General features: G+C 67.2%; 54 protein-coding genes (1 of these 54 cut by a window edge). 36 read left to right on the forward strand and 18 right to left on the reverse strand.

The genetic code is table 11. The annotated features are described in order from the left end of the window. Nucleotides 1-538: exodeoxyribonuclease VII large subunit (xseA, locus tag LL06_RS06595; protein ID WP_035523971.1), on the reverse strand; the 538-nt coding region annotated here is incomplete at its 3' end. A 197-nt stretch (nucleotides 539-735) separates the two neighbouring features. Here xseA and LL06_RS06600 point away from each other — a divergent pair. The 5 genes from LL06_RS06600 (at nucleotide 736) to LL06_RS06620 (ending at nucleotide 7268) form a co-directional block, all read left to right on the forward strand. Then, on the forward strand, nucleotides 736-1104 hold the full coding sequence (locus LL06_RS06600) for a PilZ domain-containing protein (protein ID WP_035523974.1): 369 nt from the start codon (nucleotides 736-738) through the stop codon (nucleotides 1102-1104). A gap of 86 nt (nucleotides 1105-1190) precedes the next feature. After that, nucleotides 1191-2798 (forward strand): NAD(P)/FAD-dependent oxidoreductase, encoded by a 1608-nt coding sequence (locus LL06_RS06605; RefSeq protein WP_035523976.1) that lies wholly within the window; start codon nucleotides 1191-1193, stop codon nucleotides 2796-2798. 69 nt (nucleotides 2799-2867) lie between these two features. Continuing rightward, nucleotides 2868-3929 (forward strand): succinylglutamate desuccinylase/aspartoacylase family protein, encoded by a 1062-nt coding sequence (locus LL06_RS06610; protein WP_035523978.1) that lies wholly within the window; start codon nucleotides 2868-2870, stop codon nucleotides 3927-3929. Nucleotides 3930-4091: 162 nt separating this feature from the next. After that, nucleotides 4092-5114, forward strand: a complete 1023-nt coding sequence (locus LL06_RS06615; RefSeq protein ID WP_035523981.1) for a TAXI family TRAP transporter solute-binding subunit — start codon at nucleotides 4092-4094, stop codon at nucleotides 5112-5114. A gap of 111 nt (nucleotides 5115-5225) precedes the next feature. Further along, complete coding sequence (locus tag LL06_RS06620; protein ID WP_052161270.1) at nucleotides 5226-7268, forward strand: TRAP transporter permease; 2043 nt, start codon at nucleotides 5226-5228, stop codon at nucleotides 7266-7268. A 16-nt stretch (nucleotides 7269-7284) separates the two neighbouring features. On the opposite strand, the gene LL06_RS06625 is transcribed toward LL06_RS06620, so the two are convergent. The 5 genes from LL06_RS06625 to LL06_RS06645 all read right to left on the reverse strand — a co-directional run bounded on the left by LL06_RS06625 (nucleotide 7285) and on the right by LL06_RS06645 (nucleotide 13431). Further along, entirely contained in the window at nucleotides 7285-8196 is a 912-nt protein-coding gene (locus tag LL06_RS06625) for a DmsC/YnfH family molybdoenzyme membrane anchor subunit (RefSeq protein ID WP_035523984.1), read from the reverse strand. A 4-nt stretch (nucleotides 8197-8200) separates the two neighbouring features. Continuing rightward, complete coding sequence (locus LL06_RS06630; protein WP_035523987.1) at nucleotides 8201-8959, reverse strand: 4Fe-4S dicluster domain-containing protein; 759 nt, start codon at nucleotides 8957-8959, stop codon at nucleotides 8201-8203. After that, nucleotides 8956-11790, reverse strand: coding sequence for a molybdopterin oxidoreductase family protein (locus LL06_RS06635; protein ID WP_035523989.1), 2835 nt, complete (start codon nucleotides 11788-11790; stop codon nucleotides 8956-8958). The genes LL06_RS06630 and LL06_RS06635 overlap by 4 nt, the downstream gene beginning before the upstream one ends. A gap of 231 nt (nucleotides 11791-12021) precedes the next feature. Beyond that, entirely contained in the window at nucleotides 12022-12369 is a 348-nt protein-coding gene (locus tag LL06_RS06640; RefSeq protein WP_244447061.1) for a metalloregulator ArsR/SmtB family transcription factor, read from the reverse strand. Nucleotides 12370-12405: 36 nt separating this feature from the next. Further along, nucleotides 12406-13431, reverse strand: coding sequence for a LacI family DNA-binding transcriptional regulator (locus LL06_RS06645; protein WP_035523992.1), 1026 nt, complete (start codon nucleotides 13429-13431; stop codon nucleotides 12406-12408). A 222-nt stretch (nucleotides 13432-13653) separates the two neighbouring features. On the opposite strand from LL06_RS06645, the gene LL06_RS06650 reads away from it, so the two are divergent. The 9 genes from LL06_RS06650 to LL06_RS06690 all read left to right on the forward strand — a co-directional run bounded on the left by LL06_RS06650 (nucleotide 13654) and on the right by LL06_RS06690 (nucleotide 23391). Next, nucleotides 13654-14886, forward strand: a complete 1233-nt coding sequence (locus LL06_RS06650) for an ABC transporter substrate-binding protein (protein ID WP_035523995.1) — start codon at nucleotides 13654-13656, stop codon at nucleotides 14884-14886. Between the two features lie 68 nt (nucleotides 14887-14954). Beyond that, a complete protein-coding gene (locus LL06_RS06655; protein ID WP_035523998.1) occupies nucleotides 14955-15860 on the forward strand; it encodes a sugar ABC transporter permease in 906 nt (301 codons plus the stop codon). Then, nucleotides 15853-16794, forward strand: coding sequence for a carbohydrate ABC transporter permease (locus LL06_RS06660; protein ID WP_035524001.1), 942 nt, complete (start codon nucleotides 15853-15855; stop codon nucleotides 16792-16794). The genes LL06_RS06655 and LL06_RS06660 overlap by 8 nt, the downstream gene beginning before the upstream one ends. A 4-nt stretch (nucleotides 16795-16798) precedes the next feature. Beyond that, nucleotides 16799-17881, forward strand: a complete 1083-nt coding sequence (locus tag LL06_RS06665; RefSeq protein WP_035524004.1) for an ABC transporter ATP-binding protein — start codon at nucleotides 16799-16801, stop codon at nucleotides 17879-17881. Between the two features lie 119 nt (nucleotides 17882-18000). Beyond that, nucleotides 18001-18753, forward strand: a complete 753-nt coding sequence (locus LL06_RS06670; protein WP_035524006.1) for a sugar phosphate isomerase/epimerase — start codon at nucleotides 18001-18003, stop codon at nucleotides 18751-18753. A 5-nt stretch (nucleotides 18754-18758) separates the two neighbouring features. Further along, on the forward strand, nucleotides 18759-19901 hold the full coding sequence (locus tag LL06_RS06675; protein ID WP_035524008.1) for a Gfo/Idh/MocA family oxidoreductase: 1143 nt from the start codon (nucleotides 18759-18761) through the stop codon (nucleotides 19899-19901). A gap of 3 nt (nucleotides 19902-19904) precedes the next feature. Further along, nucleotides 19905-20951: an L-glyceraldehyde 3-phosphate reductase gene (gene mgrA / locus LL06_RS06680; protein WP_035524011.1), complete on the forward strand. Its 1047-nt coding sequence runs from the start codon at nucleotides 19905-19907 to the stop codon at nucleotides 20949-20951. Next, a complete protein-coding gene (locus tag LL06_RS06685; RefSeq protein WP_035524013.1) occupies nucleotides 20948-22558 on the forward strand; it encodes a glycoside hydrolase family 43 protein in 1611 nt (536 codons plus the stop codon). The genes mgrA and LL06_RS06685 overlap by 4 nt, the downstream gene beginning before the upstream one ends. Next, on the forward strand, nucleotides 22558-23391 hold the full coding sequence (locus tag LL06_RS06690; protein WP_035524016.1) for a TolB family protein: 834 nt from the start codon (nucleotides 22558-22560) through the stop codon (nucleotides 23389-23391). Before LL06_RS06685 ends, LL06_RS06690 begins: the two co-directional genes overlap by 1 nt. Nucleotides 23392-23440: 49 nt before the next feature. Here the strand turns inward: LL06_RS06690 and LL06_RS06695 are convergent, their stop codons facing one another. Both LL06_RS06695 and LL06_RS06700 read right to left on the reverse strand, forming a co-directional pair. Continuing rightward, nucleotides 23441-23653 carry a SlyX family protein gene (locus LL06_RS06695; protein ID WP_035524019.1) on the reverse strand — a complete coding sequence of 71 codons (213 nt, stop codon included), beginning with the start codon at nucleotides 23651-23653 and terminating at the stop codon, nucleotides 23441-23443. Continuing rightward, nucleotides 23650-24084 carry a thioesterase family protein gene (locus tag LL06_RS06700; protein WP_035524020.1) on the reverse strand — a complete coding sequence of 145 codons (435 nt, stop codon included), beginning with the start codon at nucleotides 24082-24084 and terminating at the stop codon, nucleotides 23650-23652. Before LL06_RS06700 ends, LL06_RS06695 begins: the two co-directional genes overlap by 4 nt. A 216-nt stretch (nucleotides 24085-24300) precedes the next feature. On the opposite strand from LL06_RS06700, the gene LL06_RS06705 reads away from it, so the two are divergent. The 8 genes from LL06_RS06705 (at nucleotide 24301) to deoA (ending at nucleotide 33906) form a co-directional block, all read left to right on the forward strand. Continuing rightward, a complete protein-coding gene (locus tag LL06_RS06705) occupies nucleotides 24301-25833 on the forward strand; it encodes an ABC transporter ATP-binding protein (protein WP_035524023.1) in 1533 nt (510 codons plus the stop codon). Further along, nucleotides 25830-26963 (forward strand): ABC transporter permease, encoded by a 1134-nt coding sequence (locus tag LL06_RS06710; RefSeq protein WP_035524025.1) that lies wholly within the window; start codon nucleotides 25830-25832, stop codon nucleotides 26961-26963. Before LL06_RS06705 ends, LL06_RS06710 begins: the two co-directional genes overlap by 4 nt. Nucleotides 26964-26967: 4 nt before the next feature. Continuing rightward, nucleotides 26968-27939 carry an ABC transporter permease gene (locus LL06_RS06715; protein ID WP_035524027.1) on the forward strand — a complete coding sequence of 324 codons (972 nt, stop codon included), beginning with the start codon at nucleotides 26968-26970 and terminating at the stop codon, nucleotides 27937-27939. Between the two features lies 1 nt (nucleotide 27940). Further along, nucleotides 27941-28369: a cytidine deaminase gene (locus LL06_RS06720; RefSeq protein WP_052161271.1), complete on the forward strand. Its 429-nt coding sequence runs from the start codon at nucleotides 27941-27943 to the stop codon at nucleotides 28367-28369. Next, the gene (locus LL06_RS06725; protein WP_035524029.1) at nucleotides 28366-29163 is read left to right on the forward strand and encodes a purine-nucleoside phosphorylase; all 798 of its coding nucleotides are present in this window, start codon (nucleotides 28366-28368) and stop codon (nucleotides 29161-29163) included. The genes LL06_RS06720 and LL06_RS06725 overlap by 4 nt, the downstream gene beginning before the upstream one ends. Before the next feature lie 119 nt (nucleotides 29164-29282). Then, nucleotides 29283-30182 (forward strand): deoxyribose-phosphate aldolase, encoded by a 900-nt coding sequence (gene deoC / locus LL06_RS06730; RefSeq protein WP_052161272.1) that lies wholly within the window; start codon nucleotides 29283-29285, stop codon nucleotides 30180-30182. A gap of 10 nt (nucleotides 30183-30192) precedes the next feature. After that, nucleotides 30193-32586: an aldehyde dehydrogenase family protein gene (locus tag LL06_RS06735; protein WP_035524032.1), complete on the forward strand. Its 2394-nt coding sequence runs from the start codon at nucleotides 30193-30195 to the stop codon at nucleotides 32584-32586. 9 nt (nucleotides 32587-32595) lie between these two features. Further along, a complete protein-coding gene (gene deoA, locus LL06_RS06740; RefSeq protein WP_035524035.1) occupies nucleotides 32596-33906 on the forward strand; it encodes a thymidine phosphorylase in 1311 nt (436 codons plus the stop codon). An 88-nt stretch (nucleotides 33907-33994) separates the two neighbouring features. Here the strand turns inward: deoA and LL06_RS06745 are convergent, their stop codons facing one another. From LL06_RS06745 to LL06_RS06760, 4 genes are all read right to left on the reverse strand, one after another. Next, complete coding sequence (locus LL06_RS06745; protein ID WP_035524038.1) at nucleotides 33995-34549, reverse strand: TIGR02281 family clan AA aspartic protease; 555 nt, start codon at nucleotides 34547-34549, stop codon at nucleotides 33995-33997. Between the two features lie 168 nt (nucleotides 34550-34717). Continuing rightward, nucleotides 34718-35347 carry a uracil phosphoribosyltransferase gene (gene upp / locus LL06_RS06750; RefSeq protein WP_035524040.1) on the reverse strand — a complete coding sequence of 210 codons (630 nt, stop codon included), beginning with the start codon at nucleotides 35345-35347 and terminating at the stop codon, nucleotides 34718-34720. A 176-nt stretch (nucleotides 35348-35523) separates the two neighbouring features. After that, a complete protein-coding gene (locus tag LL06_RS06755; RefSeq protein WP_035524042.1) occupies nucleotides 35524-36492 on the reverse strand; it encodes an adenosine deaminase in 969 nt (322 codons plus the stop codon). Then, nucleotides 36489-37709, reverse strand: a complete 1221-nt coding sequence (locus tag LL06_RS06760) for a phosphopentomutase (RefSeq protein WP_035524044.1) — start codon at nucleotides 37707-37709, stop codon at nucleotides 36489-36491. Before LL06_RS06760 ends, LL06_RS06755 begins: the two co-directional genes overlap by 4 nt. A gap of 131 nt (nucleotides 37710-37840) precedes the next feature. On the opposite strand from LL06_RS06760, the gene LL06_RS06765 reads away from it, so the two are divergent. Then, a complete protein-coding gene (locus tag LL06_RS06765; RefSeq protein WP_035524046.1) occupies nucleotides 37841-38785 on the forward strand; it encodes a PhnD/SsuA/transferrin family substrate-binding protein in 945 nt (314 codons plus the stop codon). Nucleotides 38786-38797: 12 nt separating this feature from the next. On the opposite strand, the gene LL06_RS06770 is transcribed toward LL06_RS06765, so the two are convergent. The 3 genes from LL06_RS06770 to LL06_RS06780 form a co-directional block, all read right to left on the reverse strand. Continuing rightward, on the reverse strand, nucleotides 38798-39370 hold the full coding sequence (locus tag LL06_RS06770) for a TadE/TadG family type IV pilus assembly protein (protein WP_161784942.1): 573 nt from the start codon (nucleotides 39368-39370) through the stop codon (nucleotides 38798-38800). Nucleotides 39371-39414: 44 nt separating this feature from the next. Then, on the reverse strand, nucleotides 39415-39996 hold the full coding sequence (locus LL06_RS06775) for a TadE/TadG family type IV pilus assembly protein (RefSeq protein WP_244447063.1): 582 nt from the start codon (nucleotides 39994-39996) through the stop codon (nucleotides 39415-39417). A gap of 189 nt (nucleotides 39997-40185) precedes the next feature. Further along, nucleotides 40186-40602 carry a pilus assembly protein N-terminal domain-containing protein gene (locus LL06_RS06780; protein ID WP_035524053.1) on the reverse strand — a complete coding sequence of 139 codons (417 nt, stop codon included), beginning with the start codon at nucleotides 40600-40602 and terminating at the stop codon, nucleotides 40186-40188. A 347-nt stretch (nucleotides 40603-40949) separates the two neighbouring features. Between LL06_RS06780 and LL06_RS06785 the strand changes: the two genes are divergently transcribed. From LL06_RS06785 to LL06_RS06830, 10 genes are all read left to right on the forward strand, one after another. Then, nucleotides 40950-41135, forward strand: coding sequence for a Flp family type IVb pilin (locus LL06_RS06785; RefSeq protein WP_035524117.1), 186 nt, complete (start codon nucleotides 40950-40952; stop codon nucleotides 41133-41135). Nucleotides 41136-41384: 249 nt separating this feature from the next. Next, the gene (locus tag LL06_RS06790; RefSeq protein ID WP_035524057.1) at nucleotides 41385-41570 is read left to right on the forward strand and encodes a Flp family type IVb pilin; all 186 of its coding nucleotides are present in this window, start codon (nucleotides 41385-41387) and stop codon (nucleotides 41568-41570) included. Nucleotides 41571-41689: 119 nt separating this feature from the next. Further along, entirely contained in the window at nucleotides 41690-42205 is a 516-nt protein-coding gene (locus LL06_RS06795; RefSeq protein ID WP_035524060.1) for a prepilin peptidase, read from the forward strand. A 277-nt stretch (nucleotides 42206-42482) separates the two neighbouring features. Further along, the gene (cpaB, locus tag LL06_RS06800; RefSeq protein ID WP_035524063.1) at nucleotides 42483-43286 is read left to right on the forward strand and encodes a Flp pilus assembly protein CpaB; all 804 of its coding nucleotides are present in this window, start codon (nucleotides 42483-42485) and stop codon (nucleotides 43284-43286) included. A gap of 8 nt (nucleotides 43287-43294) precedes the next feature. Beyond that, entirely contained in the window at nucleotides 43295-44779 is a 1485-nt protein-coding gene (locus LL06_RS06805) for a type II and III secretion system protein family protein (protein ID WP_035524066.1), read from the forward strand. Between the two features lie 14 nt (nucleotides 44780-44793). Further along, nucleotides 44794-45495 (forward strand): CpaD family pilus assembly lipoprotein, encoded by a 702-nt coding sequence (locus LL06_RS06810; RefSeq protein ID WP_035524069.1) that lies wholly within the window; start codon nucleotides 44794-44796, stop codon nucleotides 45493-45495. Between the two features lie 40 nt (nucleotides 45496-45535). Then, nucleotides 45536-46819, forward strand: coding sequence for a CpaE family protein (locus LL06_RS06815; protein WP_035524072.1), 1284 nt, complete (start codon nucleotides 45536-45538; stop codon nucleotides 46817-46819). 27 nt (nucleotides 46820-46846) lie between these two features. Then, nucleotides 46847-48352 carry a CpaF family protein gene (locus LL06_RS06820; protein WP_035524075.1) on the forward strand — a complete coding sequence of 502 codons (1506 nt, stop codon included), beginning with the start codon at nucleotides 46847-46849 and terminating at the stop codon, nucleotides 48350-48352. 13 nt (nucleotides 48353-48365) lie between these two features. Then, complete coding sequence (locus tag LL06_RS06825; protein ID WP_035524078.1) at nucleotides 48366-49376, forward strand: type II secretion system F family protein; 1011 nt, start codon at nucleotides 48366-48368, stop codon at nucleotides 49374-49376. 13 nt (nucleotides 49377-49389) lie between these two features. Next, nucleotides 49390-50403 carry a type II secretion system F family protein gene (locus LL06_RS06830; protein WP_035524081.1) on the forward strand — a complete coding sequence of 338 codons (1014 nt, stop codon included), beginning with the start codon at nucleotides 49390-49392 and terminating at the stop codon, nucleotides 50401-50403. A 237-nt stretch (nucleotides 50404-50640) separates the two neighbouring features. Here the strand turns inward: LL06_RS06830 and LL06_RS06835 are convergent, their stop codons facing one another. Further along, nucleotides 50641-51456 (reverse strand): tetratricopeptide repeat protein, encoded by an 816-nt coding sequence (locus LL06_RS06835; RefSeq protein ID WP_035524084.1) that lies wholly within the window; start codon nucleotides 51454-51456, stop codon nucleotides 50641-50643. A 141-nt stretch (nucleotides 51457-51597) separates the two neighbouring features. On the opposite strand from LL06_RS06835, the gene LL06_RS06840 reads away from it, so the two are divergent. The 3 genes from LL06_RS06840 to LL06_RS06850 all read left to right on the forward strand — a co-directional run bounded on the left by LL06_RS06840 (nucleotide 51598) and on the right by LL06_RS06850 (nucleotide 54292). Further along, nucleotides 51598-52992 (forward strand): leucyl aminopeptidase family protein, encoded by a 1395-nt coding sequence (locus LL06_RS06840; protein ID WP_035524087.1) that lies wholly within the window; start codon nucleotides 51598-51600, stop codon nucleotides 52990-52992. 74 nt (nucleotides 52993-53066) lie between these two features. Then, complete coding sequence (locus LL06_RS06845; RefSeq protein ID WP_035524090.1) at nucleotides 53067-53435, forward strand: MarR family winged helix-turn-helix transcriptional regulator; 369 nt, start codon at nucleotides 53067-53069, stop codon at nucleotides 53433-53435. After that, the gene (locus LL06_RS06850) at nucleotides 53432-54292 is read left to right on the forward strand and encodes an NlpC/P60 family protein (RefSeq protein ID WP_035524093.1); all 861 of its coding nucleotides are present in this window, start codon (nucleotides 53432-53434) and stop codon (nucleotides 54290-54292) included. The genes LL06_RS06845 and LL06_RS06850 overlap by 4 nt, the downstream gene beginning before the upstream one ends. A 39-nt stretch (nucleotides 54293-54331) precedes the next feature. Here LL06_RS06850 and LL06_RS06855 read toward each other — a convergent pair whose 3' ends face one another. Continuing rightward, the gene (locus LL06_RS06855) at nucleotides 54332-55297 is read right to left on the reverse strand and encodes a glyoxylate/hydroxypyruvate reductase A (protein WP_035524095.1); all 966 of its coding nucleotides are present in this window, start codon (nucleotides 55295-55297) and stop codon (nucleotides 54332-54334) included. A 7-nt stretch (nucleotides 55298-55304) separates the two neighbouring features. Continuing rightward, on the reverse strand, nucleotides 55305-56140 hold the 3' portion of the coding sequence (locus LL06_RS06860) for an ABC transporter ATP-binding protein (protein WP_035524099.1). Its footprint extends 814 nt past the window's final position; 836 of the gene's 1650 nt are visible here — the last part of the coding sequence; the start codon falls outside the window, past its right edge; its stop codon occupies nucleotides 55305-55307.

Below are 56140 nucleotides of genomic sequence, written 5' to 3' on the forward strand. Positions count from 1 at the left end.
GCACCGGCCAGACCACGACATGGACCGGGAAGCGGTCGTCGAGCCGGTGCAGGATGTCGCGGATGACGGCGCCGGTGGGCGAGGTCACCACGCCGATGACCCCCGGCATGAACGGCAGCAACTGCTTGCGCGCCTCGTCGAACAGGCCTTCGGCGGCGAGCCTTCGCCGCCGCTCCTCGATCAGCGCCATCAGCGCTCCGGCGCCCGCGGGCTCGATCGACTCGATGACGATCTGGTATTTCGACGAGCCCGGATAGGTGGTGATCTTGCCGGTGGCGATCACCTCGAGCCCCTCCTCGGGGCGGTGCGCGAGGCGCTGGAACACGCCCTTCCAGATCACCGCCTCGATGCGCGCCTTGTCGTCCTTCAGGGCGAAATAGGCGTGGCCCGAGGAATGCGGGCCGCGATAGCCGGAAATCTCGCCGCGCACCCGCACATAGCCGAAGGCATCCTCCACCGTGCGGCGGATCGAGCCGGACAGCTCGCTGACGGTGAACTCGGTGGCGTTGGAGGGCGAATCATCAATCCTGTCGGGCATGCCCGATTGCGCACCATGGCGGTGCCCGCGTCAAGGGCGGGGAGCGGCGCGGCCGGGCCGGGCGCGCGGCCTGCCGCATGCTTAACGATGTCTTTGCGGGACCCGTGGTTTTTCACGGGTGACTTTCCACCCATACACCCGTTTTTAACCCCTCAAAACTTATATTGATTAGCAGTCAATCATGTTCGGGGACCGGAATGAGCGCACCGAAGAACTATCTGACGCGTCTGGCGGGAGAGGAGCAGCGCACCCACAAGCGCCGGCTCACCAATGCCGCCGGAACGATCTACTATCTGCGCCGCGGCGTCCGCGGCTTCACCTCGCAGCCCTGCAGGATGGTCAACATTTCCGAAAGCGGCTGCCTGGTTGCGGTTCCGCTGCCGGGCCAGGCGGCCGACCATCTCTATCTCGTGCTCGACGGCATGCCGATCAAGATCTCCTGCGCCGCGGTCGCCCGCTCGGACACCGCCCTGCACCTGCGCTTCACCACCGACATGCCCACCGAACTGGTCAACAAGATCGCCCGCAGGAAATTCGCCCCCCGCCGCCACGCCAACGATCCGTGAGCGCGTGCGGCGGCTTGCCGCGCGTGCTTGCGCCGGCGCCGGGTCCCGGTGCAGGATGGCCCCCGCACTCAGCGGGGACGGACGACATGAAGCATGCGGTGGTGATCGGCGGCGGCCATAACGGGCTGGTCTGCGCCTGGTACCTGGCAAATGCCGGGCACAGGGTCACGGTTCTGGAAAAGCGTGACGTGGTCGGCGGCGCCGCGGTGACCGAGGAGTTCCATCCCGGATTCCGCAATTCGGTCGCCTCCTACACGGTGTCGCTGCTCAATCCCAAGGTGATCGCCGATCTCGGTCTCGCCCGCCACGGCCTTGAGATCGTCGAGCGGCGGATGGGAAATTTCCTGCCGCTGCCCGACGGGCGGGCGCTGGAAGCAGGGCCCGGTCGCACGCGCGCGTCGGTGGCGCAGTTCTCCGAACGAGACGCCGAGGCGCTCGAGGGCTATGGCGTGATGCTCGAGAACGCGGCCTCCGTGCTGCGCGACCTGCTGCTCAGGACCCCGCCCAACGTCACCGAAGGCAACTGGCTCTCGGCCGTGCCGGAGCTGCTCAAGACCGCCTCGCTCGGCCGGCGCATGGCGGAGCTGCCGCTCGACGCGCGCCGCGACGTGCTCGATCTCTTCACCTGTTCGGCCTCCGAGATCCTCGACCGCTGGTTCGAGACCGACCCCGTGAAGGCGCTGTTCGGCTTCGACGGCATCGTCGGCGCCTGGGTCAGTCCCCATACCCCGGGGACCGGCTACGTTCTGCTGCACCACTGTTTCGGCGAGGTCAACGGCAAGCAGGGCGTCTGGGGCCACGCCATCGGCGGCATGGGCGCGATCACCCAGGCCATGCGCCGCGCCTGCGCGGAGAAGGGCGTGACGATCCGCACCGGCGCCGCGGTGGCGGCGATCGAGACGGAAGGCAGTCGGGTCCGCGCCGTGGTCACCGAGCAGGGCGAACGCCTCGCCGCCGATCTCGTTGCCTCCAACATCCACCCGCAGCTTCTCGTCGGCAATCTGCTCAAGGACGCGCCGCTGCCCGAGGACTTCCGCCGACGCATCGGCTATTGGCAGAGCGGCTCGGGCACGTTCCGGATGAACGTGGCGCTCGACCGGCTGCCCGTCTTCACCGCGCGTCCCGAACCGGGCGATCACCTGACCGCCGGCATCATCATCGCCCCCTCGCTCGACTACATGGACCGGGCCTATCTCGATTCGCGCGCCCGCGGCTGGTCGCGCCAGCCGGTGGTCGAGATGCTGATCCCGTCGACGCTCGATCCGACGCTGGCGCCCGAGGGCAGGCATGTGGCGAGCCTGTTCTGCCAGCACGTGGCCCCGACCCTGCCCGCGGACTTCCCCGGCGGCTCGTCCTGGGACGATCACCGCGAGGCGGTGGCCGATCTGATGGCCGGCACGGTCGACCGCCATGCGCCGGGCTTCAAGGACAGCGTCATTGGCCGCCAGGTGCTCTCGCCGCTCGACCTCGAGCGCACGCTGTCGCTGGTGGGCGGCGACATCTTCCACGGCAAGCTGAGCCTCAACCAGTTGTTCTCGGCGCGGCCCGTGCTCGGCTACGGCGCCTATCGCGGACCGTTGAAGGGCCTCTACATGTGCGGCTCGTCGACCCATCCCGGCGGCGGCGTCACCGGCGTTCCCGGACACAATGCGGCGCGCGAAATTCTGAGCGACATCCGCGCCCGGCTTGTGTAATCGTCCGCTGGAGCGCGGGCGCCGTGCCGCCGCGCCCTCTTCCCCATCCGCATTATCAAGGTGAACGCAATGAAGACCGAGACCGAGACCCTTGCCGGCGAAACCCCCGGCATTGCCTATGAGCTGATCGTGCACCGGCTTGAGGGCAGCGACGCTACGGCGCCAAGGGTCTATATCCAGGCGGCGCTGCATGCCGACGAGCGGCCGGGACCGGCGGCGCTGCATTACCTGATCCCCGAGCTGGTCCGGGCCGAGGCCGAGGGCCGGCTCAAGGGCTCGCTGACGCTGGTGCCGCAAGCCAATCCGATCGGCGCCGCGCAGCACATGTACAGCCAGCACATGGGCCGGTTCTCGAGCGGCAACCGGGTCAATTTCAACCGCGGCTTCCCGGTTCCCGACGCGCAGGGCGTGCGCCGGCTGGATGCGGCCTTCTCCGCCGTCTTCGCCGACCGGAGGCTCAAGAGCCGGCTGCTGGAGCTCGCCGACAACCACCCGATCGTTCTCGATCTCCATTGCGACGACGAGGGTGTGCAGTATCTCTATGTTCCCGACCGGCTGTGGCCGGGGATGGCGGATCTCGCCGCCTGCCTCGACGCCGAGGCTGCGGTGCTGTGGCACGCGGGCTCTGATGCCGCCTTCGAGGAGGCGGCGTTCGCGCAGATGCGCGCCAGGGCGGGCGAGGGCGGCGATCTCTCCGGGCTCTGCTGCACCACGGTGGAGCTGCGCGGCCAGCTCGATGTCGACCCGATGCTCGCCCGAAAGGACGCAGAAGGCCTCTACCGCTTCCTGGTGATGCGCGGCGTGATCGCAGACGACGGCGTGACGGCGGCAGAGCTCAAGGCGGATTTCGTCGCCGAGCCGATCGCCCATGTCGAAATGGTGCGGGCGCCGGTGGGCGGCACCATCCTCTACCACGTCGCCCCCGGCGACCGCGTCGAGGCGGGCCACCTGCTGGCCGAGGTCGTCGCCCGCCCGGGCGAGCCCGGCGGCGCGGTGGCCGTGCATGCGCCGCAGGCGGGCTTCGTGCTGACCCGGCGGGCGCGCCGCTTCATCCGCATGGGCGACGATCTGGTCAAGCTCGTGGCCGGCGCGCCGTCGCCCTCGGCCCGTGCCGGCGCGCTCGAGGACTGAGGCCGCCGGGGCGCCCGATGCGCCGGGCGGGAGGCCTAAGGCTTTGACAAAGCCGTCATAAACCGCAACATTAGCGTCACGTTGACGCGGCCGGCGGGACCGGCCAAGCCAATTCAGCACGCGGTCCGGGTCGATCCGGGCCGCCGGAACAGGGAGATACTTATGCGACTTCTCACAGCAACACTGGCGCGCGCGGCGCAGGCGGCAGCGGTCGGCGCGGCGCTGATCGTCGGCGCATCCGGGCTGCAGGCCCAGGAAATGAACTTCTTCTCGATCGGCACCGGCGGCACCGGCGGCACCTATTTCCCGCTCGGCGGGGCGATCGCCAACGCCATTTCCAACCCGCCCGGCTCGCGCGCCTGCGACGAGGGCGGATCCTGCGGCGTGCCCGGCCTGGTCGCCATCGCCCAGTCCTCGCGCGGCTCGGTCGCCAATGTCAACGGCATCAAGTCGGGCATCCTGAGCTCGGGCTTCTCGCAGTCCGACGTCGCCTACTGGGCCTATTCCGGCACCGGCACCTTCGAGGGCCAGGAGCCGATGCAGGAGCTGCGCGCCATCGCAGCGCTCTATCCGGAACACATCCACCTGGTCGCCTCCAAGGAATCGGGCATCACCTCGGTGGCCGATCTCAAGGGCAAGCGCGTCTCGCTCGACGAGCCCGGCTCGGGCACCTATGTCGATGCGCAGCTCATCCTCAAGGCCTTCGGCCTCACCGAAGAGGACATCACCGTCGAGAACCTCAAGCCCGGCCCGGCTTCCGACGCGATCCGCAACGGCCAGCTCGATGCGCTGTTCTTCGTCGGCGGCTATCCGACCGGCACGCTGGTTGAACTGGCCTCGAGCGCCGAAGTGGTGCTGGTGCCGATCTCCGGCCCCGAGGTCGACGCGATGATCGAGGAATACTCGTTCTTCTCCAAGGATCCGATCCCGGACGGCGTCTACCAGGGCGTCGCCGGCGCCGAGACCGTCGCCGTGGGCGCGCAGTGGCTCACCAGCGCCAACCAGAAGGACGACCTGATCTACGAGATCACCAAGGCGCTGTGGAACGACAGCACCCGCGCGCTGCTCGACGCCGGCCATGCCAAGGGCAAGACCGTGACCAAGGAAACCGCGCTCGACGGCATCGGCATCCCGCTGCATCCGGGCGCCGAGAAGTTCTACCGCGAAGCCGGCCTGATCAAGTAGGGTCCGGAAGAGGCAATGATCCAGGCCGTCCGGGAAACCGGGCGGCCGCATTTTTTCTGCCGCCGGGCCGGGTGACCTTGCGGCAAGTTCCTGCAGCCGGAGGGTGGCACCATGAGCGGATCCGACAATCGGACGAATGACGATCCCGTCATCGATCTCGCCGAGCTCGAGCGCAAATACGATCCGGAAATGGCCTTCCGGCCGACCGGCAGGGCGGTGGCGCTGCTGGTCACCGCGGCGCTGGTGGCGATGTCGGTCTACCATTACTACGCCGCCGGCTTCGGCCTGGTGCGCGAGCTCGTCCATCGCGGCATCCACATCTCCTTCGTGCTCGGCCTGATCTTCCTGGTGTTCGGCGCCACGAAGCGCGAGAACGACACGCTCTACCCGTCGAGCCTGCTGCGCCCCGGCGGCATCGGCCTGTGGGACTGGGCCTTCGGCCTGCTCGCGGTGGCCGCGGCGCTCTATCTGCCGCTGCTGCCGGCGAGCGCCATCTCGGTGCGGGTCGGCAATCCCTCGGCGCTCGACGTGTTCATGGGCACGGCGCTGATCCTGCTCACGCTCGAGGCGGCGCGGCGCTCGATCGGCTGGACGCTGGCGGCGATCGCGGTCGCCTTCATGGCCTATGGCCTGTTCGGCCAGTACATGCCAGGCGTCTTTCGCCATCCCGGCGCCTCCTGGAGCTCGCTGGTCAACCATCTCTACATGACCGACCAGGGCATCTACGGCATCGCCGTGGGCGCGGTCGCCAAATACGTGTTCCTGTTCGTGCTGTTCGGCGTGCTCGCCACCCGCATCGGGCTCGGCAAGCTGTTCATCGACGTCGCCTCGTCGATCGCCGGCCGCTATGCCGGGGGACCCGCCAAGGTGGCGATCTTCTCCTCGGCGCTGCTCGGCACCATTTCCGGCTCCTCCATCGCCAACACCGTAACCACCGGATCGCTGACGATTCCGGCGATGAAGAAGGTCGGTTACCGGCCGCATTTCGCCGCCGCCGTCGAGGCCACTGCTTCCACCGGCGGGCAGATCACGCCGCCGATCATGGGCGCCGCGGCCTTCATCATGGTCGAGTTCCTCGAGATCCCCTATCGCGACATCGTCTATGCGGCGATGTTCCCGGCGCTGCTGCACTATGTTGGCATCTTCGCCATGGTGCATTTCGAGGCCAAGCGGCTCGGCCTGCGCGGCCTGCGCCCCGACGAGATGCCGCAGATCCTCAAGGTCTTCACCGAGAATTGGCTGGCGGTGATCCCGCTGCTGATCCTGATGGCGCTGATCCTGTCGGGCCGGACGCCGGACTATGCCGCGGTCTGGGGCATCACCGCCTGCATCGTGGTGGGCTTCATCACGCCGCACAACCGGCTTACATTCAAGGACCTGGTCGATTCGCTCTCGCTCGGCGCCAAATACGCGCTCGCCGTGGGCGCGGCGGCGGCCGTGGTCGGCATCGTCGTCGGCGTCGTCACGCTGACCGGCACCGCCTTCCGGCTGTCCTTCATCATCACCCAGACGGCGGCGAGCCTCGGCGCGACGCTGACCGCGCTGCTGCCAGACGGGCTGGTGAGCATCAACGCGCTAGCGCTGTTCTTCACGCTGATCTTCACCGCCTTCGCCTGCATCCTGATGGGGGCCGGCATTCCCACCACGGCGACCTACATCATCCTGGTCTCGGTGGCGGCCCCCGCCCTGTCGCTGCTGGGCGTCGAGCCGCTGGTGTCGCATTTCTTCGTGTTCTATTACGGCGTCCTGGCCGACATCACCCCGCCGGTGGCGCTCGCGGCCTATGCGGCAGCCGGCATTGCCGGCTCGAACCCGTTCCAGACCGGCAACACCGCCTTCCGGCTGGGCATCGCCAAGGCGCTCGTCCCCTTCGTCTTCGTCTATTCGCCGGCTTTGCTGATCGTCACCCAGGGCTTCACCTGGGAGGCCTTTGTCGTCACGCTGACGGGCGCCACGCTCGGCATCGTGCTGCTCGCCGGCGCCTTCACCGGCTTCATGGTGGCGCCGCTCGCGAGGCTCGAACGGATCTGGCTCGGCCTGGTGGCGCTGCTGGTGGTGGCGCCGGGCCTGACGACGATGCTGATCGGCGTGGGCCTCGCCTCGCCGGTGCTGCTGCGGCAGGTCATCGCCTGGCGCAAGAGCACCGCGGGCTGAGCGGAGCCGGACTGTCTCAGCGGTTGCCGTAATAGAGCGAGACGGCGTGCTCGGCTTCGGCGAAGAACAGCCAGCGCTCGGCCAGCAGGCCTAAGAGCATCGACAGGGCGGCCAGCAGATTGACCGGCGCCGGCGCGCCGGTGAGCGCCACGACGATCAGGATCGCGACCGGAACGGCCGCGCCCAGCAGCAGCGCCAGCCGGCGCAGGCTGCGCGCGTGCTTGCGGCCGATCACATGCACCATCTCGCGGGTGAGATAGTTCTCGCCGGAATGCGGGCGTTCAAGCAGCCGCACCCGGCCGATGAAGCCGAGGCCGGTGGCGGTCTCGGGCGAGGAGCCCACGTCGGACAGGCGCGTGCGGCCGGCGCGGACCCACCAGGCCGCTTTCAGGGCCCAGGCAAGGAGGACGAGCGCGATGCCCCCCGTTTCCGCGCCGGCGCGATCGCCCAGCGCGGAGGCCAGCAGCCAGCCGGAGGCGAGCGCGAAGCTCAGATAGACCGCCGGCGTGAGCGGGGTCTTCCACTGCGGCACGGTCTTGAGCTGGGCGTAGATCATCGCCGTGGTGAAGACGGTGACGAGGGCGCCCAACGACGCCAAGGCCCCAAGGAGGGCCGGCCGCGCGCCGGTCCACATCCAGACGAGCGCGTAGATCCCGAACAGGCAAAGGGTGAGGATCGCGGCGATGCCTTCGCGCGACAGCCAGCTCGAGCGCCACTGGCTCAAGGCCCGCCAGGCCCTTTCAGGATGGCCGAGATGGAAGGTGGAGGCGAGCAGCCCCGCCACCGCCAGGCCGCCGCCCGCCAGCGAGACCAGGAAGGCGCGGCCCGCGCCGCCGCCCACCGGAAAGCCGAGGCCCAGCAGGAAGATCAGCCCGAAGCCCGCGCCCGAGGAGACCGTGAAGAAGATGACGGAGACGGCAGGATGCATGGGATTATCCGAGCCTGTCGAGCGCGGCGTCGAGCCAGCCGAGGAAGCCTTCGGCCTTTGGGGTGGCGGCGCAAGCGGATGCGGCGGGCCGCGCGGGGTCGGGGCGGGGCGCGGCCTTCGTCTTGGGCCGCGGCGGCAGATAGCGGTTGACCGGCTTCGTTCCCATTTCCGGCATCAGCTCGATTCCGCCGCGCGCGGCGACGAGAACCGAGACATTGGATTCGGGATCGTTGAAATCGCCGAAATGCCGCGCGCTCGACGGGCAGGTGCGCACGCAGGCGGGGATGCGGTCTTCTTGCGCCAGCGTCTCGCTGTAGATCCGGTCGACGCAGAGCGTGCATTTCTTCATCACGTTCTCGACCGGGTCCATCTCGCGCGCGCCATAGGGGCAGGCCCAGGCGCAGAGCCCGCAGCCGATGCACATGTCCTCGTTGACCAGCACGATGCCGTCTTCGCTGCGCTTGTGGCTGGCCCCGGTGGGGCAGACGGTGACGCAGGGCGCGTCGTCGCAATGGAGGCACGACTTGGGAAAGTGCACGATCTGCGCCGGGGCGTCGGCGGGCGTCACCTCGAAGGTGTGGATGCGGTTGAGCCAGGCGCCGGAGGGATCGGCGCCATAGGCGTCGACATCCGACAGCGGCGAGGCCTGCGCGCCGGAGTTCCACTCCTTGCAGTTGACCGCGCAGGCGTGGCAGCCGACGCAAGTATCGAGATCGATGACGAGGCCCAGGCGTTTCTCTGTCGTGGCCGGAAGACTGGTCATTGTGCGCGCTCCCGTCCATGGCTGACGGTGGAGGGCGCCGCGCCGACCGGGTTCTTCTGCGGCTTCGCGCGCGGCAGGCTCTCGCCGCCCGACTGGTCGGGGTCCTTGCGGATCGACACGCGCAGGTCGAACCAGGCGGCCTGGCCGGTGATCGGATCTGAATTGGCCCAGCGGCGGCCGTCGCCCTTGGGGGGCAGCAGCTCGTCGATCAGGTGGTTGAGCAGGAAGCCGCGGGTCGCCTCCGGCGCGTCCGTGTCGAGCGCCCAGGCGCCCGACCGCTTGCCGATGGCGTTCCAGGTCCAGACCGTGGAACCGTTGACGGCGTCCATGCGGCGGACCGGCGCGCGGATCTCGCCGGAAGGCGAGGTGAGCAACGCCCAGTCGCCATCCTCAAGCCCGGCCCGGTCGCAGACTGCGCCCGGCACATAGAGCGCGTTCTCGCCGTGGATCTGCCTCAGCCAGGCATTCTGCGAGCCCCAGGAATGGTACATCGCCGCCGGCCGCTGGGTGATGGCGTGCAGCGGGAAGGCGTCCTCGTCGAGCCCGTCCTCGAGGAAGGGCGGGTACCAGCAGGGCAGCGGGTCGAAACAGGCGGCGATGCGGGACTGGTGGTGCTCGGGCGCCGCCGGCTTGATCTTGCCCCGGGCCGCCAATTGGAACTTGCGCAGGGGTTCGAGATAGAGCTGGAAGATGTTCTCGACCGGCCCGTCCTGCAGACCCTGGGCGATCGCCCAGTCGCTCCAGGCCCGGTTGGCGTGCTTGAAATAGAGCGCTTCGGCCGGCACATGCGCCTCCGAGAACCCGCCATTGTCGACATAGCGCTGGAGCTGGTCCGGATTGGGCTCGCCGCGCCCGGTCTTGGAGCCATCGGTGCCGCGCCAGCCCGACAGCGGGCCGATGCCCGGCTTGCGCTGGTGGTTGACCATGTAGTCGGCGTAATCGGCGTAGACCGGCTTGCCCTCGGCATCGGTCATGCCGGGGAGCTTCAGGCGCGCGCCGAGATCGAGCAGCACGCTCTGGAAGCCGCGCACGTCGCGGTCGGGCTCGACCACCGGCCAGCGGATCGAATCGCACATCGCCCCGGGCTCGCTGATGGGGCGGTCCAGAAGCGAGATGCAGTCGTGCCGCTCGAGATAGGTGGTGTCGGGCAGGATCAGGTCGGCGAAGGCCACCATTTCCGAGGAATAGGCGTCGGAATAGATGATCTTCGGGATCACGTAGTTCCCGCTCTCGTCCTTGTCGGTCAGCATCTGCATCACCGAGGTCGAGTTCATCGACGAGTTCCAGGCCATGTTGGCCATGTAGAGGAACAGCACGTCGATGCCGTAGGGGTCGCGCGCGTGGGCGTTGGAGATGACCATGTGCATGAGCCCGTGCGCCGACAGCGGCGCGTCCCAGGAAAATGCCTTGTCGATCCGCTGCGCGGTCTCGCCGTCGGCCTCGAGAAGCAGGTCCTCCGGCCCGCGCGGATAGCCCAGATGCGGCCCGGCGAGCGCGGTGTCGGCGCAGGCGCCGCCATGCGGCCGCGGCTGGCCGGCGACGGGACGCGGATAGGGCGGCTTGAAACGGAACCCTCCGGGGCAGTCGATCGAGCCCACCAGGATCTGCAAAAGGTGCAGCGCGCGGGCTGTCTGGAAGCCGTTGGAATGGGCCGAGATGCCGCGCATGGCGTGAAACGCCACCGGCCGGCCGATCATCCGCGCGTGGCGCTCGCCCTTCATGTCGGTCCAGGGCTGCTCGACGATCACCTCGCGCTCGAAGGCGGCCTCGGCGATCTCCGTGGCGATGCGGATGATGGTGTCCGCCGCAATCCCGGTGCGCTCGGCCACGGCGGCCGGGGCGTAGGCGGGATCGAGATATTTGCCGGCTAACAATTCGAACACCGGCGTCGCCTGGCGGCCGTCTGGTAGGCCGAAAGTGCCTTTGAGCGCCGGCTTGATGCCGGGCGTGGCCGAGGAGGCGATCTCGCCGGTGGCCCGGTGCGCCACCAGCGGGGTGCCGTCCTCGCCGCGGGCGAACAGGCCGTGGTCGGCGCCATCCGGATTGTCGATCACCAGCCAGGGCGCGTTGGTGTAGCGGATCAGATAGTCGACATCGATACGGCCGGTGCGCAGCAATTCATGCGCCAGCGCCAGAATCAGCAGCCCGTCGGTGCCCGGCGTGATGCCGAGCCATTCGTCGGCGATGGCGTTGTAGCCGGTGCGCACCGGATTGACGCCGATCACCTTGACGCCGCGGGCTTTGAGCTTGCCGAGGCCGATCTTGATCGGGTTGGAATCATGGTCCTCGGCGACGCCGAAGATCATGAACAGCTCTGTCCTGTCCCAGTCGGGCGCGCCGAACTCCCAGAAGGCGCCGCCCATGGTGTAGATCCCGGCGGCGGCCATGTTGACCGAGCAGAAGCCGCCATGGGCGGCGTAGTTGGGGGTGCCATATTGCTGCGCCCACCAGCCGGTCATCGACTGGCTCTGGTCGCGGCCGGTGAAGAAGGCGAGCTTGCGCGGATCGGTGCGGCGCACCTCTCCGAGCCACGTCGTGGCAAGGCCGAGCGCCTCGTCCCATTCGATTTCCTTGAATTCGCCCGAGCCGCGCTCGCCGGTCCTGAGCAGCGGCTTCCGGAGCCGCGCCGGCGAATAATGCTGCATGATGCCGGCCGATCCCTTGGCGCAGAGCACGCCCTTGTTGATCGGATGGTCGCGGTTGCCTTCGATGTAATGGACCTTGCCGTCCTTCAAATGGACATCGATGCCGCAGCGGCAGGCGCACATGTAGCAGGTGGTCTTGCGGATGCCGCCGTCAGCCGTGCCCTGAGCCCCGCTGGTCTGGTTCATTCATCCTCCCGAAGACGCGCAGCCCGTTTGTCGGGGTGCAACACGCCGCTTGAGCCGTGTGGGTCCGCAGCGAGCCTCCCCCGCAGCATGCCAAACGGACCCCCCGGCCGGCCAAATGTCAAGGCCGGCCTCTAGGTCCAGTTTGAGTACCTCTAGGTCCAGATCGCGGTGCGGGGCGCCGGAAGGCGGGGGAGGGAGGCGGTTCGGCCGGGGTCCGCGGCGGCAGTCAGGTCAGCAGACGGTCTCACCCCTGGGGCTGCAGTAGAGCCCGTGCAGCACTTCCAGCACGGCCGCCACTTCCTTGCCCTTGAGCGAGTAATAGATGGTCTGGGCGTCGCGCCGGGTGGCGACCAGGTCGGCGTCGCGCAGCTTGCGCAGATGGTGCGACATCGCCGGTTGCGACAGGCCCGCCATGTCGGCGAGCTTGAGCACGCTGTATTCGCCGTCGAGCAGGATGCACAGGATCCTGAGCCGCACCGGCTGCGACAGCATTTCCATGAGCTTTGCCGCATCGCTCATGCGCGGCTCCATTTCGAGCATGTCCTGGGCGTCAAGCATGGTGGTCCGTTCCGTGAACATTTAACAGCTCTTATATAAGGAACTTCGATCCGGGATTCAACCGTCGACCGCCCGGGTGCTGTCGCGGGCGATCAGCTCGACCTCGAGGATCGTGGTTTCGATCGCCGGGCTGGAACCGGTCTGGATGTGGTTGATCAGCATGTGCGCGGCGGAGCGCCCGATCCGCTCGCGCGGCTGGCGCAGGGTGGTCAGCGCCGGGATGAAGCGGCGGGCGATGGCGATGTCGTCGAAGCCCACCACCGAGACATCGCCGGGGACCGAGACGCCGTGCCGCGCCAGCTCGGAAATGAAGCCGAAGGCCATCTGGTCGGACTGGCTGAACACTGCGCTCGGCCGCTGCGCGAGCCCGAGCCAGGCCTGGGCCGCGCCGGCGCCGGCGTTGAGGCTGAAATCGCCGGGGAAGACGTGGTCCGGGTCGAGCGCCAGGCCCCGCGCCGCGAGCTCCCGGAGCGCGCCACGGCTGCGCGCATGGGTGAGCACATTGTCCTGAGGCCCCGTGATCATGCCGATGCTGCGGTGGCCGAGCCCGGCCAGATGCGCGACCGCCAGCTCGCCGCCGCGGGCATTGTTGGCGCGCACCGACGGAAACTCGCCATGCGGCGTCCATTCGCAGGCGAAGACGATCGGCGGCGCGCCGTTGCCCGAACTTGCCACCGACAGGATCGCGTCGGGCAGCGAGCCGTCGAGCGCGATGATGCCGTCGGCGCGCGAGGCGTTGAGATATTCGAGGATGAGCTGCGGCTTCACATGCGCCTGGCGCGTGTCGACCACCAGCATGTTGATATCGGCTTCCGACAGCGCCGCCTCGATGCCCGCCAGGATCTCCGAGAAAAACGGATTGCCGAGATTGGGCACCAGGATCATGATCGCCCCGGTGCGCTGGCGCCTGAGGTTCCGGGCCGAGAGATTGACCCTGTATCCGGTCTGCTCGGCCGCCGCGAGTACAAGGTTGCGCGTTGATTCCGCAACGGTTTCCGGCCGGCTCAGCGCCCGGCTCACGGTCGCGGTGGAAACGCCGGCAAGCTTTGCCACATCGGTGATCTTCGGCGTTCTTGGTTCCATGGTAAGCTGAATTCCCGCTTTTGCGAGACGGGTTTGAGGTACGTGTCGCAAATATCACTTGACTCCAATTCTCATCGCGGTCAACCTTTATGTAATCGATTGCAGTGCAGCAATTCGGAGGGCGATGTAATCGATTGAAAATGGTGTGAGGACACCAGTGGCCCGGGACGCTGCGGGAGTGCGGCGGGACCGGGAGGAGGAACTTTCCTGGGAGGGAAATCGATGAACGCATTCAAGCATCTTCTGGCTGGCGCATCGCTGCTGGCACTTTCGACGTCCGCCAATGCGGCGGAGCTCGAAGTCACTCACTGGTGGACGTCCGGCGGCGAAGCCGCGGCTGTCGCCGAGTTCGCCAAGGCCTTCGAGGCCACCGGCAATAAATGGATCGACGGCGCCATCGCCGGCGGCGGCTCGACCGCCCGCCCGGTCATGATCAGCCGCATCACCGGCGGCTCGCCGATGGCCGCCACCCAGTTCAACACCGGCCGCCAGGCCGAGGAGTTGGTTGAAGCCGGCCTCCTGCGCGACTTCACGGAACTCGCCGAGAAGGAAAAATGGAAGGACGTGATTCGTCCGGTCAGCCTGCTCGAAGGCTGCACGGTCGACGGCAAGGTCTACTGCGTGCCGGTCAACATCCACTCCTGGCAGTGGCTGTGGCTCTCCAACAAGGCCTTCGAGGACGCCGGCGTGCCGGTGCCCACCAACTGGGACGAGTTCGTGGCCGCCGGGCCTGCCCTCGAAAAGGCCGGCAAGATCCCGCTCGCCATCGGCGGCCAGGCCTGGCAGACGACCGGCGCGTTCAACGTGCTGATCCCGGCCATCGCCGGCAAGGACGTCTTCCTCAAGGTCTACCAGGACCATGACGCGGAAGCCGCCGCCGGTCCGGAAATCGCCAAGGTGTTCAAGGCCGCCGACGACGCGCGCCGGATGTCGGCGAAATCCAATGTGCAGGACTGGAACCAGGCGACCAATCTCGTCATCACCGGCCAGGCCGGCGGCCAGATCATGGGCGACTGGGCGCAGGGCGAGTTCCAGGTGGCCGGCCAGGTCGCCGGCGAGGATTACACCTGCCTGCCCGGCCTCGGCGTCAACGAGCTGATCTCGACGGGCGGCGATTCCTTCTACTTCCCCAAGCTCGACGATCCGGAAAAGACCGCGGCCCAGGAAGTCCTCGCCTCGACCATGCTCAACCCGGCCACCCAGGTCGCCTTCAACCTGAAGAAGGGATCCGTGCCGGTGCGCGGCGACGTCGACGTCTCCGCCGCCAACGACTGCATGAAGAAGGGTCTGGAGATCCTCGCCAAGGGCGACATCATCCCCGACACCAACCAGCTCAACACCGAGGACACGAACAACCAGCTCAACGATCTGTTCGTGGAGTTCTTCAAGACTCCCTCGCTGACGCCGGAAGAAGCGCAGAAGCGCTACGCTGCGATCATCGCATCCGCCGACTGATCGTAACGTAAGGCGCGGACGGGCCGGCCTATCCGGCCGGGCCCGTCCGCTCCCATCCGGAGTCCATCATGAGCACCAGCGGCAATGCCCAGCGCCGGCCCAGCCAGCTATTCAGGAACCTGAACGCGAAGGTTGCATCGATTCCGATGATCCTGACCGCGCTGCTCGTCTTCCTGGGCGGCACGGTGTGGACGATCGTCTATTCGTTCACCAATTCCAAGCTGCTGCCGCGGCTGAAATTCGTGGGCCTCGACCAGTATGAACGCCTGTGGTCGGCGCCCAGGTGGCTGACCTCGATCGAGAACCTCCTCGTCTACGGCGTTCTCTCGCTGATCTTCTCGCTGGTGATCGGCTTCGTGCTCGCAGCGCTGCTCGACCAGAAGATCCGCTTCGAAGGCGTCTTCCGCACCATCTTCCTCTATCCCTTCGCCCTCTCCTTCGTCGTCACCGGGCTGACCTGGCAGTGGATCCTCAATCCCGATTTCGGCGTGCAGAACATCGTGCGCGCCATGGGATGGGAGAGCTTCACCTTCAATCCGCTCTACGACCAGGACATCGTCATCTACGGCATCCTGATCGCCGGCCTCTGGCAGGGCACCGGGCTGATCATGTGCCTGATGCTCGCGGGCCTGCGCGGCATCGACGAGGACATCTGGAAGGCGGCGCGCGTCGACGGCATTCCGATGTGGAAGACCTACCTGTTCATCGTCATCCCGATGATGCGCCCGGTCTTCATCACCACGCTGGTCATCATCGCCTCGGGCATCGTCCGGCTCTACGACCTGGTCGTGGCGCAGACCAGCGGCGGGCCGGGCGGCGCCTCCGAGGTGCCGGCGAAATATGTCTATGACTACATGTTCCTGGCCCAGAATCTCGGGCAGGGATTTGCCGCGTCGACCATGATGCTGCTGTCGGTCGCCATCATCGTCGTGCCCTGGGCCTATCTCGAATTCGGAGGGCACAAGCGTGGCTGACATCCAGACGCTGAACACGGTCGCGGCCGGCATCGATCCCGTCGCCGACCGGATGTCGGGCCCCCAGGGCGCAAGGCCGCGCCGGGCGCTGTCGCGCCGCAACATCTTTCTCTACGGCACGCTCATCCTCGTCGCCGCCTATTATCTGGTGCCGCTCTACGTGATGATCGTCACCTCGCTCAAGGGCATGCCGGAAATCCGTCTCGGCAACATCTTCTCGCCGCCGGTCGAGATCACCTTCGAACCCTGGGTCAAGGCCTGGGCCACGGCGTGCACCGGACTGAACTGCGACGGGCTGAGCCGGGGCTTCTGGAATTCGGTGCAGATCACCGTGCCGTCGGTGATCTTCTCGATCGCCGTCGCCTCGGTCAACGGCTATGCGCTCGCCAACTGGCGCTTCAAGGGCGCCGACACCTTCTTCACGATCCTGATCGTCGGCGCCTTCATCCCCTACCAGGTGATGATCTATCCGATCGTCATCCTGCTGCGCGAGATCGGTCTTTACGGCTCGCTGTGGGGCCTCGTCATCGTCCACTCGATCTTCGGCATGCCGATCCTGACGCTGCTGTTCCGCAACTATTTCAGCTCGGTCCCCGAGGAGCTGTTCAAGGCGGCGCGCGTCGACGGAGCCGGCTTCTGGCGGATCTACTTCGTCATCATGCTGCCGATGGCGCTGCCGATTTTCGTGGTCGCCATTATCCTCCAGATCACCGGCATCTGGAACGACTTCCTCTTCGGCGTGATCTACACCAAGCCCGACACCTACCCGATGACCGTCCAGCTCAACAACATCGTCAATTCGGTCCAGGGCGTGAAGGAATACAACGTCAACATGGCGGCGACGATCCTGACCGGGCTGGTGCCGCTGGCGGTCTATTTCGTCTCCGGAAAACTGTTTGTGCGCGGCATCGCGGCCGGTGCGGTGAAGGGATAACAACATGACAAGTGTTTCGATCCGCGACCTCAGCCTGAAATTCGGCGCGCTCGAGGTTCTCAAGTCGCTCAGCATCGATATCGAGGATGGCGAGTTCCTGGTGCTGCTCGGGCCCTCGGGCTGCGGAAAGTCGACGCTGCTCAACTGCATCGCCGGACTGCTCGACATTTCCGGCGGCCAGATCTTCATCAAGGGAAGGAATGTCACCTGGGAGGAACCCAAGGACCGCGGCATCGGCATGGTGTTCCAGTCCTACGCGCTCTATCCGCAGATGACGGTGAAGGGCAACCTGTCGTTCGGCCTCAAGACCGCCAAGGTGCCGAAGGACGAGATCGCCCGGCGCATCGCCCGCGCCGCCGAAGTGCTGCAGATCGAGCCCTTGCTCGAGCGCAAGCCGGCGCAGCTTTCGGGCGGCCAGCGCCAGCGCGTGGCCATCGGCCGGGCTCTGGTGCGCGATGTCGATGTGTTCCTGTTCGACGAGCCCCTGTCCAATCTCGACGCCAAGCTGCGCGCCGAACTCAGGGTCGAGATCAAGCGGCTGCATCACCGGCTCAAGAACACCATGATCTACGTGACCCACGACCAGATCGAGGCGCTGACGCTCGCCGACCGCATCGCCATCATGCGCAACGGCATCATCCAGCAGCTTGCGAGCCCCTACGAGATCTACAACCGCCCGGTCAATCTCTATGTCGCCGGCTTCATGGGCTCGCCGGGGATGAATTTCCTCGAAGGCGAGTTCGCGCCGCACGGCGCGGCGGAACTGAGCTTCGGCGCCACCAAGGTGCCGCTCGACCGCTATCCCTTCGTCAGCGACGAGCGGCCATCCCGGGTCATCTTTGGGATCAGGCCCGAGCATGTCACCTGCGGGCCGGCGAGCGCGAGCGAACCTTTCAGCACGGAGGTCGAGATCGAGGTGGTCGAGCCGATGGGCGCCGACACGCTGGTCTGGGCGATCCTCGACGGCAAGGAATTCCGCTTTCGCGTCGACGGCCAGAGCGAAATGCGCGAGGGCGACCGCGTCCGCATCGGCTTCGATCCGGCCCGCGCCTCGATTTTCGACGCGGCGACGGAGCTCCGGCTCTGAGCCGCGGTCTCCTCTCGCCGCCGCGCCGGAGACGGCGCGTCCCATAAAACGCCCCGAGGCCGTGTCCGGCCGGGGGGCCAGACAGAACCAGAACCACCTGAACCAGAAAGTCCAATCCGATGAATTTCTCCTTCCAGCTCTACAGCGCCCGCAAGTTCCAACCCTGGCCGGATGTGCTCGCAATGCTCGCCGGCGCCGGATACAAGAATGTCGAGGGCTTCGGCGGCGTCTATGAGGACCCGGCGGGCTTCCGTGCTGTGATGGACCAGAACGGGCTGTCCATGCCGTCGGGACACTTTTCCATCGACGCGCTCGAGGGCGACATCGAGACGGTGTTCAACACCGCCACGACGCTCGGTATCAGGCAGATCTACTGCCCGCATGTGACGGTGGACAAGCGGCCCACGGATGCGGACGGCTGGCGCGCCTTCGGCCTGCGGCTCGCCGCGGTGGGCGAGAAGGTCCGCGCCGCAGGCTTCGGCTTCGGCTGGCACAATCACGATTTCGAATTCGTCGCGCTCGCCGATGGCGGCCTGCCGATGCAGATCCTGCTCGACGCGGCGCCGGAACTCGAATGGGAGGCCGACATCGCCTGGATCGTCCGCGGCGGCGGCGATCCCTTCGACTGGATCGCGCGCCATGGCAAGCGGATCACCGCGGTGCATGTCAAGGACATCGCGCCCGCGGGCGAATGCGCCGACGAGGACGGCTGGGCCGATGTCGGCCACGGCACGCTCGACTGGACCCGATTGTTCAAGGACATCGCCGGCCAGACTCCGGCGAAGCTGATGATCATGGAGCATGACAATCCCTCGGACGCGAAGCGCTTCGCCTCGCGCTCCCTCGACTGGGCGCGCGGCGCGACGGAGTGACCGGAATGACAAAGATCCTTGGCGTTGGCATCATCGGCTGCGGCAACATTTCCGCCGCCTATCTCAAATTCGCGGCCCTGTTCCGGGGCATCGAGATCCGCGCCTGCGCGGACATCAATCCCGAGGCGGCGAAGGCCCGGGCCGAGGAATTCGGCGTCCGCGCCGAAAGCGTCGACGCGCTGCTTTCGGCCGCCGACATCGACATCATCGTCAACCTGACGGTGCCGGCGGTGCATTACCAGGTCTCGGCCCAGGCGCTCGACGCCGGCAAGCATGTCTATTCGGAAAAGCCCTTCGTGCTCTCGGTCGAGGAAGGCCGCGATCTGGCCCAACGGGCCGCGAAGAAGGGCCTGCGCGTCGGCTCCGCCCCCGACACGTTTCTGGGCGGCGCGCATCAGCTCGCCCGGCGGATCATCGATTCGGGGGCTGCCGGCCGCATCACCGGCGGCACCTGCCATGTGCTGAGCCCCGGCATGGAGCACTGGCACCCCAATCCGGACTTCTTCTTCAAGCCCGGCGGCGGCCCGATCCTCGACCTCGGCCCCTATTACATCTCCAATTTGGTGCAACTGATCGGTCCCGTCACCCGCGTCGCCGCCATGACCTCGATCCCCACGCCCGAGCGCAGGATCACCTCGGAGCCGCGACACGGCGAGATGATCACCGTGGAAACGCCGACCACGGTGCACGCCATCCTCGAATTCGCCAATGGCGCGATCGTCACGCTCGGCGCGAGCTGGGACGTCAAGACCCACGGCCACCGGCCGATGGAGCTCTACGGCACCGAGGCGAGCCTGATCGTTCCGGATCCGAACTTCTTCGGCGGCAAGGTCGAACTGGTGGGACCCGGCGGCGTGGCGATGGAGCTGCCGGAGTGGGAACATCCGCTCGGCATCCCCAACCAGGAGCACAAGCAGGGCATGATGGCCAATTACCGCACCGCGGGGCTGGCCGACATGGCGCTCGGCATTCTCGAGGGCCGGCCGCACCGCTGTTCGCTGGAATTTGCGCTGCATGTGGTGGACGTCATGACCGCGATCCTTCATTCTGGAGAGAAAGGCGCCTTCATCACGCTCGCCACCCAGGGCGAGCAACCGGCCGCGCTCGACATCGAAGACGCCGCGGCCCTTCTCAGACCGAAAGACTAGCTCATCATGTGGACACCCGCACCCGACCGATACGAGTCGATGGAGTACCGCCGTGTCGGTCGCTCCGGCCTCAAGCTGCCGGCGATCTCGCTCGGCCTGTGGCACAATTTCGGCGGCGACACGCCGCACGAACTCAAGCGCGACCTGTGCCGCACCGCCTTCGATCTCGGCATCACCCATTTCGACCTGGCCAACAATTACGGCCCGCCCCCCGGCTCGGCGGAAACCGCCTTCGGCGAGATCCTGCGCACCGATTTCCACGGCCTGCGCGACGAGATGATCATCTCGTCCAAGGCCGGCTACGGCATGTGGCCCGGGCCCTACGGCGAATGGGGCAGCCGCAAATATCTGGTGGCGAGCTGCGACCAGAGCCTCAAGCGCATGGGCCTCGACTATGTCGACATCTTCTACTCGCATCGTTTCGATCCCGAAACGCCGCTCGAGGAGACGATGATGGCGCTCGACCACATCGTCCGCTCTGGCCGGGCGCTCTATGCCGGGATCTCGAGCTACAATTCCAGGCGCACGAGAGAGGCCACGGCCATCCTCAAGCAGCTGGGCACGCCCTGCCTGATCCACCAGCCGAGCTATTCGATGATCAACCGCTGGGTCGAGGAGGACGGGCTGCTCGACACGCTCGACGAGCTGGGCCTCGGGTCGATCGTGTTCTCGCCCTTAGCCCAGGGCATGCTCACCGGCAAATATCTCAAGGGCATTCCCGAGGACAGCCGCGCCGCCCAGGCCAAGTCGCTCAACGCCAATTTCCTCAACGAGCGCAATCTCGGCAATATCCGCGCCCTGAACGCGATCGCCGAACGCCGCGGCCAGACGCTGGCGCAGATGGCGCTCGCCTGGGTGCTGCGCGGCGGACGGGTGACCTCGGCGCTGATCGGCGCGAGCCGCCCGCAGCAGATCGTCGACTGCGTCGGTGCGCTCGGCAACCAGGAGTTCAGCGAGGCCGAACTCACCGAGATCGACGGCCATGCCAGCGACGCCGACATCAATCTCTGGGCGGCCTCGGCCGAGCGCAAGGGACCGCCGCGGAAATGATCCTCAATCCGATCCTGCCCGGCTTCAATCCAGACCCGTCGATCTGCCGGGTGGGGCCGGACTATTTCATCGCCACCTCCACCTTCGAATGGTATCCGGGCGTGCAGATCCATCACTCGACGGATCTGGTCAATTGGCGGCTCGTCAGCCGGCCGCTCACGCGCGCGAGCCAGCTCGACATGCGCGGCAATCCCGATTCCTGCGGCATCTGGGCGCCCTGCCTGTCCCATGCCGACGGGCTGTTCTGGCTGGTCTACACCGACGTCAAGCGGCTCGACGGCAATTTCAAGGACGCCCACAACTACATCGTCACCGCGCCGGACATAGAAGGGCCCTGGTCCGATCCGGTCCATGTCAATTCCTCGGGCTTCGACCCGTCGCTGTTTCACGATCGGGACGGGCGCAAATGGTTCCTCAACATGGTCTGGAACCACCGCACCGATTCCATCGGCGGGCAGCCCAAGCATCCGGCCTTCGCCGGCATCCTGGCGCAGGAATATGACGCGCAAGCGGGTCGCCTGATCGGCGAGCCGGTCAACATCTTTGCCGGCAGCCCGCACGGGCTGGTCGAGGGCGCGCATCTGTTTTACCGCGACGGCTGGTACTATCTCACCGTCGCCGAAGGCGGCACCGGCTACGACCACGCCGTCACCATGGCCCGTTCGCGGGAGCTGAACGGCCCCTATGAGCTGCATCCCGACACTTTCCTGATGACCTCCAAGGACGCGCCCGATGCGCCCCTGCAGCGCGCCGGCCACGGCCAGGTCGTGGAGACGCCCGACGGCGCGGTCTACCACACCCATCTGTGCTCGCGGCCGCTGCCGGGAACCCGCCGCTCGCCGCTCGGCCGCGAGACCGGGCTGCAGAAATGCGTCTGGGGCGAGGACGGCTGGCTGCGGCTGGCCCAGGGCGGCCTGGTGCCGGCGGTGGAGGTCGAGGCGCCCGACTCCGGGAGCCGGAGGCTGCCGGCGGAGCCGGTGCATCGCGACTTCACCGGCGACAGCCTGCCCGAGGAGTTCCAGTGGCTGCGGACTCCCTTCCCCGAGCGGATCTTCTCGCTCACCGGGTCTGGGCTGCGGCTCATCGCGCGTGAATCGATCGGCAGTTGGTTCGAGCAGGCGCTGGTGGCGCGACGCCAGGAGCAGTGGGCCTTCCGCGCCGAGACCCGGGTCACGTTTTCGCCGCGGACCTTCCAGCAGACCGCCGGGCTCACGCATTACTACAACCGCTCCAAATTCCATTATCTGGCGGTGACCTCGCATGAACAGGCGGGACGGTCACTGACGATCCTGAGCTGTCCCGGCGACTGGCCGCACGGCAAGCTCGTCTTTCCGCTCGACACCCCGGTGGCGCTGCCGGACGACGGCCCGGTTGAGCTTGCCGCCGATGTCGACGGCGCCAGGCTGCAATTCTTCTACCGGCTGCCGGGCGGCGACTGGCAGACCGTCGGGCCGGTGCTCGACGCCAGCGTCATTTCCGACGAGGGCGGGCGCGGCGAGCACGCCTCCTTCACCGGCGCCTTCATCGGCATGGCGGCCTTCGACACGTCGGGCAGCGCGATCACCGCGGATTTCGACCGCTTCTCCTATGTTCCCTTGGACGGGTGATGCTGAGCCGGCTGTGCATCCATGATCTCGCCACTGGCGCGACGAATGAGCTGCTCGCGACCGACCGCCTGATCGAGGCGCCGAACTGGACGCCGGACGGCACTTCGCTGATCGTCAATGGCGACGGCCTTCTGTTCCGGGTGCCGCTCGCGGCGCCGGAGCTCAGGCCGATCGACACCGGCCCTGCGGTCCAATGCAACAACGACCATGGGATCTCGCCGGACGGACGTTGGCTGGTGATCAGCGATTCCACCGACACCGGCCAGTCCTGCATCTTCACGCTGTCGGCCGAAGGCGGCACACCGCGCCGGATCACCGCCGAGGTTCCCTCCTGGTGGCACGGCTGGTCGCCGGACGGGGCGACGCTCGCCTATGTCGGCCGCCGCGAGGGCGGCTTCGGCCTCTACACGATCGCCGCCGAGGGCGATGGCGCGGAGACGCATCTGATCAGCGGCGGCGGCCATTATGACGGACCGGATTTCTCGCCCGACGGACGCTGGATCTGGTTCAATTCTGACCGCGGCGGCAGCATGGACCTGTGGCGGATCCCGGCGAAGGGCGGCGCGCCGGAGCAGATGACCCGGGACGAACGCGTCAACTGGTTCCCCCATCCCTCGCCCGATGGCCGCACGGTACTCTATCTGAGCTATGAACCGGAAACCCAAGGCCATCCGCGCGGCCGCGATGTCGAACTGCGGCTGCTGGATCCGGCGGATGGGAGGGTAGCCACGCTCATCGCGCTGTTCGGCGGCCAGGGCACGATCAACGTGCCGTGCTGGGCGCCCGGGGGCGGCCGCTTCGCCTTCGTCCGCTATGGGCGGGAGGCCGCGTAGGGCGGCCGCGAGACGACGCGTGATCCCCGCGCGCGCTCCAGGCGCGGGCCTACCAGTGCGGCGGCGGCTGGTTGGCGGGCGGGCCGCCGGTCGCGTCCTCGATGTCCTGGAACCGGTCGTTGAGGCGCGCCAGCTCGCGGCGCAGTTTGTCCGTCTCGCGCCAGCTCTCGGTGAGCTGCCGCGAGAGGTCCTCGATGGCGGCCTGCTGATGCGCCAGCAGTTCCTCGAGCCGCACCAGCCGCGCTTCGTCCTGTTCGTTCATTGCCGGATCTCCTCGAGCCTGGCGCGCCAATCCTGCGGAAGCGGCACGGGCCGCCGCGTGCCGCGGTCGACATAGACATGCACGAACCTTCCGTCGGCAAAAGCCGTGTCCTCGTCGTTGCGGAACAGCCCGATCGCGTAGCTGACCGACGAACTGCCGAGCCGCGTCACGCAAAGCCCGGCGACGATCCTGTCCGGGAACATCGCCTCGGCGTGGTAGCGGCAGGAGGTCTCGACCACCAGGCCGATGATGACGCCGTTCAGCGGATCGAGCAGGCCGCCCTCGATCAGCCATTCGTTGATGGCGGTGTCGAACAGTTGGTAATGCACCACATTGTTCATGTGGCCATAGACGTCGTTGTCGGCCCAGCGGGTCTGCAGGGGCCGGAACGCCCTGAAGCCGGCGCGAAGGGGTGGTGGCGTGCGTGTCATCCGGGCGGTTTCACCACGCCGCATCGCGGTTGGCAAGTCCCCGGCGGGCGCCCCTGCGGCGGCCCCGGACCGGCTTCGCCGCCGCGGCACCGACAAAGGGCTGCATATCCGGCCTCCCAAATCAGTCTGGACTTTGCAGAAAGAACTGTCGAGACTAAGCCAAGGATCGCGCCCGCGGCAGGCGGTGACGGCGAACCGCGAAAAAGACGAGGGGACATGAACGACTTAGCCATTGAACTCAAGGGGATCGACAAGAAGTTCGGCCTCGTCCACGCCAACAAGGCCATCGACCTGCGCGTTCGCAAGGGCACCATCCACGGCATCATCGGCGAGAACGGCGCCGGCAAATCGACGCTCATGTCCATCCTCTACGGCTTCTACCAGGCCGACGAGGGCGATATCTTCGTCGGCGGCCGCAAGATCGAGATCAAGGATCCCAACGCCGCCATCACCGCCGGCATCGGCATGGTGCACCAGCACTTCATGCTGGTGGAGAATTTCACCGTGCTCGAAAACGTCATGCTGGGCGCCGAGGACAGCCAGATCCTCAATGCCGGCATCGCCAAGGCGCGCCAGGAGTTGAAGCGGCTCGAGCATGAATACGAGCTCGAGGTCGACCCCGACGCGATCATCGAGGAACTCCCGGTCGGCCTGCAGCAGCGGGTCGAGATCCTGAAGGCGCTCTATCGCGGCGCCGAGATCCTGATCCTCGACGAGCCCACCGGCGTGCTGACGCCCGCAGAGGCCGATCACCTGTTCCGGATTCTCGAGCAGCTCAAGGACCAGGGCAAGACCATCCTCTTGATCACCCACAAGCTGCGGGAAATCATGGCGGTCACCGACGAGGTCTCGGTCATGCGGCGCGGCGAGATGGTGGCGACGCGGACGACGGCCGAGACCTCGGTCGAGGAACTGGCCGAACTCATGGTCGGCCGCCGCGTGCTGCTGCATGTGGAGAAAGGCCCCGCCTCGCCCGGCGATGTGCTCTTGTCGGTGGAAAACCTCACGGTGCGCGACAGCCGCGGCGTCGACATGGTCAAGGACGTGTCCTTCCACGTGCGCGCCGGCGAGATTGTCGGCATCGCCGGCGTCGCCGGCAACGGCCAGTCGGAGCTGCTGCAGGCCGTCTCCGGCATCCGCCGCGCGGTGCGCGGCAAGGTCTGGCTCGACGGCGCGCCGGTCGACGTCACCGGCAAGGATCCCTCCGACCTGCGCCACCGCGGCCTTGCCCACGTGCCCGAGGACCGGCAGCACATGGGTCTGGTCTTGAAATTCGACGAAAGCGAGAACTCCATTCTGGGCTATCACGACGACCCGAAATATCTCAACGGCCTGTTTCTCAACATCGAGGCGATCCGCCAGGACGCCGCCGCCAAGATCGAGAAATATGACATCCGGCCGCCCAATCCGCGGCTGAAGACCGCGAATTTCTCCGGCGGCAACCAGCAGAAGATCGTGCTGGCGCGCGAGATGGAGCGCGACCCCAAGGTGCTGATCATCGGCCAGCCGACGCGCGGCGTCGATGTCGGCGCCATCGAGTTCATCCACAAGCGCATCATCGAGATGCGCGATGCCGGCAAGGCGGTGCTGCTGGTCTCGGTCGAGCTCGACGAGATCCGCTCGCTGTCGGACCGGGTGCTGGTGATGTTCGACGGCCGCATCGTCGGCGAGCGCTCGCCCGACACCGGCGAGGGCGAGCTCGGGCTCTTGATGGCCGGGGTGGAAGACGGCCAGGAGGCGGCCCAATGAGCGCGCCCTACGCCAAGCTGCCCGGCTGGGTGGATTACGGGCTGATCCCGCTCATCAATCTCGCGGTCGCCTTCCTGGTCGCGGGCCTTGTGGTGCTGGCGGTGGGCGAAAGCCCGCTGCGCGCCGCCAGCCTGATGATCGAGGGCGCCTTCGGCTATGGCGAGGGCATCGGCTTCACGCTCTACTACGCCACCAATTTCATCTTCACCGGGCTCGCCGTGGCCGTCGCCTTCCACTGCGGCCTGTTCAACATCGGCGGCGAGGGCCAGGCCTATGTCGCGGGCCTGGGCGTGGCGCTGCCCTGCCTGTGGCTCGACCAGGTGATGCCCTGGTACGTGATCTTTCCGGTGGCCATTCTCGGCTCGGCGCTGGCCGGCGCCGCCTGGGCGCTGATCCCGGGCTGGCTGCAGGCCAAGCGCGGCAGCCATGTGGTGATCACCACCATCATGTTCAATTTCATCGCCTCGAGCCTGATGGTCTATGTGCTGGTCGACGTGCTGAAGCCCGCGGGATCGATGGCGCCGCAGACCCGCACCTTCGCCGAAAGCGGGCAGTTGCCGCGACTCGACTGGCTGCTGTCCTGGGTCGGGCTCGACATCGGCGGCGCGCCGTTCAACCTGTCCTTCCTGCTGGCGCTGGTCATGGCGGTCGTGGTCTGGGTGCTGATCTGGCGCACCAAGCTCGGCTACGAGATCCGCACCATGGGCCACAGTCCTAGCGCCGCGCGCTATGCCGGCATCGGCGAAAGCCGCATCATCATCATCACCATGATGATCTCGGGCGGGCTCGCCGGCATGATGGCGCTCAACCCGATCATGGGCGACCAGCACTCGATGCAGCTCGATTTCGTCGGCGGCGCCGGCTTCGTCGGCATCGCCGTGGCGCTGATGGGCCGCTCGCACCCGGTGGGCATCGTCCCGGCGGCGATCCTGTTCGGCATGCTCTACCAGGGAGGCGCGGAGATTTCCTTTGAAATGCCGGAGATTTCGCGCGACATGATCACCATCATCCAGGGCCTGGTGATCCTGTTCGCCGGTGCGCTCGAAAACATGTTCCGCCCGGCCATCACCACGTTTTTCGCAACCACGGGAACGGCGCGGGCGGGCAAGACCCTGCCGGCGGGGGAGTAGGATCATGGAGTATTTCGACACGCTGATCGTCATCCTGCAATCCACCGTGCGCGTCTCGGTGCCGCTGATTCTCGCGGCGCTGGCGGGCCTCTATTCGGAGCGCTCGGGGATCTTCGACATCGGGCTCGAGGGCAAGATGCTGGCCGCCGCCTTTGCCGGCGCCGCCGCCGCCGCGGTCACGGAATCGGCGCTGATCGGGCTCGGCGCGGCGATCTTCGTCTCGGTCTGCCTGGCGCTGGTGCACGGCTTTGCCTCCATCACCCAGCGCGGCAACCAGATCGTCTCCGGCGTGGCGATCAACTTCATCGCGCTCGGCGCCACAGTGATCCTCGGCCAGGCCTGGTTCCGGCAGGGCGGCAGGACGCCGCAGCTGAGCGGCGACGCCCGCTTCACCACGGTCGAACTGCCTTTCGCCGCCGAACTTGCCGATGTCCCGATCCTCGGCCCGATCTATTCCAACCTGCTGTCGGGCCATTTCCTGCTCACCTACCTCGCCTTCGCGCTGGTGCCCTTCACCTGGTGGGTGCTCTACCGGACCCGGTTCGGGCTGAGGCTGCGCGCCGTGGGGGAAAACCCGGGCGCGGTGGACACGGCGGGCATTTCGGTGACCTGGCTCCGCTACCGGGCGGTAATCTGCTGCGGCATCCTCACCGGCATCGCCGGCGCCTATCTGTCGATGGCCATGACCGCGGGCTTCGTCAAGGGCATGACCGCCGGCAAGGGCTTCATTGCGCTGGCGGCGCTGATCTTCGCCAAGTGGAAGCCGGTCAACGTCATGTTCGCCTGCCTGCTGTTCGGCTTCCTCGATGCCATGTCGATCCGCATGCAGGGCAATCCGCTGCCCTTCATCGGCGAGGTGCCGGTGCAGTTCATGCAGGCGCTGCCCTACATGCTCACGGTGATCCTGCTCGCCGGCTTCATCGGCAAGGCGATCCCGCCGCGCGCCGGCGGCGTGCCCTATGTCAAGGAGCGATGACATGACCCGCGATGCTGCCCCAGATCAGGCACATGACCCCGCGCGCGAGCTTTTCGAAGCCGCCCGCGACGCCATGGCGAAATGCCATGCGCCCTATTCGAAATTTCCCGTCGGCGCAGCGCTCCGCGCCGAGGACGGCTCGGTTCACGCCGGCGCCAATATCGAGGTGATTTCCTTCCCCGAAGGCTGGTGCGCCGAGACCACCGCCATCAGCCACATGGTGATGGCCGGCAGCACCAAGATCCGCGAAGTCGCGGTGTATGCGGAAAAACTCGACCTGTGCAGCCCCTGCGGCGGCTGCCGGCAGCGGCTGGCGGAGTTCTCCGATCCCGGCACGCTGGTCCATCTGTGCGACGCCACCGGCGTGAGAAAGACGCTGCGGATGGACGAACTGCTGCCCTATGCCTTCGACACGGAGGTGATCGGATGAGCGGCGTCGTCGATGTGCTGATCGAACGATTGCATGGACGCATGCCGCGCCATGCGATCGTGCTGGGCTCGGGGTTGGGCGCGCTGGTCGAGACCGTCGCCGACCCCGTCCGCATCCCCTATTGCGACCTGCCCGGTTTTCCCGAAAGCGGCGTGTCGGGCCATGCCGGCGAGGTGGTGGCGGGCCATATCGGGGCAACCCCGGTGATCATGCTGTCGGGACGGGTGCATTACTACGAGCACGGCCATGCCGACGCCATGCGCGTGCCGCTCGAGGCGCTCAAGGGCATCGGCGTGACCCATCTGATCCTGACCAATTCCGCGGGCTCGCTCAGGGACGACATGCCGCCCGGTTCGGTGATGCGGATCGCCGACCACATCAATTTCTCGGGCGCCAATCCGCTCATCGGCGAGGAGAGCGACCGCCGCTTCGTCGGCATGACCAGCGCCTATGATGCGGATCTCGCCAGCCGCCTGACGGCCGCGGCCGAAGCCGCCGGGACCCGGTTGCATGAGGGCGTCTACATGTGGTTCTCAGGCCCGAGTTTCGAAACGCCGGCGGAAATCCGCATGGCGCGCACGCTCGGCGCCGATGCGGTCGGCATGTCGACCGTCCCGGAGGTCATTCTCGCCCGCTTTCTCGGAATGAAGGTGGCGGCCGCCTCGGTGATCACCAATTTCGGCGCCGGCATGACCGGCGGCGAACTCAGCCATCAGGAGACCAAGGACATGGCGCCGATCGGAGGCAAGCGGCTCGCGGCCATTCTGACGCGCCTCATCGGAGATTTCGCATGAGCACGAAAACCGCCCAGGCGGAGGGCGAACGCGCCGCCACGGGATCGGAGCTGGTGGCGCTCGCCCCCGTCCGAGACCGCAATGCCGGCACGGACTTCACGCCGGCCCTGTTCGAGACCATGTCGGTCAACCTGTCGGCCACCGAGCGGCGCGTGGCGACGCTCGGCGCGCGGCGGACGGTGAAGAAGGCCTGGCAGGCCGCCTGGCTCATCCGGGCCATCGAATGCATCGACCTGACGACGCTCGCCGGCGACGACACGCCGGGCAAGGTCGAGCGGCTCTGCGCCAAGGCGCGCAACCCGCTCCGGGCCGACCTGGTCAAGGCGCTGGGGCTCGAGGACTACCGCCTGACCACCGGCGCCGTCTGCGTCTATCCGATGATGGTGGCGACCGCGGTCCGGGCGCTCGAGGGATCGGGGATTCCCGTGGCCTCGGTGGCGACCGGCTTTCCCGCCGGCCTGACGCCGATGCAGGACCGGCTGGCCGAGATCCGCTACGCCGTCGGCGAAGGCGCCCACGAGATCGACATCGTCATCTCCCGCCGCCACGTGCTGACCGGCAACTGGGCGGCGCTCTACGACGAGGTGCGGGCGATGCGCGAGGCCTGCGGCGAGGCCCACATGAAGGCGATCCTCGCCACCGGCGAGCTCAAGACCCTGTCCAATGTCTATCGCGCGTCGATGGTGTCGATGATGGCCGGGGCCGATTTCGTCAAGACCTCGACCGGCATGGAAGCGGTCAACGCGACGCTGCCGGTGAGTCTGACCATGGTCCGCTCGGTGCGTGACTATCTCGACCTCACCGGACAGGTCTGCGGCTTCAAGCCCGCCGGCGGCATCCGCACCACCAAGGACGCAATCGCCTGGCTGATCCTGATGAAGGAGGAGCTCGGCAACGACTGGCTGAAGCCCGACCTGTTCCGGTTCGGCGCGAGCTCGCTTCTGGGCGACATCGAACGCCAGATCGAACACAATGTGACCGGCCGCTATTCGTCGGCCGACCGCCACGGCCTGGCGTGAGGAGCGCTTCATGAACACGATCAGGGATATTCTCGACACCATGGATTACGGTCCCGCGCCCGAGGACGCCACCGATGTGCGGGCCTGGCTGGCGCGCCACGAGGCGGGGTTCGGCCACTTCATCGGCGGCGCCTTCACCAAGGTGAAGGGCGAGACCTTCACGGTGTCCAACCCCGCCAATGGCCAGAAGCTCGCCCAAGTGGCCGTCGCCGATGCGGGCGATGTCGACCGGGCGGTGAATGCGGCGGCGAAGGCGCTCAAGACCTGGCGGGCGCTGTCGGGGAATGAGCGCGCGCGGCATCTCTATGCGCTGGCCCGCCACGTGCAGAAGCACACCCGCTTTCTCGCCGTGCTCGAAACCCTCGACAACGGCAAGACCATCCGCGAGACCCGCGACATCGACGTGCCGCTGGTGGCGCGGCATTTCTACCATCACGCCGGCTGGGCCGAGCTCCGCGACGACGTCTTCCCCGGCCAGGAGCCGGTCGGCGTCTGCGGCCAGATCATCCCCTGGAACTTTCCGCTGCTGATGCTCGCCTGGAAGGTGGCGCCGGCGCTGGCCGCGGGCTGCACGGTGGTGCTGAAATCCGCCGAACACACGCCCCTGACGGCGATTGCCTTCGCCGAGATCTGCGCTGAAGCTGGTCTTCCGGCGGGCGTGTTCAACCTCGTCAACGGCGCCGGCGAGACCGGCGCGCTGCTCGCCGGCCACGAGGGCGTGGCCAAGCTCGCCTTCACCGGCTCGACCGCCGTGGGACGGCTGCTGCGCCGCCAGACTGCCGGCTCCGGCAAGAAACTCTCGCTCGAACTCGGCGGCAAGTCGCCCTTCATCGTCTTCGAGAACGCCGATCTCGACGCCGCCATCGAAGGCGTCGTCGACGCCATCTGGTTCAACCAGGGCGAGGTCTGCTGCGCCGGCTCGCGCGCCATCGTCCAGGAAGGCATCGCCGACAGGTTCCACGACAAGTTGCGCGCCCGTATGGAGAAACTCAGGGTCGGCGATCCGCTCGACAAGTCGATGGACATGGGCGCGGTGGTGGCCCCGGTGCAGATCGAGCAGATCACCGCGAAGGTGAAGGCCGGCATCGCCGAGGGCGGCCAGATGTGGCAGCCGAGCTGGGCGCACACGGTGGCGACCGGCGGCGGCTGCTTCTTCCCGCCGACGCTGTTCACCCATGTGGCGCCGTCCTCGACGCTGGCGCAGGAGGAGATCTTCGGGCCGGTGCTGGCCTCGATGACCTTCCGCACGCCCGCCGAAGCGGTGCAGCTCGCCAACAATTCGCGCTATGGCCTGGCCGCCTCGGTCTGGTCGCAGAACCTCGACGAGGCCTTCGACGCGGCCCGCACACTCAAGTCGGGGATCGTCTGGATCAACTCCACCAACCTGTTCGACGCCTCCGCCGGCTTCGGCGGCTACAAGGAAAGCGGCTTCGGCCGCGAGGGCGGCCGCGAAGGCATGCGCGAATACCTGGTTCCCGCCTTCCAGGCGAAGGCCAAGGCGCTGCCCGAAAGTGCGCCGCTTGCCGCGCCGACGCCCGCACCGGGCCCCGCATCGGGCGGCGGGCTCGACCGCACGGTCAAGCTCTATGTCGGCGGCAAGCAGGCGCGGCCCGATTCGGGCTATTCCTATCCCGTCACCGGCCCCAAGGGCCGGCATCTGGCGGAAGTGGGCCTGGGCAACCGCAAGGACATCCGCAACGCGGTGGAGGCGGCGCACAAGGCCTCGGCCTGGAGCGGCATGACCGGCCACGCCCGGGCGCAGGTGCTCTATTTCCTGGCCGAGAACCTCGAGCTGCGCGCCGCCGAATTCGCCGCCCGGCTTGCCGACGCCGGCGCTTCGGCCTCGGCCGCCCGGCGCGAGGTCGAGGCCTCGGTGGCCCGCATCATGCATTACGCCGCCTGGGCCGACAAATATGACGGCGCGGTGCGCGCTCCCGACAAGCGGATGCTGACGCTCGCGCTCAACGAGCCCTGGGAGGTGATGGGGATTTCCTGCCCCGACGAGGCACCGCTCTTGGGCTTCGTCTCGCTGGTCATGCCGGCGATCGCCATGGGCAACCGGGTCGTGGCTACCCCGTCGCAAAGCCAGCCGCTGGCGGCTTGCGATCTCTACCAGGTGCTCGACACCTCCGACGTGCCCGGCGGCGTCGTCAACATCGTCACCGGCGACCGCGACACGCTCGCCGACACGATGGCCAAGCATGACGACATCGCAGCACTCTGGTATTTCGGCGGGACGAAGGGCACCGAGCTGGTCGAGCGCGAATCGGCCGGCAATCTCAAGGCGGTGTGGGCCAACAACGGCAAGGCCCGCGACTGGTTCGACGCTACTCAGGGCCAGGGCGAGGAATTCCTGTTCCACGCCGTGCGCATCAAGACCGTGTGGACGCCGTTCGGCGTGTGAGGGTACATCATGCTCACCCAGGAAATCATCCGAACCAAGCGCGATGGCGGCGAGCTCGGGGCAGCCGACATCTCGGCCTTCGTCCGCGGCCTGACCGACGAAAGCGTCACTGAAGGCCAGGTCGCGGCGCTGGCGATGGCGGTGTTCTTCCGGGGCATGAGCCGCGCCGAGGCGGTGGCGCTGACGCTGGCCATGCGCGATTCGGGCGAGGTGCTCGCCTGGCCGGAACTCGACCGGCCGGTGGTCGACAAGCATTCGACCGGCGGGGTGGGCGACAATGTCTCGCTGATGCTGGCGCCGATCGCCGCGGCCTGCGGCCTGGCGGTGCCGATGATCTCCGGCCGCGGCCTCGGCCACACCGGCGGCACGCTCGACAAGATGGAATCGATCCCCGGTTACCAGGCGATGCCGGACAATGCGCTGTTCCGCAAGGTGGTGGGCTCGGTGGGCTGCGCCATCATCGGCCAGACCGGCAACCTCGCGCCGGCCGACAAGCGCTTCTACGGCATCCGCGACGTGACGGCGACGGTCGAATCGGTGCCGCTGATCACCGCCTCGATCCTGTCCAAAAAGCTCGCCGCGGGCCTGGGCGCCCTGGTGCTCGACGTGAAAAGCGGCAACGGCGCCTTCATGGACACGCCCGAGCGCTCGCTCGAACTGGCCCGCTCGCTGGTCGAGGTGGCCGTCGGCGCCGGCATGCCGACCACGGCGCTGGTCACGGACATGAACCAGCCCCTGGCGAGCGCCGCCGGCAATGCTGTCGAAGTCAGGAACGCCGCCGATTTCCTCAAGGGTGCTGCGCGCGATCCGCGCCTCCGCGAGGTCACGCTGGCGCTCGCCGCCGAGATGCTGGTTTTGGGCGGCCTGGCCGCGACCGCGGAGGACGGGCTTGCCCGGGCGCGCGCCGCGCTGGAAGACGGTCGCGCCGCCGAGATCTTCAACCGGATGGTGCATGCGCTGGGCGGGCCGCCCGATTTCCTCGCCGCTCCCGACCTGCATCTCGGCGCGGCGCCGTTGAAGACGGCGCTCACCGCCGGCCGCGACGGCTATGTGACGGGCTACGACACCCGCGGCGTAGGCCTCTGCGTCGTGGCCCTTGGCGGCGGCCGCACCCGGCCGGGCGATCCGGTCGATCATGCGGTGGGACTGACGGGATTGTTGCCCGTCGGCGCGCGGGTCGAGCGCGACACGCCGATCGCCTTCGTCCACGCCCGCACCGAGGAGCAGGTCGCTCAAGCGCGCGCGCAGATGCGCAAGGCGGTGACGATCGGCGACGCCGCGCCGGAAGTCGCGCCGGCCATTCTGAGCCGCCAGGGCTAGGCTTTAGCACAGGGGAATGTCAGGCGTCCGTGCGCCGCATCCGGCAGGGCGCGCGGGACGGGCCGGCGACTCGGCGTGGCCGCGCGCGTCAGTTGACCAGTTCGAGCCGGTTGTTGGCGACGCGGTAGGAATGCAGCTTCGACATGAAGCTCATGCCGATCAGCGTCGCCGACAGCGCCTGGTCGTCGAGCACGAAGGCCTCGACGTCGTGGACGGTGACCGACCCCACCTCGATGCGGTCGATGCGGACCAGGGCGGCGTTGGCCAGGCCGTTGGCGGTGCGGACCTCATGCCGGAAATCGGAATTGGCCGGCGCCAGGCCGATCGTGCGCGCTGTGGACCGGTTGATGGCCACAAAGGTCGCCCCGGTGTCGACCAGCCCGCGGACGGCACGGCCGTTGATGTGGAAATCGGCGGTGAAATGGCCTTCCTTGCTCAGCGGGATGCTGGCGGCCCGGACCCCGGTCGCATAATGCGCCTGCGGCTTGGCGGCGGCGGGCTGAACCGAGGCGGCGACCCGCTGCGGCGCCGTTTCGGCCGTTCCGGCCTCCGTGGACAGGTAGGCCGAGATGTCCTGCGCATAATAGGGCAGGCCGGACACGGCCAGCACCGCACAGGAGATGAGGAAGAGATTCTTGAACATGCCGGGACTCCGAAACTACCGGCCCATTGAACAGCCATGACGCTAACGGCGCATGAAAATTCGGGCCGGCCGCGCCGGAAATCCGTTTGTTTGGTTAAGCGGGCGCAAACGCCGGTCCTTGCCGCCTTGCATCCTCGCGGGCCCGGCAGGGCCGCCTCGGCCGTGGCGCTACTTGGTGCCGTACATGCGGTCGCCGGCGTCGCCCAGGCCCGGTACGATATAGCCTTTCTCGTTGAGATGGCTGTCGATGGAGGCGGTGAAGATCGGCACGTCGGGATGCGCCTTCTGGAAGTTGCGGATGCCTTCGGGCGCCGCCAGCAGGCACAGGAAGCGGATGTTGCGCGCGCCGCGTTCCTTCAGCTTGTCGATCGAGGCGATCGAGGAATTGCCGGTGGCGAGCATCGGGTCGACGACGATCACCAGCCGGTTGCTGATGTCCTCGGGCGCCTTGAAGTAATATTCGATCGCCTCCAGCGTCTCGTGGTCGCGATAGACGCCGATATGGGCGACGCGAGCGGAGGGAACCAGATCGAGCATGCCTTCGAGCAGGCCGTTGCCAGCGCGCAGGATCGAGGCGAACACCAGCTTCTTGCCCTCGAGCACCGGCGATTCGATCTCGGTCAGCGGCGTTTCGATGCGCTCCATCGTCAGTTCGAGATCGCGGGTGATCTCGTAGCACATCAGCGTTGAAATCTCCCGCAGCAGCCGCCGGAACCCCGCCGTCGAGGTCTCCTTCTTGCGCATGAAGGTGAGTTTGTGCTGCACCAGCGGATGATCGATAATCGTGACGCCGTCCATCTTGTCCTGCCTCGAAACTGCGACCGGACACCGCGTCGATCACCACAATCGATCCGCGGACGAGGTCCCGCCTGGAAAACCGCCTGCGCCAGCCTGGAAGAGCCTAGGCAGCGCACGGCAAGCCGATGCTGATTTAGACACCGATTGAGCGGTTCCGGCAACCACCCGGAGCCATTTCAGTCAAGCTGTCCCAAGAGAAATGCGCGGGTCGGCGCGTCGACGAAGGCCGCCTCGAGCGAGGTGCGCGTGATCGCGGTCAGTTGCGCGGCGTCGTAGCCCCAGGCTTCGGCCGCCATCTCGTACTCCCGGCCGATCGAGGAGCCGAAATGCGGTGGATCGTCGGAGCTCAGCGTCACCTTGACGCCGGCGCGGCGCATCCGGTCGAACGGATGCCGGGCCATGTCGGGATAGAGCCCGAGCGCCAGGTTGGAGCCGGGGCAGACTTCCAGCACCACGCCCTCCTCGGCGATGCGCTTCACCAGCGCCTCGTCCTCGATGGCGCGGACGCCGTGGCCAATCCGGGACGGGCGGACATGGTCGAGCGCATCGCGCACGCTGTCGGGCCCCGCCAGCTCGCCGGCATGGATGGTGATGCCAAGGCCGGCGTCGCGGGCGATGTCGAAGGCGCGGGCGAACTCGGCGACACGGCCGAAGCGCTCCTCGCCGGCCATGCCGAAACCGGTGATCAGAGGATGCGGCCGGCTCGCCGCCAGCCCCGCCGCCGCCTCGACCTTCTCGGCGCCGAAATGCCGGATGCCGACGACGATCATCCGGCATTCGATGCCGGTCGAGGCTTTGGCCGCTTCGATGCCCTGGGCGAGGCCGTCGAAATAGCTTTCCGGCGTCAGCCCCGCGGCGCTCGCATGATCGGGGGAAACGAAGATCTCGGCATAGATGGCGTTCTCGGCGGCGATCCCCTCGAGATAGGTCTGGGCCAGCAGCGCGTAGTCCTGCGGCGTGCGGAACAGCGCCGCGGCGCCGTCATAGGCCGTCAGGAACTCGGTGAAGTCGGACCAGACATAGCGGTCGCCGGAGATGAAGCCGGAGACGTCGGCCCCGTATTTCTGCGCCTGCGCCATGACCAGCGCCGGCGAGGCGGCGCCTTCGATGTGGCAGTGCAGCTCTGCCTTCCTGACGCCGGTCACAGGAAGCTCGTTCCGCTGGCGAGCGCGGGCAGGCCCAGGTGCCGCGCCAGCGTTGCGCCGATGTCGGCATAGGTCGGGCGCACGCCGATGCTGCGTGCCGCCACGCCGGGTCCGAAGCCCAGGACCGGCACGCGCTCGCGGGTGTGGTCTGTCCCGCGCCAGGTGGGGTCGCAGCCATGGTCCGCGGTCATCAGCACCAGGTCGCCGGGCTTGAGCAGCTTGGCGAAGCGCGGCAGCAGCGTGTCGAGCGCCTCGAGCGCGGCGGCATAGCCGGCGACATCGCGGCGGTGGCCGAACAGCATGTCGAAATCGACGAAATTGGTGAACACGAGATCGCCATCGGATGCCTCCCCGGCAGCTTTCAGCGTGGCCTCGAACAACGCCGCATTGCCGTTGGCCTTCCGCATGTCGGTGACGCCCTGGTGGGCGAAGATGTCGCTGATCTTGCCGACGCCGAAGACGCGGTGGCGGCTCTGCTTGACCTGGTCGAGCAGGGTCGGCCCGGGCGGCGGCACGGAGAAATCGCGGCGGTTGCCGGTACGGTCGAAGCCGGCTTCGGCGGAGCCCACGAAGGGGCGGGCGATCACCCGGCCGATATTGAGCGGATCGACCAGCTTGCGCACGACCTGGCAGAGCTCGATCAGCCGCTCAAGGCCGAAGCTTTCCTCGTGCGCGGCGATCTGGAACACCGAATCCGACGAGGTGTAGCAGATCGGCTTGCCGCTTCTCACATGCTCGGCGCCGAGCCGGGCGATGATCTCGGTGCCCGAGGCGTGGCAATTGCCGAGGATTCCCGGCACCTTGCCTTCCGCCATGATCGCCGCCACCAGCTCGTCGCTGAACGCAGGTCCTTCGTCGGGGAAATAGCCCCAGTCGAACATCACCGGCTGTCCGGCCATTTCCCAATGTCCCGAGGGCGTGTCCTTGCCGCGCGAGACCTCGCTCGCAGCGCCGTGGATGCCGCGCGGCCGGGCCGCCAGGCTCCAGCCGGCGGGCAGGTTGCCCGAGGCCGCCAGCGCCGCCTCGCCCAGCCCGAGCGACTGCATGTGCGGCAGCGACAGCGGCCCCTTGCGCAGGCCCGGCCGGTCGGCCAGCCCCGCGGCGCACTGCTCGGCGATGTGGCCGAGCGTGTTGGCCCCCAGGTCGCCATAGGACTCGGCGTCGGGCGCCCCGCCAATGCCAAAAGAATCAAGAACGAACAGGAATGCACGCGCCATGCCGATATCTCCGAGTGACCCGCAAACTAGCCGGATTCGGGCGGCACCGGAAGGGTGGGTATGGGGCCCGCCTGGTAACCTTGTTTTCACCATGTCCGCAAATCGCGGATCGGCCGTGATATAAGGCGGCCATGAGTTCGATTGCGCGGGTCGCCATGTCCAACGGATTTTTCCGCATGCTCTTCCTGGCCGGCTTCGCCGTGGCCGCCCTGACCGCGGTTCCGGCGCGGGCCGACTACCGCGACAGTGTTCCCGTGCTCCGCATCGGCGTTGTCGAGGCGCAGCTCGCCGCGGTCGATCCCGCCAAGCTCGCCGCGGTCGACGCCGCCTTCGCCGAAGCGCTGGGCGTGCCGGTCGAGATCGTCCGGATGGGCAGCTACGCGGCGCTGATCGACGCCCACGCCAGCGGCCGCGTCGGCTACGCCATCCATTCGACCCGGTCGTTCGCCGCCACCGAGGCGGTGTGCGGCTGCATCCGGGCGTTCCGGACGCCCGTCGCAGCCGATGGATCGACCGGGTTCCGGTCGGTGCTCGTGGTCCGCGACAGCGTCGCAAAACCGGTCTCCGAACTCAAGGTCGCCTATTCGCGGGAAGACTCGGTGTCCGGCTGGCTCATTCCGCAGCAGGCGATCCGCACCGGCGGCCTCGACGCCCCGCAGCTCGTCCGCGCCGGCAGCGTCGCCGCGGTGATCGCGCTCTACGCCGGCGGCGAGGTGGACGGGTTCTTTGCCTGGATCCCCGACAGTCCCGGAGATGCGGGCGCAGACGTGGCGCGGGTGTTCGGCGGCTGGAACATGCCGGCCATCGCCGGCGCCGAGCCGCTCAGGATGCTGTGGTCGTCGCAGCGCATCCCCTACGGGCCGCATGCGGTGCTGCGCTCGCTGCCCGACGACCTGGTCGAGGCGCTGGGCGGCTTTCTCGACCGGATCCCGGCCTCGGCGCCGGGCTTGCTGGATATTTTTGAACCGGTCTATGGCGGCGGCTATGCCGCGCCGGATCCGGAGGACTACCGCAATGTCCGCGGCCTGGTCGAGGGACTGGCCGGCACCGACGCGGCGGCGCTGCCCGCGCGCTGAGGCGGGCCCGGCTCAGCAGTCCGAGCAGGTCACGCTGTTTCCCACGCGCTGGCGCAGGTGGTAGGTCTTCTTCATGTGCAGCGTCCGCATGTCGATGTCCTGGATGCCGGGCATGACCAGCAGCAGGTCGTGATCGACCTCGACTTCGGTGCGGACCAGAAACGTGTTGGGCATCGCCAGATCGGTGGGCAGCGCCTGCGTCGACCCGGCCGTGTAGGGTTTGGTGTTGTCCTGCTGCCAGGACCACGTCGCCTTGCCGACGCCCGAGGCGTCGATCGCGATTCCGGTGATCTTCACCTTGATGCCGTCGGAGTGGAACGGCGTCATCACGCTCTGCGCCACATTGACCATGGATGTGAGGAAGGTCTTGTTGACCGTTTCGTCCTGGGTGACGAGGTCGGCCACGGTGCTGGCGGCGCGCGCCAGCTTCTTGTTGACCGACATGGCGACGGAGACTTCCAGCGATCCCATGTAGAGGACGATCAGCACCGGCGCGATCAGCGCGAATTCCACCGCGCCCACGCCGGACCGGTCGCCGCGGAGCCTGCGCGCGGCTCGCTTCAGTTCGATCAGGACTCCCGTCATGGCCATGCTCCCTTGTGGTTTGCCGCGTCTGTCCCGCTGGCCGCTCACGGGTAGTTCTCGTTGCGGAACGCGGCGGTGGCCACCATCAGGTAGTCGCGCGGCATCTCGCCGTCCTTGCGGATATTGGTGATGAACGGCCGCACCAGGTCGGTCATCACCTCCCAGCGGTAATAGGCGCGGACGATGTTGATGCTTTTGGGCCCGCCGGGGTCGTAGCCGAAATCGGAGGGGTCGAGGTCCGAGAACTGGTCGTTGTTGGTCTTGGGGATGTAGTTCGGGATGGCCGCGAAGCTCGCGAATTCGCGGACGTCGAGATAGAGCTTCTGGTCGTCCGGGTCTTCCTCGGCGACGCATTTGATCATCAGGCTGATCTCGCCGCAGAATTTGGCGCGGAACTGCGCTTCCGTGAGATCCGTGGCACGGCCCAGGCCGACGGTGATCTGGCCGGTGCGGATCTGCCGGCTCAGGGTGTCGACGGCGTTTTCCAGGAGCTGCTCGCCGGCGAAGGCGATGAAGGCCTCGATGGTGGCGAAAATCAGCAGGAAGAACGGAAACGCCAGCAGTCCGAATTCGATCGCCGCGGTGCCGTCCTTCGACCGGCGGAACCGGGAGGCAAGCCGCCGCATCCGCCGCGGCGGAACCGGCTCTTGATTTGCTTGATCGTCGAGATGCATCTTCGGACTCCCTGACACAGGTTTGCCAGCGGCCGAAACTAGAACAAACTAGTTGAATATTCGTAACGTCAATCCCCACAAGACGTCGGGCGTGGTTAACCGATCGTCAACCCGGAGACGCCGCCGGGGCCGGGATCAGGGTCAGGGATTGGCCGGGGCCGCCGTGATCGCGTGCTCCTCGCAGGACGGCGAGCAGGAGTAGACCGAGCGCGAGGTCTGCTTGAACACCCGGAGCGTGTTGGCCTCGTCGACCGACACCAGGATGCGCTCGTCGACGATCGCGTCGCCGGCCTGGTCGAGGATGACCAGGTTGGTGGTGCCGTAGGACTTGCCGGTCAGCACGATGGTCTGCGGGTCCGAGACGGTGACGTCGGCGACATTGGCGTTGCCGATGATGACCTTGGAAACCATGCGGTCGAGCTTGAGGATGCGGGCATGGTCCATGAACACCCGGATCACGTCCTCGGCGGCCTGCGCCGGAACCGACGACAGCAGGGCCAGGGCCAGGCCGCCTGCGACATGCATGAACCGGCGTCGGACAGGGATGGAATGGGTCATGCCGTTTCCTCGGGTTTGGACATATGGCCTCTAAAATCGCCGGGATTGGTGAATGAAGCTTTAAGAAGACCCGGCCCGCGGCAAAATCACCGCGGCGGCGCCCAGGTGGACCAGCCCCGGCAGCCGGGCGGAGCGGCGGCCGCCATTATAAAGTGGCGTCGCGAAGCGCCGCTTGCCTGCCGGACGCTCCGGTTTCGTTAACCAGTCGGGCGGTCATCGCGGTGGAAGACTTTGCTAACCACCTTCCTTAAGCAGATTGCAAAGTCCCCGGTGTAGCTTGCGATCATCTGATCAACGGTAACGGTTGACGGAGTGCTGAAACCACAGTGTGGATCAAGGAGTATCCCATGAAGAACATCATCGTACGCTTCGTCAACGACGAATCCGGCGCCACCGCCATTGAATACGGTCTCATCGCAGCCCTGATTTCGGTTGCGCTGATCACCGGCGCCACCACGCTCGGCAACACGCTGAGCAACCAGTTCAACAGCCTGTCGACCAAGATGACCACCGCAAACGGCATTCATCCGTAATCGCCGGCAGGGTCTTGACCGGAACCTGAAAGCCGCCCCTCGGGGCGGCTTTGTCATGTCTTCTTGCGCCCGGCGCGCCCGGATTCTGGTTCACGCTCCGTTAACCATGCCGCTGCCAGACGCCCTGCAAGATTTTGCTAACCGTGTTTGTTAAGCGGTTTGAAAACGCCTTCTCTTACCATCTGCGCATCCGACCGGCCGAAGCCGCCGGAGGAGTGCTGAAACCACATTGGATTGAAGGAGCAACCCGTGAAGACCCTTTTTGAACGTTTCGTCAAGGACGAATCCGGCGCGACCGCCATCGAGTACGGCCTCATCGCAGCCCTCATTTCGGTCGCGCTCATCACCGGCGCCACCACGCTGGGCAACACCTTGAGCAACCAGTTCAACAGCCTGTCGACCAAGATGACCACTGCAAACAGCATGCATCCGTAATCGCCGGCAGGAACTTGAACGAAGTCGAGAGCCGCCTCCCGGGGCGGCTTTTCTCGTGGGGTCGTTGCCTTTCCTTAAGGACTGCCGGGTAGAATCGGACCAAATCCAGGAGCAAGCCGATGGTCGAGGCCGCAATCTTTGTCATTCTTCCGCTGTGCATGGCGATGGCGGCGTTCTGCGACATCATCTCCATGAAGATCCCCAACCGCGTCTCGCTCATCCTGGCGGCGTCCTTCTTCGTGGTCGCCCCGTTCAGCGGCATGGACCTCGCCACCTTCGGCTGGTCGCTGATCGCCGCGCTGAGCGTGTTTGCCGGCTGTTTCGCGCTGTTCGCGCTGAACGTGATGGGCGGCGGTGACGCCAAGATGCTGAGCGCCGCAGCGCTGTGGTTCGGCTTCAACATCGATCTCGTCGCATTTCTCGGCATCACCGGGATCTATGGCGGCTTCCTGGCGCTGATCGTGCTGATGATCCGCGCCAACCAGAATGTGCTTCTGGCCTCGCCGTTTCCGATCCCGATGCATTTCTTCAAGGCGCGCGCCGGAATTCCCTATGGCGTGGCCATCGGCGCGGCGGCGTTCTCCACCTATCCGGACACCGAGATCTTCAAGCAGGCGCTGAGCCAGCTCTACTGACGGCCCCGCCGCCCGCGCCCCGTTCCTCCCGTTCCTCCGCAGAGTCGGTTCCCGCCGGGTCGCTGTCCATGCCCGGGCCGCGTCCGGTCCGGCACGCCGGCCATCGGCCGGCATAAGCCGGCCGCCTCTCGTCGAGCGCCGATTCCGGCAGATGCCCGCCGCCCGCGCCCTGGCAATTTTGCGTTAACCCTGTTTGCTAGCGGGTCATTAACCATAATTACACGATTGCACATGCATTCTGCGGCGAGCCGATCCAATACTCGCTTGAGGAAACAGCATGAAACCCGCCCGCGTCGTCATCATGGCAGTGGCAGTCCTCGCCGCAGGACTAGCCGGGTATCTGGCCATGAACCTGACCTCCCCCACGGTCCAGGAAACCTCCTCCGAGCCGATCATCGAGAAGATGCCGACCATCGACGTGCTGGTGACCTCCGCCAGCCTGCCGGTGGGCTCGCGCCTGAACGAGGAAACGATGCAGTGGAAGGGCTGGCCCGAGGACGGCCTGGTCGAAGGCCTGATCCGACGCGACGTCCGTCCCGAAGCGATCACCGAGCTCACCGGCGCGGTCGTCCGCCTGCCGGTCTTCGCCGGCGAGCCGCTCCGGCCCGAAAAGATCGTCGATTCGTCGTCGCGGATCATGTCGTCTCTGCTGCCGGCCGGCAAGCGCGCCGTCGCCACGGAGATCTCGGTCGCCACCAGCGCCGGCGGCTTCATCCTCCCCAACGACCGGGTGGACGTGATCATGGTGCGCCGGAAGACCGGGGCGGAAGGATTTCTTACCGAAGTCATCCTCTCCAATATCCGGGTCCTGGCGATCGACCAGCGCATCGAGGAAGACGCCGAAGGCAACCGCACCGCGGTCGGAACCACGGCCACCCTCGAGCTCGATCCCGATCAATCGAAAATCATCACCGTTGCACAGCAGATGGCCGACCGGTTGACCCTTGTCCTGCGCAGCATCGCCGACGTTCAGGAGGCTGACGGCGGCGGTGCGGAATATCTCTTGAGCGGCGAAGACGGCTCGACAGCCATCCAGCTGATCCGCTCCGGCACCATAACCCAAGTTGGCGCCACCAACTGAAGCGGAGAATGAACGTGCGTCACATTGCAAAATCGCTCCTGTCATCCATCACCGGCTTTGCGCTGGTGGGCACCGCCGTGTTCGCGGGCGTCGCGCTCGAGCCGTCCGGCGGCCGTCTCGTGGCCGCGGCCGGGGCTGCGGAAAGCGTCATCCGGATCAGCCAGACCGGCCCCGGCGCCACCAAGCGGATCAAGCTGGGCCTCAACAAGGCCATCGTCATCGACCTGCCCACGGACGCCCACGACATCCTCGTGGCCGATCCGAGCCTTGCCGATGCGGTGACCCGCACCTCGCGCCGGCTCTATCTGTTCGGCAAGACGGTGGGACAGACCAACATCTTCATCTTCGGCCCGAGCGGCGAGGAGATCGTCGCCATCGATCTCGAGATCGAACGCGATGTCTCCGGGCTTCAGGCGCATCTGGCCCGCTTCCTGCCCGATTCAGACATCAAGGTGGAGATCATCTCCGACAACATCGTCCTAACCGGCTCGGTGCGCACCCCCCAGGACGCGGCCCAGGCCGCCAATCTCGCCCAGATCTTCCTGACCGGCGGCGAGGCGACGACCCGCGAGATCACTGCCGCCGGCACCGAAGGCGGCACCTCGGCGATCTTCGCCGAAGGCCGGCAGAAGTCGCAGATCGTCAACCTGCTCAAGATCGACGGCGAGGATCAGGTGACCTTGAAGATCACCGTCGCGGAAGTCAGCCGCGAGGTGCTCAAGCAGCTCGGGTTCAACAATTCCGTCTCCAACAGTTCAGGCGTCGACGTGCTCACGCTCAACAACGCCGCCAATATCGCCAGCGGCGGAATCAGCGGCACCATCACCGGCTCGCTCGGAAAATACGGCATCGAAAGCGTTCTGAACGCGATGGAGCAGGCCAAGGTGATCCGCACCCTGGCCGAGCCGAGCCTGACGGCGATTTCCGGCGAAAGCGCCACCTTCACCTCCGGCGGCGAGATCCTGCGCAACGTCTTCCAGCCCAACGGCTCGGTCGCCACGCAGAGCTATGAATACGGCATCAAGCTCAACTTCACCCCGGTCGTGCTGTCGGCCGGCCGCATCAGCCTCAAGATCTCCACCGAGGTCTCCGAGCCGCTGGCCGAGGGAGCCACCACCGAATTCCGCAAACGGCAGATCGAGACCTCGGTCGAGCTTCCCTCCGGCGGCTCGATCGCGCTCGCAGGCCTGGTCCGCGACAATGTCCAGCAGGACACCAGGGGAGTGCCCGGCGCCAACAAGATCCCGGTCTTCGGCACCATGTTCCGCAACAAGTCCTTCTCGCGCGTCGAGACCGAACTGGTGGTGATCGCCACGCCCTATCTGGTCAAGCCGGTGGCGCGCAACGCGCTGGCGCGTCCCGACGACAATTTCAATCCGCCCAGCGACGGCGCGGGTTTCTTCCTCGGTCGGGTCAACCGCGTCTACGGGCACATGGAAACCGATCTTCAGCCCGGCCGCTACCACGGCGCCGTCGGCTTCATCTACAAGTGATCAGGGGACATCCGATGCAAACCAATACCTTTGCCCTTTCGGGCCCCGACACTGCACAGCGGACCGGTCGCTCCGCGTCGATCGCCCTGTCGCTCGGCCTGGCCGCCCTCCTGCTTTCCGGATGCGCCGGGCGCGGCACCAGCGTCACCGTCGGCGCCATTCCCGACGACTACCGCACTAACCACCCGATCATCGTGTCGGAAAAGGAGCGCGTCTTCGATCTGCCGGTCGCGTCCGGGGACCGCAAACTGACAATCTCCATGCGCGAATCCATCCGCGGCGTGGCCAATGAATACCGCGGCAGCGCCTCGGGCGCGGTGCGGATCATGGCGCCCTCCGGCTCGGTCAATTCCGCCGCCGCATCACTTTTGGTGCGCGAGGTGGCCGACGTGCTGCGCAGCCAGGGCATTCCCGGCGACCGCATCATCTCCTCGCTCTACCAGGCCGGCTCCGCCAATGACGCGGCCCCGATCCGCATCAGCTTCATGGCGATCGCCGCCTCGACCAATGAATGCGGCCGCTGGCCGGAGGACATGCTCGCCAACGGCTCGGACAACAAGCATTACGCCAATTTCGGCTGCGCCACGCAGAACAACATGGCTGCCCAGATCGCCAATCCCGGCGATCTGCTGACGCCGCGCGGGGCCACGCCGATCGATGCCGCGCGCCGCGCAAACGTGATCGACTCCTATCGTACAAACGGCGCTGCGCTGTGATGCGCGCCGCCACGCCGAGTATTGAAAGCAGGACAGGCAGATGACCAACCTTGACTACGAGCTCGAGCCGGCAAAGCAGCCGGAGGCAGAACCCGCTCCGGAGCGGGGCGATTTCGACCGGATCCGCCCGCTGCCCCGGATCTCGGTGCATGCCTTCGTCGAATCCGAAGGCCTGGCCAAGACCATGGAGCGCTGTTCCCAGGACCGGCGCATGGCCAAGGTCAACCTGCGCATCACCTCGGGCGGCGTCTCGGCCGCCGCCAACATGTTCGCGGGTTCGCCGACGCCGAACCTGCTGATCCTCGAAACTCGCGCCGACGCGCACACGCTGCTCGAGGAGCTCGGCGACCTGGCTTCCGTGTGCGATCCCGACACCCGCGTGGTGGTGGTGGGCCACGTCAACGACGTGTCGCTGTACCGCGAACTGGTCCGCAACGGCGTTTCCGAATACATCGTCGCCCCGGTGTCGATGGCCGATGTGATCGGCGTCATCTCCTCCATCTTCATCGATCCGGACGCGGCCCCGCTCGGCCGCTCGATCGCCTTTGTCGGCGCCAAGGGCGGCGTCGGCTCCTCCACCATCGCCCACAACTGCGCCTGGAGCATCTCCAACCTGTTCTCGAGCGAAGTCATCCTGGCCGATCTCGACCTCGCCTTCGGCACGGCCAATCTGAATTTCGACAACGATCCGACGCAGGGGATCGCCGAGGCGGTGTATTCGCCCGACCGGCTCGACGAGGTGTTCCTCGACCGCCTGCTCGCCAAGTGTTCGGAGCATCTGTCGATGCTCGCGGCGCCCTCGATGCTGGACCGGACCTATGATTTCTCCGGCGACGTGTTCCTGCCGATCCTCGACATCATCCAGCGCAACGCGCCGGTGTCGGTGCTCGACGTGCCGCACATCTGGACGGACTGGACCCGCAAGGTCCTGTGTGCCGCCGACGAGATCGTCATCACCGCGACGCCCGATCTCGCCAATCTGCGCAATACCAAGAACCTGTTCGACACGCTGCGCAAACTGCGGCCCAACGACAGGCAGCCGCTCTTGATCCTCAACCAGGTGGGCATGGCCAAGCGGCCGGAAATCGCCCCCGACGTGTTCTGCGATCCGCTGGAAATCGAACCGCTCGCCATCATTCCCTTCGACGCGATGCTGTTCGGCGAAGCCGCCAATTCCGGCCTGATGATCGGCGAATCCGCCGCCAAGTCCGCGGTCGCCGAGGCGCTGTCGCAGATCGCCCATGTCGTCACCGGCAGGGCGGAAGCCAAGAAGCGCAAGAAGGCCGGGTTGTCGTCGCTGATGGGCCTGCTCGGCCGCAAGTAAAACCGAAAGTCTGGAGTGGAACGCAACATGTTCGGCAAACGCAGCAATGATGGATCAGGCAAGCCGCCAGCCGCACCGGTGGCGCGGCCCATGGTCCATGCCGAAACGCAGGTGACGTCCGTGCCCGAGGCGAAGCCGTCGGCGCCGGCCGTGGCGTCCATGGCGCCGGCTGCGGCCCAGTCCGCCGCTAAGCCACAGCAGCCCGCGGCCCGCCGCGACGAGCCGCCGGTCAAGCGCAAGCAGGCCCGCAACGAAGCCTATTACGACACCAAGAGCCAGGTCTTCTCGGCGCTGATCGACACCATCGACCTGTCGCAACTGGCCAAGCTCGACGCCGAAAGCGCCCGCGAGGAAATTCGCGACATCGTCAACGACATCATCACGATCAAGAATTTCGCGCTGTCGATCGCCGAGCAGGAGGAACTGCTCGACGACATCTGCAACGACGTGCTGGGCTACGGCCCGCTGGAGCCGCTACTGGCGCGCGACGACATCGCCGACATCATGGTCAATGGCGCGGGCATGACCTACATCGAAGTCGCTGGCAAGGTGCAGGAAACCGATGTGCGGTTCCGCGACAACAGCCAGCTTCTGTCGATCTGCCAGCGCATCGTCAGCCAGGTCGGCCGGCGCGTCGATGAATCGAGCCCGATCTGCGACGCCCGTCTTCCCGACGGTTCCCGCGTCAACGTGATCGCCCCGCCGCTCGCCATCGACGGCACCGCGCTCACCATCCGCAAGTTCAAGAAGGACAAGCTGACGCTCGACCAGTTGGTCAAATTCGGCGCCATCACGCCCGAGGGCGCCGTGATCCTGCAGATCATCGGCCGCGTCCGCTGCAACGTGGTGATCTCCGGCGGCACCGGCTCCGGCAAGACCACGCTGCTCAACTGCCTCACGGCCTATATCGACGCCGACGAGCGGGTGATCACCTGCGAGGACTCCGCCGAGCTCCAGCTCCAGCAGCCGCATGTGGTGCGCCTCGAAACCCGGCCCCCCAACATCGAGGGCGAAGGCGAGATCACCATGCGCGACCTGGTCAAGAACTGCCTGCGCATGCGTCCCGAGCGCATCATCGTCGGCGAGGTCCGCGGCCCCGAGGTGTTCGACCTTCTGCAGGCGATGAACACCGGCCATGACGGATCGATGGGCACGATCCACGCCAACACGCCGCGCGAATGCCTGAGCCGCATGGAATCGATGATCGCCATGGGCGGGTTCGCGCTGCCGGCCAAGACCGTACGCGAAATCATCTCGGGCTCGATCGACGTGATCATCCAGGCCGCGCGGCTCCGCGACGGCTCGCGCCGCATCACCCACATCACCGAAGTGATCGGCATGGAAGGCGACGTGATCATCACCCAGGACCTGATGAAATACGACATGATGGGCGAAGACGCCAACGGCAACATCATCGGCGAGCACCGCTCCACCGGCATCGGCCGGCCGCATTTCTGGGATCGCGCCCGCTACTACGGGGAAGACAAGCGGCTCGCCGCCGCGCTCGACGCCATGGAAAAAATCACCTCGTAAGGAGACGCCCCTCGTGTTTGGTCTGGATACAGTGGTACTCGCCATCATCGGCCTCGCCGCGCTCTCCGCGGGCGCGCTGGGCTATGGCGTGCTTTACACGAGGATCGAGGGCGAGCGCAAAGCGGCGGGTCGCGTCAACCGGGTCAAGGCGGCCGAGACCGACCGCTCCAAGGCGCTGGCGGCGCGCGACCGGCTGAACGAGGTCAACAAGCGGCGCAAATCCGTCCAGGATTCGCTCAAGACGCTCGAGGAGAAGAACAAGGAGAATGACCGCCGCCGGTCCCCGGCGCTCAAGGAGCGCATCGCCCAGGCGGGCCTCGGCATTTCCGTCCGGCAGTTCTACCTGTTCTCGCTGGTGTTGGGACTGCTGTTCGGCTTCCTGGCCTTCGTCGCCTATGGCAGCCTGCCGGTCGCTGGCGGCGTGGTGGTCATCTTCGGCGCCGGCCTGCCGCGCTGGATCATCGGCTTCCTGCGCGGCCGCCGGATGAAGGCGTTCCTCAACGAATTTCCCAATGCGCTCGACATCATGGTGCGGTCGATCAAGTCCGGCCTGCCGCTCAACGACGCCATCCGGATGATCGCCTCCGAGGGCCAGGAGCCGGTGCGCACGGAGTTCAAGCGCGTCGTCGAGGCCCAGCAGATGGGCCTGAGCGTGCCCGAGGCCTGCACCCGGCTCTACACCCGCATTCCCTTGGCTGAGGCGAATTTCTTCGCCATCGTCATCGCCATCCAGGCCCAGGCCGGCGGCAATCTGTCGGAGGCGCTCGGCAACCTGTCCAAGGTGCTGCGCGAACGCAAGAAGATGAAGGGCAAGATCAACGCGATGTCGATGGAGGCCAAGGCGTCGGCGGCGATCATCGGCGCGCTGCCCTTCATCGTGGCGACGCTGGTCTATCTCACCTCACCCGAATACATCACGATCCTGTTCACCGACAGCCGCGGCCACCTCATTCTCGGCGCCTCGGCGATCTGGATGTCGATCGGCATCATGGTGATGCGCAACATGATCAACTTCGACATCTAGGGGCGGGCGAACCATGCTCTCAGCCATTCTCTCTTCCCTCACCGACCCGGCCTATCTGGTCCCGATCCTCGTCTCGGTGGCGGTGTTCGCGACGCTGTTCACCATCATGGCGCCCTATTTCGAGCGCGGCGACCTCGACGCGCGGATGAAATCGGCGGCGCTCGAGCGCGACGAGATCCGCGCCCGCGAACGCGCCCGCCTCAACGCCGAACAGGCCCGCGCCGGGGAACGGAGCGCCGGCCTGCGCTCGCACAACAATGCCTCCGTGCGCGGACTCGTCGAGCGGCTCAACCTGAAGACCGCGCTCGCCGACGACGCCACGGTCGCCAAGCTGCGCGCCGCCGGCTACCGCACCCAGAACGCGCTCAACATGTTCCTGCTGGCCCGGTTCGTGCTGCCCTTCGTCTTCCTGTCCGGTTCGATCGTCTATGTCTTCGTGCTGGAGAACCTGGCCGACAAGCCGTTCACCGTGCGCATGCTGGCCTGCATCGTCGCCGCCTATGCCGGCTTCTACGCGCCCAACCTGTTCGTCTCCAACCAGGCCAAGAAGCGCCAGACCTCGATCAAGCTGGCCTGGCCCGATGCGCTCGACCTGATGCTGATCTGCGTCGAATCGGGCGTCTCCATCGAAGCCGCGATGAAGCGCGTGGCCGAGGAAATCGCCGTGCAATCGCCGCCGCTCGCCGAGGAATTCGTGCTGACCACGGCGGAACTGTCCTATCTCCAGGACCGCCGCGTGGCGTTCGAGAACCTGGGCAGCCGCACCGGGCTCGACGCGGTCAAGTCGGTGACCCAGGCTCTGATCCAGTCCGAGCGCTACGGCACGCCGATCGCCCAGGCCCTGCGCGTGTTGGCCCAGGAAAGCCGCGACCAGCGCATGACCGAGGCCGAGAAGAAGGCCGCCGCGCTGCCGCCGAAGCTCACCGTGCCGATGATCCTGTTCTTCCTGCCGGTGCTGATCGGCGTCATCCTCGGCCCCGCCGCGATCCAGGTCATGGACAATTTCTCGGGCGGCGTGCCGCAATAGAGGGAAGCGCTCCGGCGCGGCGGCTCGCCGCGGCCGGATTTTGGCGCACGGGGCCGGATGGGCGACGCAAAGGTCACTTAACGGGAAGACGTTGGCCGGCGCTCGCCGGCGGTCGGGCGCATGCCGAAGCAGGCGCGAAGATCTTTCAAGGAGGATGCTTTCGCCGCGGCTTCGGGCGCGGCAATGCCGCCCCTCGACGGCAAGGTGCCGCGCGGACCGCCGGCCGTGACGGCGAGATCAGTTGGTGGCGTTCTTGTCCGTGTCCTTGAGCTTGTTCCAGGCGTTCTGCTGGGACAGCATGGCGCGCAGATAGGTCACGTTGGCGGCGGCCTGTTCGGCGGAGAGTTCGGCGCTGGCGATCTTCTCGGCTTCGGCGAAGCGGCCCTGCAGGCCCACCACCAGGGCCAGGTTCTGGCGCACCCGGCTGTCGGCGCCCGGCTGCCGCACGGCGGTGGCGAGATAGGTTTCGGCGGTTCTCAGGTCCCCCTGCAGCACATAGGACATGCCGAGATTGGACAGAATCGTCGGTTCGTTGGGCTGAAGGTCGAGCGCCTTGCGGTAGCGCCCCCGCGCGGTGGCGGGATCGCCGAGCTGGTCGTGGATCGCCCCTTCCGCCGACAGGAGCTGCCAGTCGGGACGGTCGGGGGTCTGGGCCCGCTGGATCGCGTCGAGCGCCTTCTCGAACTGCCCGGCGCCGGCCAGCGCCTTGCCATAGGCGGCGAGCACGGTGCGGTCGGTGGGATTGTGGATGGCGATCTGCTGCATCACCGCGAGCGCCTGTTCGGCGCGGCCGCCCATGGTCAGCACGGAGGCGTATTGCATGCCCACCGCCGCGTCCTTGGGGTTCCGGTCATAGGCCCTGCCGATGCTGTCGGCGGCGGAGTGCAGCTCGGTCGCGTTCATCGTCGCCAGCGGCTTGTTGAGCGAGGGGACCGACCCGGTGGTCAGCCGGCCCTGCGAGGCGCAGCCCGAAAGCGAGAGCCCGAGCGCGGCGATGCAGACCGCGCCGAGCAGCCGGTGCGCGAGGAGGGAGCGTGAAAGGGTCACTGACATGGGGCTGATCCCGGTTACGAGTGCGAGGCGATCCGGCGCGGATGGCGCCACAGTCTTCGCTCAAGCAATAATCTGTTAACCCTAATCAAGAGTTAACGACTGATTCCCGGCTCGCCGCCGCGAAGGACCCAAGGAGAACCCATGCCGCCTTTTTCCCATATCGATCGCCCATCCCCCTTCGCGGCCATGTCCGGCGAGACCCTGCCCGTCTGGGCCGTGTCCCGGGCCGACATCGACCGCGGCCATTTCGACAAGACGGCGCTGGCCTGGGCGAAGACGGCGGGGTTCAAGGCCGCCGAAGGCGCGGTGCTGCTCGTCCCCAACCGCCACGGCAAGCTCGCCGGCGCGCTGTTCGGGCTCGGCGAGGAGGGCGAATGCCATCCCTTCATCGGCGGCACGCTGGCCCGCGCCCTGCCCAAGGGCGACTGGCACATCGAGACCTCGCCGATATCGGGCCCGGTGATGGCGCTGGCCTTCGGCATGGGCGCCTACCGGTTCGAGGCCTACCGCAAGCCGGCGCCGGAAGGTCCGCGCCTGGTGCTTCCGGCCGATGCCGACGCCGACGCCATCCGACGCACCGTGGCGGCCGTCGGCCTTGCCCGCGACCTGGTCAACACGCCGGCCAACGACATGGGACCCGACGCGCTGGAGGCGGCGTTCCGCGGGCTTGCCAGACACTACAAGGCCAAGGTCGCCGTCGTCGCCGGCAACGACCTCCTGTCGAAGGGCTTCCCGATGATCCACGCCGTCGGCCGGGCGGCGGCCCAGGCGCCGCGCCTGCTCGAACTGCGCTGGGGAAAGAAGGGCGCGCCGAAACTGACCCTGGTGGGCAAGGGCGTCTGCTTCGACACCGGCGGCCTCGACATCAAGCCCTCGGCCTCGATGCTGACGATGAAGAAGGACATGGGCGGGGCCGCCAATGTCCTGGCGCTGGCGCTGATGATCATGGACGCGCGGCTGCCGGTCGATCTGCGGGTGCTGGTCCCGGCGGTCGAGAACTCGATCTCGGCCTCGGCCTTCCGGCCCGGCGACGTGCTCACCAGCCGCAAGGGGCTGACGGTGCAGATCGACAACACCGACGCCGAAGGCCGCCTGGTGCTGGCCGACGCGCTCGCTTACGCCTGCGAGGAGGCGCCCGGGCTGCTCATCGACATGGCGACGCTGACGGGCGCGGCGCGGGTGGCGCTCGGGCCTGACCTGCCGCCGTACTATACCGACGACGAGGACCTGGCGGGCGAACTCGCGACGGCGTCGGGGTCGGTGGTCGACCCGCTCTGGCGCATGCCGCTCTACCGGCCCTACGAGGCCGACATCAAGGCCAAGATCGCCGACCTCACCAATGCGCCCGCGGGCGGCTTCGCCGGCTCGATCACCGCTGCGCTGTTCCTCAAGCGCTTCGTGGCGCCGGGGACGAGCTGGGCCCATTTCGACATCTTCGCCTGGTCGCCCAAGGACAAGCCGCACGCGCCCCAGGGCGGCGAGGCGCAAGGCATCCGCGCCCTGTTCGAGGTGATCGCGCGCCGCCATCCGGCGTGAGAGAGGGCAGGCGGCTTGCGCGCGCGGATCGTTTCGGTCAGTATAAAACGGAACCGAAACGAAAGGCGTGAGCAATGGCGATTGATCTCCGGCCTTCCGACGCGCTCGGGTTGTGGCACGCGGTCACGCTCGAGCATGTCCGGGCAACGGGGCCGGACCTGACCATCCGGCAACTGGCGATCCTCTTGCACATCTACCTCGCGCCGCCGCCGCACACCGTGCGCGGCCTCGCCGCCACGCTCAAGGTGACGAAGCCGGTGATCACAAGGGCGCTGGACACGATGGGCCACATGGGGCTGGTCCGCCGGGTGCGCGACGAGCGTGACCGGCGCAACGTCATCATCAAGCGCACGGTCGACGGCGCACTTTTCGTCGAAAAGATCGGCGACATCATCATCGACGAAGGGCGGAAGCTGTCATCCGCCGAAGGAGTGCATGCATGAACGAGACCCTGGACCGCCGGTCCCACGCCTACCGGCCGGACCTGGCCGACCTGCGGCTCAAGGACAGGGTCACGGCCGCCGCCTATGCCGAGGGCGCCGCCGCCCATGTCGCCGTGCCGGTGGCCGATATCCGTCCCAGGCCCGACCCGGAATGCGGCATCGACACGCAGGCGCTTTATGGCGAGGCGCTGACGGTCTTCGATACCGCGGAGGGATGGGCCTGGGTGCAGCTTCAGGCCGATGGCTATGTGGGCTACGTGCCGCAGGACGCCATCCGTGAAGGCGCCTCCGGCGCCACCCATGTGGTCGCCGTCCCCCGCACCATCCTCTATCCCGGCGCGGATCTGCGCTTTCCCCATCGCGCCGCGCTGTCGATGGGCAGCCGCGTGCGGGTGACCGGAGCGGCCGAGACCCGGGGCACGCCCTATGCGCTTCTCGACGACGGCGCGGCGATGATCGCGGCGCATCTGCGGCCGATCGGCGAGAATGCGCCGGAGGACGCGGTGGCGGTGGCGGCGCGGTTCCTGCACACGCCCTATCTCTGGGGCGGGCGCTCTGGCTTCGGCATCGATTGCTCGGGCCTGGTGCAGATGGCGCTGGCCATGACCGGCACGCCGGCGCCGCGCGATTCCGACCAGCAGGGCGCGGCCCTGGGGACGGTGATCGATCCCGCCCAAGACGGTCTCCGGCGCGGCGACCTAGTGTTCTGGAAGGGGCATGTCGGGATCCTGGAAGACCCCGAAACCCTGCTGCACGCCTCGGGCGGGACCATGTCGGTGACGCGCGAGCCGCTGCAGGCGGCCATCGACCGCATCGCCAGGCTCTACGGCGCGCCCACCCGGTACCGCCGGCCCTGAACCGGCGACGCCGCCGGCTTATACCCACGGGTCACCGGGTCAGTACCCGGCTTTGCGATCGACCAGGTTGATAAGCTTCCCGCCCCTATCGTGGGCGTCCATCTGCGCGACGATCGGCTTGATCAGCGACGACGGCACCGAGGCTGCGGCCGCGTGCGGGGTGATGGTGACGTTCGGATGGCTCCAGAACGGGCTGTCGGGGCCGAGCGGCTCCTGCTGGAACACATCCAGCGTCACCGCCGACAGCAGTCCCTCGTCCAGCGCCGCGAGAATGTCGGCCTCGTTCTGCAGCCCGCCGCGGCCGGCATTGATCAGCACCGGCGCGCCCAGCGGCCCGCGCTTCGTCATCCGCGAGAACAGGGAGCGATCGAGGATGTTGCGCGTGTCGGGCGTGAGCGGCAGCAGCACCACGAAAATGTCCGCCGAGGCAAGGAAGGGCAAGAGCCCCTCGGCGCCCGCGTAGCAGGTGACGCCCTCGAGCTGCTTTTGGGTCCTGGCCCATCCCGACACCTGAAACCCCAGCACGCGCAGCTTGGCGGCGGCGTCGCGTCCGAGCTCGCCCAGTCCCATAATGCCGACGGTGATGTCGGCGGCGGCCTTCTGGCTACGGTCCTCGTGCCAGATCCGCGCGGCCTGCTGCGCCCGGTAGCGCGGGCCGAGGCGGTGATGGTCGAGCACCTGCCAGGCGACATATTCGCTCATCCGTGTGGTGAGGTCGGGCGAGACGACGCGGACGATCGGCACCTGCGGCAGGTCCGGATCGTTAAAGACATGGTCGACGCCGGCGCCGAGCGAGAAGATCGCCTTGAGATTGGGCAGTTTCGACAGGAGCGCCGGACGCTGCTTCCACACCACGGCGTAATGGATGCTGGGGTCGGCCGCGCCGTCGGGCTCGAGCGTCACCGGCCGGTCGGGCGCGGCCCGGCCGAGCTCGTCGAGCCACACGTCGGGCGACCAGCCGGTCAGCGCCAGCAGGATGCGTCCCTTTTGGGTTGTGTCTGTCATGGGGGGCCTATTCGCTGACGTCGCCGCCGGCCGCGGATTCAAGGTTGAACGCCGCCGCCATCAGCGCCTTTGTGTAGTCGGTCTCGGGATGGTCGAAGATCTGGTCCGCCGTGCCCTGTTCGACGACCCTGCCTGCGCGCATGACGATCACGTCATTGGCGAGCGCGCGGACCACCTTGAGGTCGTGGCTGATGAACAGATAGGCGAGATCGTGCCGCGCCTGCAGGTCCCTGAGCAGGTCGACCACCTGCGCCTGGACGCTCATGTCGAGCGCCGAGGTCGGCTCGTCGAGCATGACGAAGCGCGGCTTCAGCACCATCGCCCGGGCGATGGCGATGCGCTGGCGCTGGCCGCCGGAAAACTCGTGCGGGTAGCGCCAGCGGGTGGCGGCGTCGAGGCCCACTTCCTCGAGCGCCTCGGCGACGCGCCGGTCGCGCGCCCCCGGCGACAGGTCGCGCGCATGGATGGCGAGCCCCTCGCCGACAATGTCGGCGATCGACATGCGCGGGCTGAGCGACCCGAACGGATCCTGGAACACCACCTGCATGGCGCTGCGCAGCGGCCGCATCTCCTTGAACGAGCGCTCATGCAGCGGCTGGTCCTCGAAATAGATCCGGCCCTCGCTGCGGATCAGCCGCATCAGCGCCAGCCCCAGCGTGGTCTTGCCGGAGCCGGATTCGCCCACCACGCCAAGCGTCTGCCCGGCCTTGAGCGTGAGCGACAGGCCGTCCACGGCCTTGATATGATCGACGGTGCGCCGCAGAAACCCCTTCTTGACCGGGAACCAGACCTTGATGTCCTCGGCCCGCATCACGTCAGGGGCCTCGGGCTTGCGCGCCGGCG

The sequence above is a fragment of the Hoeflea sp. BAL378 genome (genome assembly GCF_000759435.1).
Taxonomy (GTDB): Bacteria; Pseudomonadota; Alphaproteobacteria; order Rhizobiales; family Rhizobiaceae; genus Hoeflea.

Bases quoted from the DNA above. Each gene is read 5' to 3' on its own strand.
- LL06_RS06655 (WP_035523998.1), top strand. From the start codon at position 14,955: ATGAGCACCAGCGGCAATGCCCAGCGCCGGCCCAGCCAGCTATTCAGG.
- LL06_RS06805 (WP_035524066.1), top strand. From the start codon at position 43,295: ATGAACGTGCGTCACATTGCAAAATCGCTCCTGTCATCCATCACCGGC.
- LL06_RS06735 (WP_035524032.1), top strand. From the start codon at position 30,193: ATGAACACGATCAGGGATATTCTCGACACCATGGATTACGGTCCCGCG.
- LL06_RS06810 (WP_035524069.1), top strand. From the start codon at position 44,794: ATGCAAACCAATACCTTTGCCCTTTCGGGCCCCGACACTGCACAGCGG.
- LL06_RS06705 (WP_035524023.1), top strand. From the start codon at position 24,301: ATGAACGACTTAGCCATTGAACTCAAGGGGATCGACAAGAAGTTCGGC.
- LL06_RS06780 (WP_035524053.1), bottom strand. From the start codon at position 40,602: ATGACCCATTCCATCCCTGTCCGACGCCGGTTCATGCATGTCGCAGGC.
- LL06_RS06620 (WP_052161270.1), top strand. From the start codon at position 5,226: ATGAGCGGATCCGACAATCGGACGAATGACGATCCCGTCATCGATCTC.
- LL06_RS06770 (WP_161784942.1), bottom strand. From the start codon at position 39,370: ATGACGGGAGTCCTGATCGAACTGAAGCGAGCCGCGCGCAGGCTCCGC.
- LL06_RS06630 (WP_035523987.1), bottom strand. From the start codon at position 8,959: ATGACCAGTCTTCCGGCCACGACAGAGAAACGCCTGGGCCTCGTCATC.
- LL06_RS06795 (WP_035524060.1), top strand. From the start codon at position 41,690: ATGGTCGAGGCCGCAATCTTTGTCATTCTTCCGCTGTGCATGGCGATG.
- LL06_RS06695 (WP_035524019.1), bottom strand. From the start codon at position 23,653: ATGAACGAACAGGACGAAGCGCGGCTGGTGCGGCTCGAGGAACTGCTG.
- LL06_RS06715 (WP_035524027.1), top strand. From the start codon at position 26,968: ATGGAGTATTTCGACACGCTGATCGTCATCCTGCAATCCACCGTGCGC.
- LL06_RS06645 (WP_035523992.1), bottom strand. From the start codon at position 13,431: ATGGAACCAAGAACGCCGAAGATCACCGATGTGGCAAAGCTTGCCGGC.
- LL06_RS06820 (WP_035524075.1), top strand. From the start codon at position 46,847: ATGTTCGGCAAACGCAGCAATGATGGATCAGGCAAGCCGCCAGCCGCA.
- LL06_RS06670 (WP_035524006.1), top strand. From the start codon at position 18,001: ATGAATTTCTCCTTCCAGCTCTACAGCGCCCGCAAGTTCCAACCCTGG.
- deoC (WP_052161272.1), top strand. From the start codon at position 29,283: ATGTCGGTCAACCTGTCGGCCACCGAGCGGCGCGTGGCGACGCTCGGC.
- LL06_RS06845 (WP_035524090.1), top strand. From the start codon at position 53,067: ATGGCGATTGATCTCCGGCCTTCCGACGCGCTCGGGTTGTGGCACGCG.
- LL06_RS06725 (WP_035524029.1), top strand. From the start codon at position 28,366: ATGAGCGGCGTCGTCGATGTGCTGATCGAACGATTGCATGGACGCATG.
- LL06_RS06675 (WP_035524008.1), top strand. From the start codon at position 18,759: ATGACAAAGATCCTTGGCGTTGGCATCATCGGCTGCGGCAACATTTCC.
- LL06_RS06700 (WP_035524020.1), bottom strand. From the start codon at position 24,084: ATGACACGCACGCCACCACCCCTTCGCGCCGGCTTCAGGGCGTTCCGG.
- LL06_RS06635 (WP_035523989.1), bottom strand. From the start codon at position 11,790: ATGAACCAGACCAGCGGGGCTCAGGGCACGGCTGACGGCGGCATCCGC.
- LL06_RS06710 (WP_035524025.1), top strand. From the start codon at position 25,830: ATGAGCGCGCCCTACGCCAAGCTGCCCGGCTGGGTGGATTACGGGCTG.
- LL06_RS06625 (WP_035523984.1), bottom strand. From the start codon at position 8,196: ATGCATCCTGCCGTCTCCGTCATCTTCTTCACGGTCTCCTCGGGCGCG.
- LL06_RS06760 (WP_035524044.1), bottom strand. From the start codon at position 37,709: ATGGCGCGTGCATTCCTGTTCGTTCTTGATTCTTTTGGCATTGGCGGG.
- LL06_RS06665 (WP_035524004.1), top strand. From the start codon at position 16,799: ATGACAAGTGTTTCGATCCGCGACCTCAGCCTGAAATTCGGCGCGCTC.
- LL06_RS06600 (WP_035523974.1), top strand. From the start codon at position 736: ATGAGCGCACCGAAGAACTATCTGACGCGTCTGGCGGGAGAGGAGCAG.
- LL06_RS06855 (WP_035524095.1), bottom strand. From the start codon at position 55,297: ATGACAGACACAACCCAAAAGGGACGCATCCTGCTGGCGCTGACCGGC.
- LL06_RS06615 (WP_035523981.1), top strand. From the start codon at position 4,092: ATGCGACTTCTCACAGCAACACTGGCGCGCGCGGCGCAGGCGGCAGCG.
- LL06_RS06605 (WP_035523976.1), top strand. From the start codon at position 1,191: ATGAAGCATGCGGTGGTGATCGGCGGCGGCCATAACGGGCTGGTCTGC.
- LL06_RS06835 (WP_035524084.1), bottom strand. From the start codon at position 51,456: ATGTCAGTGACCCTTTCACGCTCCCTCCTCGCGCACCGGCTGCTCGGC.
- LL06_RS06650 (WP_035523995.1), top strand. From the start codon at position 13,654: ATGAACGCATTCAAGCATCTTCTGGCTGGCGCATCGCTGCTGGCACTT.
- deoA (WP_035524035.1), top strand. From the start codon at position 32,596: ATGCTCACCCAGGAAATCATCCGAACCAAGCGCGATGGCGGCGAGCTC.
- LL06_RS06685 (WP_035524013.1), top strand. From the start codon at position 20,948: ATGATCCTCAATCCGATCCTGCCCGGCTTCAATCCAGACCCGTCGATC.
- LL06_RS06610 (WP_035523978.1), top strand. From the start codon at position 2,868: ATGAAGACCGAGACCGAGACCCTTGCCGGCGAAACCCCCGGCATTGCC.
- LL06_RS06830 (WP_035524081.1), top strand. From the start codon at position 49,390: ATGCTCTCAGCCATTCTCTCTTCCCTCACCGACCCGGCCTATCTGGTC.
- upp (WP_035524040.1), bottom strand. From the start codon at position 35,347: ATGGACGGCGTCACGATTATCGATCATCCGCTGGTGCAGCACAAACTC.
- LL06_RS06765 (WP_035524046.1), top strand. From the start codon at position 37,841: ATGAGTTCGATTGCGCGGGTCGCCATGTCCAACGGATTTTTCCGCATG.
- LL06_RS06690 (WP_035524016.1), top strand. From the start codon at position 22,558: ATGCTGAGCCGGCTGTGCATCCATGATCTCGCCACTGGCGCGACGAAT.
- LL06_RS06815 (WP_035524072.1), top strand. From the start codon at position 45,536: ATGACCAACCTTGACTACGAGCTCGAGCCGGCAAAGCAGCCGGAGGCA.
- LL06_RS06785 (WP_035524117.1), top strand. From the start codon at position 40,950: ATGAAGAACATCATCGTACGCTTCGTCAACGACGAATCCGGCGCCACC.
- LL06_RS06850 (WP_035524093.1), top strand. From the start codon at position 53,432: ATGAACGAGACCCTGGACCGCCGGTCCCACGCCTACCGGCCGGACCTG.
- LL06_RS06640 (WP_244447061.1), bottom strand. From the start codon at position 12,369: ATGTTCACGGAACGGACCACCATGCTTGACGCCCAGGACATGCTCGAA.
- LL06_RS06745 (WP_035524038.1), bottom strand. From the start codon at position 34,549: ATGTTCAAGAATCTCTTCCTCATCTCCTGTGCGGTGCTGGCCGTGTCC.
- cpaB (WP_035524063.1), top strand. From the start codon at position 42,483: ATGAAACCCGCCCGCGTCGTCATCATGGCAGTGGCAGTCCTCGCCGCA.
- LL06_RS06720 (WP_052161271.1), top strand. From the start codon at position 27,941: ATGACCCGCGATGCTGCCCCAGATCAGGCACATGACCCCGCGCGCGAG.
- LL06_RS06840 (WP_035524087.1), top strand. From the start codon at position 51,598: ATGCCGCCTTTTTCCCATATCGATCGCCCATCCCCCTTCGCGGCCATG.
- LL06_RS06775 (WP_244447063.1), bottom strand. From the start codon at position 39,996: ATGCGGCGGCTTGCCTCCCGGTTCCGCCGGTCGAAGGACGGCACCGCG.